This is a genomic window from Undibacterium sp. Ji42W, assembly GCF_049340405.1.
In the GTDB taxonomy this organism is placed as follows: domain Bacteria; phylum Pseudomonadota; class Gammaproteobacteria; order Burkholderiales; family Burkholderiaceae_D; genus Undibacterium.
This window is the reverse complement of the sequence record NZ_JBMPOV010000004.1, coordinates 513131-559762: the sequence shown is the minus strand read 5'-3', so window position 1 is coordinate 559762 and position 46632 is coordinate 513131. Positions and strand designations below refer to the sequence as shown.

General features: G+C 49.4%; 41 protein-coding genes (1 of these 41 running past the window's edge). 30 read left to right on the top strand and 11 right to left on the bottom strand.

Annotated features, from left to right (window positions below):
- The first annotated feature begins 146 nt into the window (after positions 1-146).
- The 11 genes from ACO0LG_RS12045 to ACO0LG_RS11995 all read left to right on the top strand — a co-directional run bounded on the left by ACO0LG_RS12045 (position 147) and on the right by ACO0LG_RS11995 (position 15403).
- On the top strand, positions 147-3605 hold the full coding sequence (locus ACO0LG_RS12045; RefSeq protein WP_423026558.1) for an RHS repeat-associated core domain-containing protein: 3459 nt from the start codon (positions 147-149) through the stop codon (positions 3603-3605).
- 8 nt (positions 3606-3613) lie between these two features.
- Positions 3614-4168, top strand: a complete 555-nt coding sequence (locus ACO0LG_RS12040; protein WP_423026556.1) for an SMI1/KNR4 family protein — start codon at positions 3614-3616, stop codon at positions 4166-4168.
- Between the two features lie 176 nt (positions 4169-4344).
- Positions 4345-4956 (top strand): hypothetical protein, encoded by a 612-nt coding sequence (locus tag ACO0LG_RS12035; RefSeq protein ID WP_423026554.1) that lies wholly within the window; start codon positions 4345-4347, stop codon positions 4954-4956.
- 331 nt (positions 4957-5287) lie between these two features.
- Positions 5288-6070, top strand: coding sequence for a hypothetical protein (locus ACO0LG_RS12030; protein WP_423026552.1), 783 nt, complete (start codon positions 5288-5290; stop codon positions 6068-6070).
- 1 nt (position 6071) lies between these two features.
- A complete protein-coding gene (locus ACO0LG_RS12025) occupies positions 6072-6296 on the top strand; it encodes a hypothetical protein (RefSeq protein ID WP_423026550.1) in 225 nt (74 codons plus the stop codon).
- Between the two features lie 620 nt (positions 6297-6916).
- Complete coding sequence (locus ACO0LG_RS12020; RefSeq protein WP_423026548.1) at positions 6917-7378, top strand: hypothetical protein; 462 nt, start codon at positions 6917-6919, stop codon at positions 7376-7378.
- Positions 7379-8291: 913 nt separating this feature from the next.
- On the top strand, positions 8292-9119 hold the full coding sequence (locus tag ACO0LG_RS12015) for an ABC transporter permease (RefSeq protein WP_423026546.1): 828 nt from the start codon (positions 8292-8294) through the stop codon (positions 9117-9119).
- Positions 9109-10437 carry an ABC transporter ATP-binding protein gene (locus ACO0LG_RS12010; RefSeq protein WP_423026544.1) on the top strand — a complete coding sequence of 443 codons (1329 nt, stop codon included), beginning with the start codon at positions 9109-9111 and terminating at the stop codon, positions 10435-10437. The genes ACO0LG_RS12015 and ACO0LG_RS12010 overlap by 11 nt, the downstream gene beginning before the upstream one ends.
- A gap of 51 nt (positions 10438-10488) precedes the next feature.
- Positions 10489-12987 (top strand): methyltransferase, encoded by a 2499-nt coding sequence (locus ACO0LG_RS12005; RefSeq protein WP_423026542.1) that lies wholly within the window; start codon positions 10489-10491, stop codon positions 12985-12987.
- Between the two features lie 50 nt (positions 12988-13037).
- Complete coding sequence (gene wecB, locus ACO0LG_RS12000; protein ID WP_423026540.1) at positions 13038-14192, top strand: non-hydrolyzing UDP-N-acetylglucosamine 2-epimerase; 1155 nt, start codon at positions 13038-13040, stop codon at positions 14190-14192.
- The gene (locus ACO0LG_RS11995; protein WP_423026538.1) at positions 14192-15403 is read left to right on the top strand and encodes a glycosyl transferase; all 1212 of its coding nucleotides are present in this window, start codon (positions 14192-14194) and stop codon (positions 15401-15403) included. The genes wecB and ACO0LG_RS11995 overlap by 1 nt, the downstream gene beginning before the upstream one ends.
- Before the next feature lie 8 nt (positions 15404-15411).
- Here the strand turns inward: ACO0LG_RS11995 and ACO0LG_RS11990 are convergent, their stop codons facing one another.
- The 3 genes from ACO0LG_RS11990 to ACO0LG_RS11980 form a co-directional block, all read right to left on the bottom strand.
- The gene (locus ACO0LG_RS11990; protein WP_423026536.1) at positions 15412-16449 is read right to left on the bottom strand and encodes an acyltransferase family protein; all 1038 of its coding nucleotides are present in this window, start codon (positions 16447-16449) and stop codon (positions 15412-15414) included.
- Positions 16450-16625: 176 nt separating this feature from the next.
- On the bottom strand, positions 16626-17315 hold the full coding sequence (locus ACO0LG_RS11985; RefSeq protein ID WP_423026534.1) for a Fe2+-dependent dioxygenase: 690 nt from the start codon (positions 17313-17315) through the stop codon (positions 16626-16628).
- A gap of 52 nt (positions 17316-17367) precedes the next feature.
- Positions 17368-19644 (bottom strand): catecholate siderophore receptor Fiu, encoded by a 2277-nt coding sequence (locus ACO0LG_RS11980; protein WP_423026532.1) that lies wholly within the window; start codon positions 19642-19644, stop codon positions 17368-17370.
- Between the two features lie 354 nt (positions 19645-19998).
- Between ACO0LG_RS11980 and ACO0LG_RS11975 the strand changes: the two genes are divergently transcribed.
- From ACO0LG_RS11975 to crcB, 5 genes are all read left to right on the top strand, one after another.
- Complete coding sequence (locus tag ACO0LG_RS11975; protein WP_423026530.1) at positions 19999-20520, top strand: glycine zipper 2TM domain-containing protein; 522 nt, start codon at positions 19999-20001, stop codon at positions 20518-20520.
- A 180-nt stretch (positions 20521-20700) separates the two neighbouring features.
- Positions 20701-21912, top strand: a complete 1212-nt coding sequence (gene glp, locus ACO0LG_RS11970; RefSeq protein WP_423026528.1) for a gephyrin-like molybdotransferase Glp — start codon at positions 20701-20703, stop codon at positions 21910-21912.
- 45 nt (positions 21913-21957) lie between these two features.
- A complete protein-coding gene (moaD, locus tag ACO0LG_RS11965) occupies positions 21958-22215 on the top strand; it encodes a molybdopterin converting factor subunit 1 (RefSeq protein ID WP_423026527.1) in 258 nt (85 codons plus the stop codon).
- A 3-nt stretch (positions 22216-22218) separates the two neighbouring features.
- Complete coding sequence (moaE, locus tag ACO0LG_RS11960) at positions 22219-22692, top strand: molybdopterin synthase catalytic subunit MoaE (protein WP_423026525.1); 474 nt, start codon at positions 22219-22221, stop codon at positions 22690-22692.
- Positions 22689-23072, top strand: a complete 384-nt coding sequence (gene crcB, locus ACO0LG_RS11955) for a fluoride efflux transporter CrcB (RefSeq protein WP_423026523.1) — start codon at positions 22689-22691, stop codon at positions 23070-23072. The genes moaE and crcB overlap by 4 nt, the downstream gene beginning before the upstream one ends.
- Positions 23073-23134: 62 nt before the next feature.
- On the opposite strand, the gene ACO0LG_RS11950 is transcribed toward crcB, so the two are convergent.
- The gene (locus tag ACO0LG_RS11950) at positions 23135-24082 is read right to left on the bottom strand and encodes a phytanoyl-CoA dioxygenase family protein (RefSeq protein ID WP_423026521.1); all 948 of its coding nucleotides are present in this window, start codon (positions 24080-24082) and stop codon (positions 23135-23137) included.
- Between the two features lie 231 nt (positions 24083-24313).
- Between ACO0LG_RS11950 and pip the strand changes: the two genes are divergently transcribed.
- Positions 24314-25279, top strand: coding sequence for a prolyl aminopeptidase (gene pip, locus ACO0LG_RS11945; RefSeq protein ID WP_423026519.1), 966 nt, complete (start codon positions 24314-24316; stop codon positions 25277-25279).
- Positions 25280-25323: 44 nt separating this feature from the next.
- On the opposite strand, the gene ACO0LG_RS11940 is transcribed toward pip, so the two are convergent.
- Positions 25324-25866, bottom strand: coding sequence for a hypothetical protein (locus ACO0LG_RS11940; protein WP_423026517.1), 543 nt, complete (start codon positions 25864-25866; stop codon positions 25324-25326).
- Between the two features lie 117 nt (positions 25867-25983).
- Here ACO0LG_RS11940 and clpB point away from each other — a divergent pair, with 117 nt between their 5' ends.
- Entirely contained in the window at positions 25984-28587 is a 2604-nt protein-coding gene (clpB, locus tag ACO0LG_RS11935) for an ATP-dependent chaperone ClpB (RefSeq protein WP_423026515.1), read from the top strand.
- Positions 28588-28720: 133 nt separating this feature from the next.
- Here the strand turns inward: clpB and ACO0LG_RS11930 are convergent, their stop codons facing one another.
- Positions 28721-29506, bottom strand: a complete 786-nt coding sequence (locus ACO0LG_RS11930; RefSeq protein WP_423026513.1) for an AraC family transcriptional regulator — start codon at positions 29504-29506, stop codon at positions 28721-28723.
- A gap of 167 nt (positions 29507-29673) precedes the next feature.
- Between ACO0LG_RS11930 and ACO0LG_RS11925 the strand changes: the two genes are divergently transcribed.
- The 3 genes from ACO0LG_RS11925 (at position 29674) to ACO0LG_RS11915 (ending at position 32503) form a co-directional block, all read left to right on the top strand.
- The gene (locus tag ACO0LG_RS11925; RefSeq protein ID WP_423026511.1) at positions 29674-30906 is read left to right on the top strand and encodes an MFS transporter; all 1233 of its coding nucleotides are present in this window, start codon (positions 29674-29676) and stop codon (positions 30904-30906) included.
- Positions 30907-30950: 44 nt separating this feature from the next.
- Positions 30951-31445 carry a ribonuclease E activity regulator RraA gene (rraA, locus tag ACO0LG_RS11920; RefSeq protein ID WP_423026509.1) on the top strand — a complete coding sequence of 165 codons (495 nt, stop codon included), beginning with the start codon at positions 30951-30953 and terminating at the stop codon, positions 31443-31445.
- A 257-nt stretch (positions 31446-31702) separates the two neighbouring features.
- On the top strand, positions 31703-32503 hold the full coding sequence (locus ACO0LG_RS11915; protein WP_423026507.1) for an N-acetylmuramoyl-L-alanine amidase-like domain-containing protein: 801 nt from the start codon (positions 31703-31705) through the stop codon (positions 32501-32503).
- Between the two features lie 26 nt (positions 32504-32529).
- Here the strand turns inward: ACO0LG_RS11915 and ACO0LG_RS11910 are convergent, their stop codons facing one another.
- Positions 32530-33276: a transcriptional regulator gene (locus ACO0LG_RS11910; protein ID WP_423026506.1), complete on the bottom strand. Its 747-nt coding sequence runs from the start codon at positions 33274-33276 to the stop codon at positions 32530-32532.
- A 129-nt stretch (positions 33277-33405) separates the two neighbouring features.
- Here ACO0LG_RS11910 and ACO0LG_RS11905 point away from each other — a divergent pair, with 129 nt between their 5' ends.
- The 9 genes from ACO0LG_RS11905 to ftsB all read left to right on the top strand — a co-directional run bounded on the left by ACO0LG_RS11905 (position 33406) and on the right by ftsB (position 43258).
- Positions 33406-34206, top strand: coding sequence for a hypothetical protein (locus tag ACO0LG_RS11905; RefSeq protein WP_423026504.1), 801 nt, complete (start codon positions 33406-33408; stop codon positions 34204-34206).
- Positions 34207-34254: 48 nt separating this feature from the next.
- A complete protein-coding gene (locus tag ACO0LG_RS11900) occupies positions 34255-35061 on the top strand; it encodes a TatD family hydrolase (RefSeq protein WP_423026590.1) in 807 nt (268 codons plus the stop codon).
- A 3-nt stretch (positions 35062-35064) separates the two neighbouring features.
- A complete protein-coding gene (locus tag ACO0LG_RS11895; RefSeq protein WP_423026502.1) occupies positions 35065-37509 on the top strand; it encodes a DNA internalization-related competence protein ComEC/Rec2 in 2445 nt (814 codons plus the stop codon).
- A 15-nt stretch (positions 37510-37524) separates the two neighbouring features.
- The gene (locus ACO0LG_RS11890; protein ID WP_423026500.1) at positions 37525-38340 is read left to right on the top strand and encodes an alpha/beta fold hydrolase; all 816 of its coding nucleotides are present in this window, start codon (positions 37525-37527) and stop codon (positions 38338-38340) included.
- Between the two features lie 30 nt (positions 38341-38370).
- Positions 38371-39315, top strand: a complete 945-nt coding sequence (locus ACO0LG_RS11885; protein WP_423026498.1) for a lipid A deacylase LpxR family protein — start codon at positions 38371-38373, stop codon at positions 39313-39315.
- Positions 39316-39426: 111 nt separating this feature from the next.
- Positions 39427-41073 carry a CTP synthase gene (locus ACO0LG_RS11880; protein ID WP_423026496.1) on the top strand — a complete coding sequence of 549 codons (1647 nt, stop codon included), beginning with the start codon at positions 39427-39429 and terminating at the stop codon, positions 41071-41073.
- Between the two features lie 178 nt (positions 41074-41251).
- Positions 41252-41533, top strand: coding sequence for a hypothetical protein (locus ACO0LG_RS11875; RefSeq protein ID WP_423026494.1), 282 nt, complete (start codon positions 41252-41254; stop codon positions 41531-41533).
- A gap of 9 nt (positions 41534-41542) precedes the next feature.
- Positions 41543-42826, top strand: coding sequence for a phosphopyruvate hydratase (gene eno, locus ACO0LG_RS11870; protein WP_423026492.1), 1284 nt, complete (start codon positions 41543-41545; stop codon positions 42824-42826).
- A 105-nt stretch (positions 42827-42931) separates the two neighbouring features.
- Positions 42932-43258 (top strand): cell division protein FtsB, encoded by a 327-nt coding sequence (ftsB, locus tag ACO0LG_RS11865; protein WP_423026490.1) that lies wholly within the window; start codon positions 42932-42934, stop codon positions 43256-43258.
- 16 nt (positions 43259-43274) lie between these two features.
- Here ftsB and ACO0LG_RS11860 read toward each other — a convergent pair whose 3' ends face one another.
- The 4 genes in view from ACO0LG_RS11860 to ACO0LG_RS11845 are tightly spaced (at most 10 nt apart) and all read right to left on the bottom strand, a layout consistent with a single transcriptional unit that may run on beyond the window.
- Positions 43275-43985, bottom strand: a complete 711-nt coding sequence (locus ACO0LG_RS11860; RefSeq protein ID WP_423026488.1) for an ABC transporter ATP-binding protein — start codon at positions 43983-43985, stop codon at positions 43275-43277.
- Complete coding sequence (locus ACO0LG_RS11855; protein ID WP_423026486.1) at positions 43982-44749, bottom strand: ABC transporter ATP-binding protein; 768 nt, start codon at positions 44747-44749, stop codon at positions 43982-43984. The genes ACO0LG_RS11860 and ACO0LG_RS11855 overlap by 4 nt, the downstream gene beginning before the upstream one ends.
- On the bottom strand, positions 44746-45717 hold the full coding sequence (locus ACO0LG_RS11850; RefSeq protein WP_423026484.1) for a branched-chain amino acid ABC transporter permease: 972 nt from the start codon (positions 45715-45717) through the stop codon (positions 44746-44748). The genes ACO0LG_RS11855 and ACO0LG_RS11850 overlap by 4 nt, the downstream gene beginning before the upstream one ends.
- Positions 45718-45727: 10 nt before the next feature.
- Positions 45728-46632, bottom strand: the 3' portion of a protein-coding gene (locus ACO0LG_RS11845) for a branched-chain amino acid ABC transporter permease (RefSeq protein WP_423026482.1). It continues 16 nt past the right edge of the window; only the last 905 of its 921 coding nucleotides appear in the window; the start codon falls outside the window, past its right edge; its stop codon occupies positions 45728-45730.

Sequence of the window (46632 nt, the reverse complement as noted above, 5' to 3'; positions counted from 1 at the left end):
TGGACAACAATCAGCAGACTGTCACAGATAGACGAGGGAACAAGACCACCTATACGTATGACAGCAATGGTAACGTCACCAAGGTTGTCAATGCACTGAACCAAGTCACGACTTATACCTATGATGCCAACGGGAATCAGGCCAGTGTGACGAATGCGGCGAATGAGGCCACGCTCAGTACGTTTGATCCTAAGAGTTATAAGCAGACTAGTGAGACGGATGCGTTGAATCACAGTAGTACTTGGAACTATGATATTAATACAGGGACTCAGCTTGAAAATCTTACAGACGCTAATGGAAACAAAATCTTTTACAGTTACTTTGCGAAAGGGATACGTATTGATCAGCCGTTAGGTAGATACATTCATATTGGTAATGATGATTCAGGAAACGTTACCTCATTAACTTTTGCCGACCAACTTTCGCGTTTTCAAAACGATGCAAAAGGAAATAGGATTAGCGAGACTGACGCAGTAGGTAAAGTAATAACCTATGTTAATGACGACAACGGTAAGGAAGTGAGCCGGAGCTGGATAGCGACGGTGAATGTAAATGGCGTGCCAACACAAAAGACGGTCAGCATCACGCGTGTGCTGGATGCAGAAGGAAGGGCATTGAGCGAGACCGATGCCCTTGGTGCGACCCGCAAGTTTGAATATACAACTGGCGGACAAATTAGTGCAACTGTTGACCAGCAAGGACGACGCACCACCTATAACTATGATGATACTGGCAGATTGGCCTCCACCACGTATCCGGATGGCAAGACTACGGCGACTGTTTATGATGCTGGCGGCAACAAGATCAGCGAGACTGACCGTCAGGGCAGGACGACGCGCTATGAATATGATGCCCTGAACCGTCTGACGAAGACGACAGCACCGGATGGCAGCAGCATCACTGCAACTTACGATGATGCTGGCCGTATTGCGACCACCACTGATTCAATGAACGACACGACCACCAATGGTTATGATGCTGCTGGCCGTCTGACCACTGTAACGGACAGTAAAAACAAAAAGACCAGCTACGAGTACGACAATGTTGGTAACCGTACCCAGGTTACCGACGCCACAGGCAGAGTCACCAAGTTCAAGTATGATGCGCTGAACAGGCTGGTCATGACGACCTATCCAGACAACAACACCAGCAGCATCGTCTGGAATATCAATGGTACCAAACAGTCAGAAACCGATCAGGCCAGCAATACCACGACTTACGGTTATGACCCGTTGGGCCGTTTGAATCTGGTAACGCAGACCAATGCGGCGACGCAGCAGCAAACGACCTATGTTTATGATAGTAATGGCAACAAGACCAGCCAGACCGATGCCCAGGGGCATACGACAAGTTGGGCTTATGATACCAATAATCGAATGGTTAGCCGTACTTTACCTGCGGGGCAGACAGAGAGTTTTAGTTATGACGTGGCAGGCAACCTGATCCAGAAGACCGACTTTGCTGGCAAGGTGAGCAGCTATGTCTATGACGAACTGGGTCAGGTAACACAGATAAGCAAACCGGATGGCAGCAGTATCACCAACACTTATACAGCAGCAGGTCGGGTCGCCAGCAGTATCATTGCAGGCGGTAATAACCTCAATGGCGCTCAGAACGGTCAGACAAGTTATACCTATGACGCCAATGACAGGTTGAGCAAGCAGGTCAATCCCGATGGTAGTTTCCTGTCTTACGCTTATGACGTCAACGGTAATATCAGTCAGCGCAGTACGGCAACTGGCACCATCAGCTATGGCTACGATGCTAACCAGAACCTGATAAGTATCACCGACAACGCCAGTAAAACCACCAGCTATGTCTATGATGATGCCGGACGACTGGGCAGCACAACTGTTGCCGATGGCGTCACGACCAGCTATAGCTATGATCAGAATGGTCGCTTGCTACAATTGTTGCATACCAAAGGCAGTAATGTGGTTGCCGGTAGCCGTTATACCCTGGCAGCTAATGGACAGCGTAGCAAGGTGGAAGAGTTTGATGCACTGAGCACACAAGTCAATCTGGTGGCAGCGAATCCGGTCCGCACGACAGCTTACTTGTATGATGGTGTCAACCGGTTGACGCAGGAACTGGTAAAGGACCGGAGCAGCACGACAGTACGTACGGTTGACTATGTCTATGACAAAGTGGGTAACCGTAGTCAGAAGACAGAGGCGACAGCGAGTGGGACAACGACTACTGCATACACCTATGACGCCAATGACAGGCTGACGCGGGAAACGAAAACAACAGGTGCTATCAATGTCGTCACGATCTACACCTGGGACGACAAAGGTAACCTGAGCACCAAGACCACAAACGGTCAGGTGACGGTGTATGGCTGGAATGCAGACAATCGTCTTGTCGAAGTGAAGCAGGGTAGCAGTCAGGCGACGGCAATTATGGCCGCACGTTACAGTTATGATGCCAATTGTAACCGGGTACAGAAAACAGAACAGGGGCAGAACACCAGCCCGGATAAAATAACCAACTATCTGGTCGATGACACCTTTGTTTATGCACAGATTGTGCAAGAAGTAGTGACACAAGGTGCAGCAAGTGAAAGCACCAGCTATGTATGGGGTAATGGACTGATCCAGCAGAGTAGGGCGGGGCAACTCAGTTACTATCATGCGGATGCATTGGGTAGTACCAAGGTATTGACGGATTCAAGCGGTAATGTGACCGATGCTTATCAGTATGATGCGTTTGGGACGGTGCTGAACAGGACGGGGACGACCGCGAACAACTATCGTTATACCGGAGAGTATTTCGATGACGCGATTAGTCTTCAATATAACCGGGCTAGGTGGTATGACGCTACGAGCGGCAGGTTTATTAGCATGGATTTATTTGGTGGCTTTGAGCATAAACCTGTATCAATAAACAAATATGTTTATGCTGACGATCAACCAACTATTGCAAATGACCCAAGTGGTGCCTTTGCAAACATGAGTGAACAAGAGGAAGTGCTTGCCGAGCGAGGAGAAATTAGTGTCATTTCTAGGCCAGCATTGAATATCAATCAAATGGCCGCAACTCAACTTAGTAGAGCTGTTTCAAGCTCTAACAGCACTTTGACGAATGTGGGAACTCTGACTATTTTGGCTGATATGTGTAAAAGAAATCCGCAAAATTGCTGGTTGGATGTGCCGGTCTATGCGCTTGGTGGTGCACAAATGCCAGAAACAGCGTGGCATGTAATTTCAGCTCAAATGGGATTCGGCAGTAATGATAAACCAATTTCTCCAGCGTTAAACGGTTATAAAGAGCAGGGCCGAGGGTTCTTAAGTAAAGTTTGTACTGATGACGTTAGAACTGCCTTTGAAGTGAGTAGTGGTAAGCGAGGTGTATGTGATGAATACCCGTTTTCTTCTACTAGACAAGGCGGCGAAGATAATTTCGAGAAATATAATAATGTTTCAATGAGAATGGTTCCGTCAATTGAGCAAAAAATTCAAGGTGGACAGTTGAGACATTTCTACAATGAATTTGCTAGAATTGCAAGGGATGGCTATAGCAAACAGTCTCTGTTTATCGCTCTTGGTGTTCCAGGGGTAAGATCGTTTGCTATAAATCGCGAGAGAAAAGTTAAAATTTGGTAGGCGATAGTATGAATAAGCAGCTAGAAAAAATATGGGAAGAAATTGAATTTTGGAATTTGACTCATTTGGATGAGTCGTGTGGGTCATACCTCAATGATCCTGCGACAGTTGATGTTATAAATGATTTAAATAATCGCTTGGAAAATAAGCTACCTGACGATTTTTTGGACAGTTTGCGGCGACATAACGGAACTGTTAGCTGGACTGTTAAATTTTATGAGGGAACTCTGCTTGACGCTAAATCGATTCTACTTGAGTTGGATGAAGTAAGGGGTGTTGCAAAAGACCTTCATGATGCAAATCTTCGAGATGGCGATAACTCCATGGATTCACTAATTTGCTTTGGCCCTGTAAAAAATAATTTGTGGTCTGACTATTGGATTCCGTTCCATGTTACTGATTGGTCACAAACTTGCTTTGACTTTGACCCCGACATTGGCGGAGAAATGGGGCAGGTTATTTCTGTCAATTGGGAAGGTAATTCCATTAAAGTGATTGCTAAGAATTATTTGGAGTTCCTTCGTTTATGTGCTGACAATTTACCAGATGAGATTGAAGAGTAAAAAACTTGTTATGTTGAATTTCTTAGAATATTAGCTGTTGCCATACATACCCAATAATCAACCGATCATTGTACTTGCGTATACTACGCAACTTTCTCGCCACAAATTGACATCTCTCGCTTGGTCAAATGGTCAGCTATTACGATAAATATCAATTTTTATGAAAGAAGTAATTGATGTTTGCATTTAAGTTTAAAGCTATAGATCGTCAGAATCATACTATTGTCGATAGAGTGGAAGCCAGTTCGGTTGAGGACGCATACGATAGATTAGCAAAGCGCGGCTTTAGTGATATCAGGGTCATAGATAGTAAAAAGACAGCTATTGATCTCAACGACGTTGCTTCTCGACGACGATTGGTGTCTAGTGCTCGTCAGGAACTGGATCTGCAAAAGCAATCCAGCCTGATAATCAAACTTATGATGTTGTATGCCAGAGATGTCAAGATTTTGGGAGGGCTGCTAGTATGGTTGCTGGTCTCTATATTGTTGTATGGTTTGCATAGTGCAATAGCTTTAGTATTAGCTGGATTGTTGATAGCTCATATACTGTGGTTTGTCTGGGCCATGGTGCCAATGACGCTATATGACCTAGCGCTTGATGCTAGCTTTTGGCGGCGTTGGGGGGAGCTTGAACGGATCATGCGATTTCTTGCTACTTGGAAATCATGGTTTAAAACGTCTATATCTGAACGTGAAATCATTTTTCGCTTGGCAAGTGCGGAAGCAGGACAGGGGCGTTTGGAAGCGGCCCTTAAACGAGCTGCCGTGCTAAAAAAGAGCCTGTAAAAATAACTGTGTAAGTTCTCCTGGAGCTATTGGTGAGCGCGGATACGTTCACCAAATTCTATATCAAAGCGGTTGAGTGCCTGTCGCCAGTGTTGTATAGGCATGGTCCATTTCTTCGCTGCCTTGCCCTGTTCGGCGTTCGATTAACCAGAATCATTCCGTCTGACCTGCATTTTTTGCAGAAAATGGCAGATGTTCTGGTTTAGTTGAACACCGATTTGACTAATTTTTAATCAGTAAAGTCAAATCTATTGGCTCGTTTGCTTGAACTTCGCGCAAATCGTTTGTTAAAGACGAACATCTTCGCACTACTGACTATCAGTACGATAAGGTGGGTAATCGAAATCAGAAGACGGAGACCACGGCAAGTGGTACAACGACGACTACCTATACTTATTACGCCAATGACAGGCTCACGCAGGAAACTAAAGTAGCAGGGGCAACCAGCACTGTTACAGCTTGCACCTGGGATAATAGGGGTAATCTGAGTACCAAGACAGCAGGCGGACAAGTTACCGTTTACAGTTGGAATGCAGATAACAGTTTGGTGGAAGTGAAGCAGGTTAGTAGTCAGACTACAGTGATTACGGTTGCGCGCTACAGTTACGATGTTAATGGCAACCGGGTGCAGAAAAGCGAGCCTGGGCAAAACACCAGTCCTGACAAGATCACCAATTACCTCGTGGATGATACCTTCGATTATGCACAGACAGTACAGGAAAGCACGATTCAAGGTGGTGCTACAGAAAGCACTAGCTATGTGTGGGGTAATGGACTGATTCGGCAGAGTAGGGCGGGACAGCTGAGTTACTACCATGCGGATGCTTTGGGCAGTGTCAAGGTGTTGATTGTTGTTGGAAATAATCGACTAGTTTTGGTGCAGCCAGGTTGGACATATTCATCGGGCATGACTCTGCGAGAGGAAGGTGGTTTTTTAATTGGGAAGTTTGCTGGTTCTTCGCAAGAGGAGTTGATAAAAACTTTCCTTCATGAAATATATAGATTGGAATTTGAAGCTGCTATTGAGGCTGGAGCAGCAGGAGTTTCCACTGCAGCTACCGAAGCGGCATTCGGCTTTGCAGAAAGAGCATATGCATTGTTCAGAAATTTGTGAGATGGAATTTGAAAGTATGAAGCAAGTTACTAAAGATTGGATAGAGGCGGTTAAAGCGCTATCAGTACACCCCTTAGTTAAGGTGATTTGCCCCGTTTGCAAAAAAGGCACTTTAAAAATGGATGATATAAGAATACCTAACTATGGCATTGTTGAGAGTAAAATTTGGTGCGATAAATGTGGTGCTTGTAATTACTTGCGTATGCCACTACGACATGATATGTAGACTCATTTCATAAATAGGGTCTGTTAACTTTTTTCGGATTATGTTAACTTTGGAGCATGACACGAAGAGAAGAATCAACCGAAGATCAATGGAGCATATTGGCTCCCTTAATTCCAGAATCGACCAGGCGTAGTGATGGTCGTGGAAGACCCGAAATGCATGATAACCGAGCGGTTGCCCTGTTCAGTGTTCAGTTAAACCAAACCCTTACGCCAGATCAGCATTTTTTGCAAAATCTGGTAAAGGTTTTGGTTCAATCGAACACTGAACTGATCATTTTTCAATCACCACGAGAAATAAAATTGTTCGTCTGATTAAAATTTGAGCAAATTATGCCCGGTTCAGTGTTCAGTTAAACCAAATTCCTCTGCCAGATCAGCATTTTTTGCAAAAACTGGCAAAGACTTTGGTTAAGTTGACACTGAACGGATCATTTTTTAATCAGGCGAGTAAAAAAATATCGTCCGCCTTATTAAAATACAGGCAAATTATTTGCTGGAGACGAGTACCACCCTGAACGCCAAAAAATGTTCAAGATCAGGTTTCCGGGAACTTGTGTTCCGGTACGTGCTGTGTATGCAGGTGAAAATATTATGTCGTTTAAATAAAAGGTATGTTTGATGGAAATTGAAGAAATTACTAATCTGCTGATACGAATTCCGTACTCGATTAAAAGTGGCCCGATTCCTCCATTACGCGTAGTGAACGACATGCTAATTCGGGGTGGAATCGACCGAGGAATGAGTGGGTCTTTGACTTGGGAACCATTTGAACTTAACGATAGAACATACTCGGAAGTGGTTTCGCGGCTGCGGCAAATCAATTCAGAATTAATTGACGCGGACCCCCCACCTAATGTTCTGACTTCGGAGCAATGGATGGAGTGGCGGCTAGTGCAGCGATTCGGTGGTGAGAATTCAGAATTGTCGGTGCTCTTTAATAATCGACATGCTATGAAGGAAAAATTGGAAAATTTCGAAAGAATTGGCGATCAGAGTAATGCGATGCAATTAAAGATCGCGATTATGGGAATCGACGCGCAGATTTCCGAGATACTCGCATCTGCACGTAAAAAAAATTAGGCTGTTGCTGCTGGCCTGTTCAGTGTTCATTTAAACCAAATCCCTCCGTGCTGCCCTGTTCAGTGTTCAGTTAAACTAAGTCCTTTCGCCAGATCAGTGGTTTTTACAAAATCTGGCAAAGGCTTTGGTTCAACTGAGCAGTTAACTGATTATTTTTCAATCGTCGCTAGCAATAAAAATTGTTCGCCTAATTAAAATACAGGCAAATTATTTTCTGGAGGCGAGCACCACCCTGAACATCTAAAAATGTTCAAGATGGACAGCTATGTTGTTTTATGAGGGTGTGGCTAACGCTGCAAATAATAGCCAGTCAGCAGACCATCCCAGGCACTAACATACCGAACAGATTTCGGTGCTGACGTGCAAGGATTTACACCGGTCCACACCTCAGCAGGTGTATAAACGCCATCATGATCTGCCGATAGCTTTTACCTTCTGTAAAACTCTCCAGTACCAATTGCAAAACCCAGCGTGACTTAGGCCTGCCAGTCCGTCTTCTTTTGGGCTTTGCATAAAACTGCTTCGCCGGTGGGAGTATTCGCATATCAAAAAAACCTATCGTTCTACATGTGTACAAATTGCATACAATTGCACGACACTTGTTAGAAATACTCTTCCTGTCTCCTCCCTATAATCCCCAACTGAAAGAGCGCGTCAGCAGCATGTCTGTGATATGCAGTAGTTCAGCGCTTGCACGATGTGAGCTTGTACAGGCTCTTGTGCGTGGCCCGGCACCTGTTGCCGGACAGGGACGTAGTGCGCATTTTTGTGCTGCTCAAATAATTACCTTCACTTGTTCAGGCTTTGGACATTCTGTATCTCTATGGGAGGATGAGTTTCGTCTGTACTTTTTGTGGCTGTGCGCTGGTAGTTGGTGACTCTGAATATATCGCAAGTTTTTGAAATGAATTGAATGAATCCACACGCAGTACCTTCCATTACGCCCTTGAGCTTGCTGGCTTCTCTACGGCAGCATCGCAGGCTCATCACGAGTTTGATACAGCGTGAAGTGCTGATGCGCTATCAAGGGTCGTTGCTGGGTTTGTTGTGGTCCTTTTTTAATCCTGTCTTGATGCTGGCGGTGTATACCTTTGTGTTTAGTGTGGTGTTCAAGGCACGCTGGGTTGGCGGGTCTGAATCGAAGACGGAATTTGCACTTGTATTGTTCGCGGGCTTGATGGTGTTTGGATTGTTTTCTGAATGCGTAAGCCGTGCGCCTGGCCTGGTGGTCAGTAATGTGAACTACGTTAAGAAGGTTATCTTTCCACTTGAGATTTTACCTGTCGTGGCGATGGGGGCAGCTTGTTTTCATTTGATGGTCAGCTTCGCAGTCTGGTTGATTTTTTATTCGATATTTTTTGGTGTGCCGCCTGCGACGATTTTCATGTTGCCTCTGGTTTTGTTGCCCCTGGTTTTGTTGAGCCTGGGTGTGAGCTGGTTGTTGGCTTCGCTGGGTGTTTTTATTCGTGACATACATCAGGTGGTGGGTGTTGCAGTATCAGTGCTGACATTCTTGTCGCCGGTTTTTTATCCGATAGCGGCTTTGCCGGATGGTTTTCGTGCTGTCGTCCAAGTCAGCCCTTTGACGCAGGTGATAGAGCAGAGCCGTGATGCCATGATCTGGGGTAAGCCGCTGGATTGGCAAAGCTGGTTGATTTACTTTTTATTGTGTGGTGTTGTGGCTTGGCTGGGTTTTGCCTGGTTTCAAAAGACGCGCAAGGGGTTTGCTGATGTCCTCTAAGTTTTCCATCAAGGTAGAGCAATTGAGCAAGTGTTACCAGCTCTACGACAAGCCGCAGGACAGGTTGAAGCAAATGCTTTTATCGCGCTCCAAAACTTATTATCGTGAATTTTGGGCATTGCGGGACGTATCCTTTGAGATTGCGCCGGGTGAGACCGTGGGCATCATAGGCCGCAATGGCAGTGGCAAGTCCAGCCTCTTGCAAATGATATGTGGCACGCTGTCGCCAACATCGGGTACGGTGACGACGCATGGCAGGCTGGCTGCGTTGCTGGAATTGGGCGCGGGTTTTAATACTGAGTTTACCGGGCGTGAAAACGTTTTACTGAATGCGGCGATCCTGGGCTTTCCGCAAGAGCAGATGCTGGAGCGTATGGGCGAGATACTAGCTTTCTCTGAGCTCGGTGATTTTCTGGATCAGCCCGTCAAAACTTATTCCAGTGGCATGTACGCACGCCTGGCGTTTTCGATTGCGATTCATGTTAATCCTGAGATTTTGATCGTGGATGAGGCACTGGCTGTGGGCGATGCCCGCTTTGTCGCCAAATGCATGCGCCGTATCAAGGATATACAGAAAACCGGTGCCAGTATTTTGTTTGTGAGCCATGATGTCAGCTCAGTGCGCACTCTGTGTGACCGCGCCATCTGGCTCGATAAAGGGCGCATGCTGGAGCAGGGGGACGTATTTCCGGTGACTGGTCGCTATATGGAAATGATGTTTCAGGATGATGATGCCAGCGATGAAGGTGAACATGAAGCCATGCATGCAGCCAATGTTCCGGTGCTGGGGAATGTGCTGGCTGAAGTGGCGGTGGAAGACATTGCACTTGACAGCCGGCCAGTTACTCATTGGGGCTCGCACAAGGGTTTGATACTTTCTGCTGCTGTGCTGGATGCGAGTGGTGCACGCCGCGATGTCCATGAGTGGGGCAAAAGCATGGAGATCAGGATCAGATTGCGCATACCGCAAGATATAGACAGAGAACATTTAAGCGTTGCTGTCTCGATCAAAGATTTAAAAGGCAGCGACCTCATCGTTTCGACTACCCATGATTTTGAAACCAGGCGCTTGCCAGACGATGAAGAATTTGAAATCAGCTTCACACTCACCAATTCGCTGGTCACGGGCAAATATCTGCTGGTTGCTGCGGTAGAGAACCGCCTGCACCGCGACATCCACTATTACGAATACATAGAGGGTGCGCATTACTTTTCTTCACTCGCGGATCAGCGCTTCTTTGGTTTGTTTCAACCGCCGATCTCGCAAGAGATTGTTGCGCCTGCACTCGACCTGAAGCTAAAGAAACTGGCTGCCTGAAGGCAATGACGCACTCTTCATCAAAATTAATCAGTGATAGATAACACGAACATGCAAATAGAAATTAATTCCCGCGCTTATTGGGATGCGCGATTTGAAAATGATTGGGTCGCTTGCCAAGGCGACAAACAATCGCGTTTCTTTGCCAGCATCGCCATTCAACAATTGCCAGGTTGGCTGCTGGATCAAATTCGGCAAGAGAAGTTGAGGGTGGCGGACTGGGGTTGTGCACAGGGGGATGGTACTGATGTTTGGGCCAGTTATGTACCGGCTGAGCAGATTAAGGGTGTGGATTTTTCTGCTGCGGCGATACAGCAGGCGCATGTGCGTTATCCCGCCTTGGCGTTTGCAAATACCGACTGGCTGACGTCATCACCATTAAATCAGGATGTATTTGATGTCGTGTTTTCTTCGAATACGCTGGAACATTTTCATCAACCCTACCAGGTTTTGCAAACGTTAAGTCAGCGGGCAAGCAAGGCACTGGTGTTGGCCTTGCCTTACCGCGAGCTGGAGCGAGAGAGCGAGCATTTCTATTCTTTCTTACCTGAGAATATCCCGTTGCAACTGGAAAATGGCTTCAGCCTCGTTTGGGCCAAGGTACTGGATTGCCGCCTTTTGCCAAATAGCCTATGGCAGGGTGAGCAAATCATCTTGATGTATGCAGATATGGGCTGGCTTAAAAAACTGGGCTTGCGTTTGAGTCATGTGCATATGGTGCAAACAGATGTGCAATCCGAACAGATTCAATTGCAAACTTCACTGAGCGAATGCCAACTGCAATTGCAGCATGCACAGCAAACTCAAAAATCTCTTGAGCTGGAAAGTGTGCATCAAGAGCGCTTGTTGCTACAACAGGAAAAGGCTTATCAGCAACAGCAACTCGATATCGCTGAATTGCTGTTGAAGTGTGAAAAACTACAGCAAGGCATAGACGAAAAGGTACAGCAGATACATGGCCTGAAAGATCAATTGGTGGGCAGCGAACACGCCTTGAAAGTGCAAGGCAAAGCCCAATCTGAGTTGCAGAGTTTGACAGACAGTCTGCAAAAGAAAGCAGATGACTACGACAAGCTGGTTCAGCAACTGGACCTTCGTGATGCGCAAATCAGCAGGATCAATCTGGATGTGCATTACAAGGAGCAAGCTATCAGAGAGATGAAGCAGTCTTATTCCTGGATATTGACTCGGCCCTTGCGTTTTACCCGGCTATTCTTTCAAAGCCCAGGGCGCGCCTGTTATGACCTGGCCAAATTTACCTTCTGGCGTTTGCCAGCAAAAATGCGCTGGGCATTGCATGGCCCCAGGCATGATTTCGTGCGGTGGGTGAGAGCGTCAACTTCACCCCTTAATACAATACAGTTCGTGCCTGCCGGAGTTTCCGTTAGCACTGACAACTCAAGTGCGCCAGTTGCTGTAAAAGCCGTGAAAAATTCAGATTTAAGCTGGCCTGAATTCCAGCAACAGGTATTGTCGTGCCGCGCAGATTACAAGGGCATCTTTGTACAGGAACTGGTGATTGACTGGAATGTGCCTTTGTACCAGCGCCCCCAGCATATCGCTGCTGCCTTTGGCCGCCTCGGTTATCTGGTGATTTACCGCACTGACAATTGGGCGGGTGATGATGTGCAGGGTTGCAGGGAAGTGGCCAGGAACGTATGGATCACGAACCGCCATGAAGTCAATCAGTTGCAGGGTGTTGTGCGTTCACTGTATTCAACTGCTTATGCCAATACGCCTGAGCTGTTGTTGGAAAATGGCAAGCGCGGCACGCTGGTGTATGAGTACATAGACCATATCGACCCGCAAATCAGTGGAGATGCGGAAAACGTGCGCCGTTTGCTGGCTCTGAAGGATTTTGCTTTCAATGGTGGCGCAGATTATGTAGTGGCATCTGCCAAAAAATTGTATGAAGAAGCCATCGCTGCAGTAGGTGCGGATAAGGTCATCCTTGCACAAAACGGGGTCGATACTACTCATTATCGTCACCCCAAACACCTGAGTACGCCGCTGCCGCATAACCTGCAAAACTTCCGCGCTAAATATGGCAAGGTAGTTGGCTATTTTGGTGCACTTGCGCCCTGGCTATGGTATGAGGCCGTAGCTGATCTGGTTCACAGTCGCCCTGATCTTGGTTTTGTATTTATCGGGCCTGATTACTACGGTGGTGCAGACAAACTGGTGAAGGCAGACAATCTTTTGTATATGGGCACGGTGGATTATCAAATCCTGCCAGCCTATGCGGGTCAGTTTGATGTTTGTTTTATTCCATTCGCCCCCGGTGAAATCGCTCGTACCACTTCACCCCTCAAATTATTTGAATACTTTGCACTGGAAAAACCTGTGGTCGTGACCAGGGATATGGCGGAGTGCGTCGCGTTCGAAGATGTATTTTCTGGCAACAGCGTGGAATCGCTAAGTACTGCGCTGGATGCCGCCTTTGAGGTGAAAGATGACCCTGAATTTACCCGGCGCCTGGCTGATCTGGCAGATGCCAATGACTGGGACTGTCGTGCCAGGGCAATGGAAAAAGCATTTCAAAAACCTTGATGGCATTGAAATGCTTGTGCAGTAATTTCTGAATCTGAAAGTAAATCATCATGAAAAAAATATTGTGTGTCGTTGGTACCCGTCCTGAAGCCATCAAGATGGCCCCCATTATTCTGGCCTTGAAGCAAGAACCCTGGGCGCAGGTCAGGGTGCTGGCAACGGCACAACATCGCCAGATGCTGGATCAGGTGTTGTCATTTTTTGATATCGAAGCCGATATTGATTTGAATATAATGCGTCCTAACCAGTCATTGACAACGCTCACTGGCCGTATGTTGCTGGACCTTGATGCAGTCTTGCTGGAAGAGAAACCGGATGTGGTCTTGGTGCAGGGCGATACAACAACTGTCATGACAGTATCGCTGGCCTGCTTTTACCACCGCATACCCATAGGCCATGTTGAAGCGGGCTTGCGTACCTGGGATAAACAAAATCCATTTCCAGAAGAGGCAAACCGTGTATTGACCGGTCGCCTCGCTCAATGGCATTTTGCCCCGACAGAAAGTTCACGCCAGAATCTCTTGCGCGAAGGTGTGGCCGATAGCGACATCATCGTCACAGGCAATACTGTGATTGATGCCTTGCTGATGACGGCGGAATGTGAATTGAACCTGGGCATAGAGCTGGATGCCAGCAAGCGCATGGTACTCATCACTTCACACAGGCGTGAGAATTTTGGTGAACCATTTGCCCATATCTGCCGTGCGATACTCAAGCTGGCGCAGGATAACCCGGATGTGCAATTCCTTTACCCTGTGCATCCAAATCCGAATGTCAAGGAAGTTGCCCATGCAACGCTGGGGGCTTGCGCGAATATTCATTTGTGCGCACCGCTGGACTATGCCCCCTTCGTGGCTGCGATGAAGCGTGCCTATCTGATCATCAGTGATTCTGGTGGCGTACAGGAAGAAGCGCCAGCGCTGGCCAAACCTGTGCTGGTCTTGCGTGAAGAAACTGAACGACCAGAAGCAGTAGAGCAGGGCGTAGTCAAACTGGTTGGTGCAAATTACGACAATATCGTCACAGAGACACAAAAACTGCTGGATGACGAGCTTGCCTACAAAGAGATGGCAAGGGGCGTATCACCTTATGGTGATGGCCTGGCAGCTGGGCGGATAGTGCGGGTACTCCAGCAATATTACGCAGCCCAGGATAAATCTGCTGATAGCGACAGTGAAGCAGCAGTTGAAACCGAGCCTGCATGATGCGCCTCGTCTATCTCTCGCCTGTTCCCTGGAACAGCTTTGCCCAAAGGCCACATCAGTTTGTGCGCTGGTTTCACCAACAATTCAATGCGAGGGTATTGTGGGTGGATCCCTATCCCACACGTTTGCCAAACATCAACGATGTGCAACGCGTGCTGGCTGCAAAGTTTGCGCAGACATCCACTGTCGCTGACACTGTCAAGGATAAAGAAAATCCAGAAAAAGCAGACTGGCTGACACTGGTCAAGGTTCCTTCCTTGCCGATAGAACCTTTGCCTGCTTCCGGGTTTTTACAGCAATGGTTTTGGCGCAAGGCGATGGCAGAGATAGATGCATTTGTTGATAATTCCAAGGCACAGATCGTTGTTGGCAAGCCTTCCAAGTTGGCTTTGCAGGTGCTGGCGCGTTACCCTGAGATGACATCCATGTATGATGCCATGGATGATTTTCCGGCTTTCTATGAAGGCTTGTCCAGTAAGGCCATGGAGCATACAGAGGGCAAGCTGGCAGCCAAGGTGAATAAGATCGTGGTTTCTTCCAGCGCCGTTTCACGATTTTCGGCACAGGCTGACAAACTGAGTCTGATCCTGAACGCCTGTGACAGTGATAATTTGCCACCTGCATTGCCAAGATCAGAGCAGTCACCCGTCTATGGTTATGTGGGGACGATAGGGCACTGGTTCGACTGGGATGCAGTCATCAAGTTGGCATCTTCTCTGATCAGCACTGAGCCGCGTGCACTTGTGCGCCTGATAGGGCCAGTGTTCACGCCGCCACCTTGCGCATTGCCAAAGAATGTGCAACTCTTGCCAGCATGCAGCCATGCGCGTGCCATGCAGGCCATGCAGAAATTTTCTGTAGGCTTGATACCGTTCAAGCGCAAATTGCTGACGGCCTCGGTTGATCCTATCAAGTACTATGAATACCGATCGCTGGGGATACCGGTATTGTCATCTGACTTTGGTGAGATGTCTTTGCGGGCAGATGAAGATGGCGTGTTTTTATACAATGGGGATAGTGATTTCACGGCTCTGCTCATGACTTGCCTGCGGCATCGCAGCAGTGCAGATGGCCTGAGCAAGTTCAGGGCAGATAATTCCTGGACAGCCCGGTTTGCCGGACTGATACCTCTGTTTGATGTCGGTGTTGATCACAGGGGGCGCCGGAGATCGGCTACCAGACTTGAGCAATTTGCATGGCAGCGTGCCTGATTTTTGTTTTAACGCTCAAACCGGGTTTTCAAGTTCAGGAACCAGGATTCGTAATAACGGAAGCTGATACTGGCGGTGACGGTAGCTACAATCAATGTCAGCAAGAAAACCGCAATACCTGGTTCATGAATCTGCAAGACAGCAAAAAGTTTGGTGACAAAGTTTTTGCACAACATGTGTAGCATATACATGCCATAGCTGATCGACCCCAGATAGGCGATAGGCTTCAATGAGAGTATCGGGGCCAGGGGATGGCGTTCCTGAATGACGCAGGCGCCGACCAGACCCGCAAACAATATCGAGGCAACAAAGCCTGGCAATACATTGCTAAGCAAGACTAGCAGCAGTGCGATGAAGAACACAGGTACTGACCATGCCTGACCAAGGATGCGGTAAAGCCAGGTGAAGTGCCTCTCATCGTTCAAACCCATCGCCAGCAAGGCACCGATGACGATGGGTAATTGTATGATATCGAATGCGTGCAGCCCTGCGATTTGGCTTGTGATGCAAACTGCAATGACACTGATCAGGATGATGCTGGCTCTTTTGACTGAACCAGCTAGTAATAACAGTGGTGGCCACACCAGATAGAACTGCTCTTCCGCTGCCAGTGACCAGGCAAAATAAAAGATGACCCGTCCATCCAGGGTGACAAAGATATTCGAGGTGTAAGTCGCAAAGTAGATGAGATTGTGAAAAAAAGCCTGGCCTGGTTCAGAATGACTTTCCAGTACATATACCAGTACGATATACAGCGCCAGTGTGCCGTAATACAGCGGAAAGATCCGCAGTGAACGGCGCAGGTAAAATGCCTTGAGATCTATCTTGCCATTGCGCTCACGTTCTCTTAGCAGCAGGGTCGTGATCAGGAAGCCACTGATGGCAAAGAACAATTGCACACCTTGTGCGCCTATGCCGGCCAGTACTTCATTGATGCCCGTAGGCGCAGTGTGATGCCAGATGACGGCGATGATGCTGATGGCGCGCAAGCCATCCAGGGATGCAAATCTATTATTCGACAGATAATCGGCAAACGGCTTAAACATCCACGCTCCTGGCAGACTGACTGGTGTGCTTGTCAAGTTTCATGTTTGTCTGGTCTGAGTGCGTTTGCTGGGATGAATAGTCTTCGGTTAAGGCAAGTTTACCTTTAAGTAAGAAAGCCCGCACGGAAATTTATCTTTGCGGGCTTTGCTGATGAAATTGTGGTGAATGTGCAAGTTCAGGTTTCTGCCCACATACGCAAGAGATTGTGGTACTGGCCTGTCAGGCTCAAAACTTCTGCACTATCACCTAGCAAGCTGCGCAGGCGGGTGATGTTCTGGTCCATTTCAAACAACATCGTGCGGCGTGCGTCGTCGCGTATCATGCTTTGCGTCCACAAGAATGAACATACACGTTCACCACGGGTAACTGGCAAGACCTGGTGCAGGCTGGTGGAGGGGTAGAGTATCAGGTCTCCTGCTGGCAATTTGACTTCATGGGTACCGTAGGTGTCGACTACCTCAAGCTCGCCGCCATCATATTCTTCCGGATCACAAAGGAATAAAGTGGAAGATACGTCAGTACGCAGGCTGTAGTTGACATTGGCGGCAGTGGCGACATTGCGCACAGCGCCGTCTACATGCAGGCCATAGTGTTCGCCACCGGCATAAGAATTGAATAACGGTGGCACGATGCGCAAGGGTAGCGCAGCAGCAAAGAACAGGGGATTGTTTTTTAATGCTGCAAGGACGATGTGGCCCAGTTCTTGTGCCAGTGCAGAATGTTCAGGCAGTTGGCGGTTGCGTTTTACCTGGGCACCTTGTGTCCCCACTGTTTGTTTGCCATCAACCCAGTTTGCTGCGTCCAGCCTTAGTCTTATTGCGCTGACTTGCTCACGGCTGAGCACGCCAGGTATATGTAACATCATTACGAATGCTCCAGAAAAAAGCCCCTCAGGTCGAGGGGCCAGTTTGCTTACCTTAGAATTTTACATTTGCTGTCAGGCTGACTGCCCTTAGTGTACCTGGAGTATAACGGTAACCACTTTTGTTGATGGCAGCAACATAGACTTTGTCAGCGATGTTGTTGATGTTCAGTTGCAGGTCTATGTTTTTGTTGATGGCATAGCTGGCCATGGAATCAAATACCCAATACGCTTCTGTTTTTGCCGGTGTACCTACCGCGCCATCCGTGCCACGCAACAGTGCATCGACAAAACGTGCGCCGCCGCCGATCTTGATGCCCATAGGTAATTGGTAAGAAGTCCAGGCTGTGAAGCTTTGCTTGGGTGTGTAGCTCAGGTTGTTGATGCCGCTGGCAGTTACCAGTGGGCCGCTTTCAACACTGGTATCCATGCGGGTATACCCTGCGCTGACCAGCCAGTTGCGGTTGACCGCACCTGTCACGCCCAGTTCTACACCTTGTACTCGTTTTTTACCAGTTTGGTAGTACAGCAAGTCAGTCAGGTTTTGTACGACTTCATTGGATACTTCAGTGCGGTAAATCGCTGCTGTGAAAGACAGTTTCTGGTCCAGCAAATCCCACTTGGTACCAATCTCCATATTCTTGGTTTCTTGCGGATCAAACTTTGGATTGGCAGCGCTACTGGCAGATGCGCTCAGGGCAAAGTTGGAACCACCAGGCGGCTGCTTGGATGTGGAATACGATGCATAGACGCTGCTGTCCTTGCTTGGTTTGTACAATGCACCCAGTTTGAAGTTGACCAGGTTGCCGGCCATGTTCAGGTTGGTAGGAACTGGCGTGCCCACTGGTAAGGTAGGATTGGCCGTAGCTGTGGACAGGCTCACGGCAGAATAATCTGTCGTGTAATGGTCAATACGCACGCCTGCATTGGCTTGCCATTCAGGGCTGAACTTGATTGTGTCAAATACATAGGCACTGGCTGTATTGGTTGCACCACGGGTAAAGACGGCATTGCGTACCGGGTTCAGGCCAGTCACAGGGTCACGGGGATTGGGGTTGTAGAAATTAGCTGCTGGCAAAGTACCCAGGCCATCATTGCCCCAGGTATTTTGTTTTTCGCTGGTAATTTCAACACCGCCGACCAGGCTGTGTTTCAAACCACCCAGGTCCAGGTCTGCCACCAGGTTAGTCTGGTTGGTCAGGATTTCATTTTCCTGGTCTTTCAAAGTGCGCGTGCCGCGTGCCAGCGTCCATGTCGAGAGGTCAGTTACTGATGGTGTCAGCAGATTGGCGGTCGAACCCATGAACGAGGTCAGCAGGTAATGTTGGCTGGTTTTGCCGTAGCGTGCTGTGTTGATCAGTTTGACCTTGTCGCTGAAGTCATGTTCGATACGACCAGTCAACATGTCCGCTGTGACTTTGTCAAAGTCATTCACAGAGCCGTAGAAATTCTCTGGGTTGACTTTAGGTGCCGTGCCAATGAAAGGGCGTTTTGGGTCAGGGCTGGTATAACCAGGCAGGCCAACTGTAGGCACGCCACCGTCCGGCACATTGTCTTGTTGCACATGCAGGTAATTCACATAGATGCGGGTAGCAGACTTCAGTCCAAAGGCAAAGGAGGGGGCTACACCCCAGCGTTTGTTCTTAAGTTCATTGCGGCCAACCACGCCACTGTCCTGATCGACCACGTTCAAACGGAATGCAGAGCCCTGTTCAGCACTGATGGCCTTGTTCCAGTCCAGTGCCACACGTTTTTGGCTGCCACTACCGACAGTCACATTGCCCAGGATGGCATCATCAAGAGTTGCCTGTTTGCTGACCAGATTGACTGAGCCTGTAGGGGCACCACGGCCATTATCTGTGCCAGCCGGACCTTTCAATACGTCGATTTGTTCAATATTGAACAAATCGCGGGAGATGGAACCCAGGTCACGTACGCCATCTACATAAATGCTGCTGGACGCATCAAAACCACGCATGTAGATGCTGTCACCAGTGCTGGTGCTGCCATTTTCACCGAGGAAGAATGCGCCCACACCAGGTGTGTTGCGCAGCGCTTCAGTCAGTGTCAAAGCACCTTGCTGATCAATCAGCTCGCGTTTGATAACCGTAATGGTTTGTGTCGTATCGACCAGCGGTTGAGTATATTTAGGGGAAGATGCTTTGTCTGCCTTGAAATCATTCTCGGTTTTTGCAGTGACTTTAACCTCAGGCAGGGCCGGGTCAGCGGCATGGGCCACGATAGGCAGCAAAAACGCGGCTGCTGCGACCGTCATTGTGTGGTTAATGCGCGTATTGAAATTGGAGTGCTTGCGACTCTTGATGTGAACCATGATATTTCCTGGATGATAATGAAAATAAAATACCGCTGGCTTTTCTTCAAGAATGGCTGAGGTAGAAATGTAAAAAAATCAGAGCGCAATTGTAACGAAATGAAATGTGAAAGTAAATGATAATCGTTCTTATTAGTATCTGATATTGATCAAAGAAGGTGTAGCTTTCATAAAATTGTCTGCTGCCTTAGCGAGATTCAGCTGCGTTCATGCAATTTGTTGTTTCTTTTTAAATCTTTTATTGCCAATAAATTGCAAGTGTTTGTTACTTGGATAGATATTTAATGATCGGCAGTCAACAATAAGCTTGCTGTTGCGTTAATTGACTACATTACTTAATTTTCGGAGTTCACCATGCGCAAGCTTATTATCCTGACCACTATTGCAGTTGTTTCACTGGCAGGATGTGCGGTCCAGCGTTATCCTGCTCACTCGCAAAATCAGTATCCCCAGCAATACCAGACCCAGCCTCAGTATCCGGCTTATGGACAGAATCCTCAGAATTACCCTGCCCAGCAATATCAGAACACGTATGTGGATACCGCTGTCATTGTGGGTATGCGTGATGTGAATGTTGGCAGCGGCGGATCTTCTGGTGGTGGCGCTGTGGTGGGGGCATTGCTTGGCGGTGTGTTGGGCCATCAGGTTGGTAAAGGCACAGGGCGTGACCTGGCTACTGTAGGTGGCGCAATTGCTGGTGGTGTGATCGGGAATGAAATGGAACGCAATTCGACTCCAAGACGAAAACTGGAATTGACTTTGCGCTTGCCTAATGGAGATCAGCGTGCACTGCTGGTGGAGCCGACTAATTATTATCGTGTTGGCGACAGGCTCAGAGTGACTTACCAGAACGGGCAGATGGTTTTGGCACCCTGATTGCTCTTGGAGATACGGGCTAAACCCGTGTTAAATAAAGAAATCCACATGTTTCAATGCGTGTGGATTTTTTGTTTTCAGATTCCATATAGTGTTAAGTGTCGGCCTCATACAGTAAAGCGCAGGGACTCAGGCTACAATATAGCTTGATCATCTACGAGCTGAAGCGAAATCAGAACTATGCCGAAACCCATGCTGAGTACCAAAGAAGCGCTGGATTTTTTATTATCCGCAGTGAGATCTGTCGGTGCTGCGGGAAATATTGAAATACTCGCTACGATTGCTGCCAATGGCCGCATACTCGCTGAAGACCAGTCGTCTTTGCTGGACGTGCCTCCGGCAGATAATACCCAGATGGATGGCTACGCCGTGCGCGCCAGTGATTGCGTCAGCGGCGAGACACGCCTGCGTATCTCGCAAAGAATACCGGCTGGTCATGTGCCACAGGCGCTGGAGCCCGGCACTGCTGCCCGTATCTTCACCGGCGCCATGATACCCGCAGGCGCAGACGCGGTCATCATGCAAGAACAGTGTCAGGCAGACGGTGAATTTGTCGTCATCAAACACCAGCCACATGCTGGTGAATGGGTACGTCGCCAGGGCGAGGATATCCAGGCTGGCTCCCCTATATTAAAAGCTGGCACGCGCCTGCGGGCGCAGGAATTGGGATTGGCAGCCTCAGTAGGTTTGGCGCAATTGCCCGTATTGCGCCAGCCCAGGGTCGCGGTATTTTTTACCGGCGATGAACTGACCATGCCTGGTGAAGTCTTGAAGCCCGGCGCGATTTACAATTCCAATCGCTTTACACTGAATGGCTTATTGGAAGACCTGGGTTGCATCATCACTGACTATGGCATCGTGCCAGACAAGCTGGACGCAACACGGGACACTTTGCGTCGCGCCAGCCAGGATCATGATCTCATCATTACCTCAGGCGGGGTTTCTGTCGGTGAAGAAGATCATATACGTCCAGCGGTTGAAGCTGAAGGTAGTTTGAATATGTGGCAGATCGCCATGAAACCAGGCAAGCCCCTCGCTTTTGGTGAGGTTGGCAAGGCATTTTTTATGGGCTTGCCGGGTAATCCGGTATCAAGCTTCGTCACTTTCCTGTTATTCGTACGCCCATTTATCCTGCGCATGCAAGGTGTAGAAAAAGTGGAACCTGCTGCTTACCAGGTGCGTGCCGATTTTGAATGGTTAAAGCCGGACAGGCGCAATGAGTTCTTGCGTGCCCGCCTGAATACAGAGGGTGGTCTGGATCTGTTTGCCAACCAGAGTTCTGGTGTTCTGACCTCTACCGTCTGGGGCGATGGCCTGATCGATCTTGCGCCAGGTCAGAGCGTACGCAAAGGCGAATTGGTACGATATATCCCTTTCAGCAGTTTGATGTAAGCTGCTGCTCGCTTGAATTTACCGCAATTTCCAGTGTTTTAGATAATGAATATACAGTTACGTTTCTTTGCCAGTGTCCGCGAAAAACTGGGCATGTCCGAACAAAAGGTAGTTTTGCCAGCAGATGTCAGAACAGTAGGAGAGGTCAGGGCCTGGCTGGCAACGCGTGGCGATGTCTGGGCTGAGGTGCTGGCATCCGGGCATGCTTTGCGCATGGCTTATAACCAGCAGATGTGCGAGCCGGATACCGCCATCAGCGAAGGGGCTGAAGTGGCTTTCTTCCCACCAGTGACCGGCGGGTGATACATGGCTATCCGTGTACAAACCGCTGACTTTGATTTAAATGCCGAGCTGGCGCAACTGCGTCAGGCTAACCCTGGCATAGGAGCTGTAGTCAGTTTTGTTGGTCTGGTGCGCGATATCAATGATGGTGGGGAAGTCAGTGCCATGGAGCTGGAACATTATCCTGGCATGACAGAAAAAGCGCTGGAACACATAGTCGCGCAGGCAGAGGCGCGCTGGAACCTCATCAATACTATTATCATACACAGGGTGGGAATTTTGCAGCCGCTCGACCAGATAGTCCTTGTTGCCGTGGCAACGCGCCACCGTGGCGATGCTTTTGCTGCTTGCGAATTCATCATGGACTATCTTAAAACACAGGCACCTTTCTGGAAAAAGGAGCAGACGCCAGAAGGCGCACGCTGGGTGGATGCGCGTGAAACCGATGATCTTGCTTTGCAAAAATGGATGCCACCACCAACCGGGGGTGGTAGATGAGCTGGCTGGGTGCACTGGCAGTTGGCATAGGTGCGGCGTTCGGTGCGTGGCTGCGCTGGGCTTTGGGATTATGGTTTAATGGCACAATGCCGCTATTACCGATAGGCACACTGATTGCCAATCTGGGCGGGGGTTATGTCATCGGATTTTCTGTCGCCTTTTTTGCAGCATATCCTCAGCTCTCACCCGAATGGCGCTTGTTTCTGATTACCGGTTTCCTCGGCGGATTGACGACTTTTTCTACATTTTCAGCAGAGGCGATGAGCCTCCTGCATCGTGGTGACTACGGCTGGGCCCTATTGCATAGCGGCGCTCACTTGATCGGTTCCATCATTTGTTGTTTTGCCGGCTTTGCCACTTATAAGGCATTTTTTCAGTAATATTGCTTCATTAGTTGCTTCATTAGTTGCTTCATTAGTTGCTTGAATAAAGCCCGGCATATTCACAGCCAGGTGTCATGTATCTGCAATTGACTGGGAAGCATATTAATGTATTGCACTATGCGTGGTAGCTTGCCATGATTGGCGCGGCTACCATGGGGCAGAGCCTGGTGCCAGATCACCAGGTCACCCGCTTTGCCACCCACAGGTATTGCACCCAGCGTATGTAAATCCTGTTCCCTTGGGTTGGTATTGTCTGGCAAATCACCCAGCCATGTGGCCAGTCTGCGGTGAAATCCGGGCACCAGGGTCAATGCTCCTTGTTCTGGCGGCGTATCGGTCAGATAGAGTAAGCCCTGGGTTGCGAATGGTACGGGCTGATGCAAACTCACATCCCAATGCAGATCAGGCCCTTGGAAAACATGTCCCTCTTTTTCAGGGACGTTAAAGCTGCAGCGGTCAGTGGTCGCCCATAAATCTGCCGTTCCCCACAATTGCGCAAATGCCTTGTGCATGCGTAATGAGCGGCGGTTTTTTTCGAAAGCGCCTGACTGGAATAACTGCACCATGATGTTTGCATGCCCCTTGTGGTACCAGCTTGCGTCATCGTCTGCCCTTGCACCCAGAGTCTCCCAGATCACTTGTTCAGCCTCAGCACAATCTGCAATTGGCACAGCGTTGGACAAGACCACAAAACCATATTCAGACCAATGCTGCAGGTCTTCTGCACCGAATACATCCGGCATATTGTTGACTTGGTCGAACAGGTTCAGAATCTCCTCCGGGAGTGGCGCATCTTCATACAGATTGTGCAAGCGCGCTATGGCGCTGCCAGATGGCGTGCCTGCCGTAGCAAAGGCCCATGTCTGAAAATCGGTAAAGCCAGGGCGGTTTTGCAGAAGATACTGCGTGGTTTGTTCCAGCCCCAGTCCCAGCACATGCAGGAGCAGGCGGTCTCTGTGGAACTCGGGATTGTGCCCCTGGTTCTTGCCATTCAGTGCTGCCATCATGCGCGACCAGTAGTGATGTAGACCCGGTACCTCCGGCTGTTCATGTCCGTTTGATTTTTCTTGAGAATCTGATAGTGGCATGGCAGCAGTCTGGAATGCAAAAACAGCATCATAGGAAATAAAAGTCTATACCGCAATACACATGTAGGTATTGCAATATTACCTATTGCTTCTTAAAACACATGGGTATAATCCTTGTTAATTATCTAAACCACATCCTCCTCGACTATCATGAGTGCTGACACTACTTCTTTGTTTCCTGTCATAGAACCACATCGTACTGGTATGTTGAAAGTCGATGATATTCATACCCTGTACTGGGAAGAGAGTGGCAATCCCAACGGCCAGCCCGTAATTTTCCTGCATGGTGGACCGGGTGGAGGCACAGCGCCAAATCACCGGCGCTTCTTTGATCCTGAACATTACCGCATCGTGTTGTTTGATCAGCGTGGGGCAGGTAAATCCTTGCCGCTGGGTGAATATCGTAATAACACCACGGCTTTGCTGGTGGAGGATATAGAAAAAATCCGCATCATGCTTGGCATAGAGCAATGGCTGGTCTTTGGTGGCTCCTGGGGTTCGACTCTGGCGCTAGCTTATGGCGAAGCGCATCCCGAGCGTTGCCTGGGATTTGTCCTCAGGGGTATTTTCCTGTGCACCAAGGCCGAGGTGGAATGGTTTGTAAACGGCATGAAATGGTTCTTTCCTGAGGTGCACCAACGGTTTGCCGAGGGCGTGCCAGCAGAAGAACGCCACGATTTGCTGCAAGCCTATGCCAAACGCTTGTTTAGCGAAGACCCTGCTATTTATACCGAAGCCGCACGTAACTGGAGCCGTTACGAAGGTTCTTGCATCTTCCTTTTGCCGCAGGCAGATACCATCGCCGACTTTGAGTCAGATGCCGTCGCCATAGGTTTGGGCAGGCTGGAAGCGCATTATATGATCAATGCTGCCTTCATGCGCGAAGACCAGTTGATTGAGGATATCAGTCGCATTCGCCATTTGCCAGCCGTCATCGTGCAAGGCCGCTATGATGTTGTTTGCCCTCCAGTGACTGCGCAGAGGCTGCATCAGGCCTGGCCAGAAGCAAGCATGCATATGATTGCTGACGCTGGACATTCTGGCGGTGAGCCTGGCATTGCTGCTGCTCTGGTAGAGGCAACCAATCAATTTAAAAAATCTGGCAAGTTCGTTTAGGATTTTGCCGTCTTTAGATTTATTTAGATTTATTTTGATTTGGCTTAATTCAACATACCCGCCGGAGGTACCTCTGGCGCACTGCCCATCATTTCCAGGGTGAAACCCCAATCTGCTTTTTCAACAGCATCCTGGAATAATTTGCAAAAGCCATGCAGCAAACGCTTGCCCATGGCAATTTCAAAATTCTTCCCGCCGGCGACTGTAAATTCCATCCTGAATGGCAGTTTCGCGTGAACGTGGAATTGTATGTTCTCCGGCAACATCGCTTCTTTGCCCAGCGGCCAGCTTTCAACATCATCTTCCAGTGGTGCATTGAAGTGGCCGCTGTCCTTCATTTCAGCCACTGAGGCTTCATGTTCCATTTGTACCAGTTCTGAACTGGCATGGGCGGCGCTGGGTTTGCTCATCTTGACTTGCTTGCCCATGGCTTCCAGCAAGCCTGGCCAAAACTTCATGGTCGTGCTGCGTGTAAACAAGAGGTCTATTTCTTGTCTTGAGGGCTTGTCCTTTTCTGCGAACGACAATTTGAGCAGCAGTCTATCCTGATCAGGAAGATAAGTAATTTGTATCTGATGTAAATCCATGTGGTCTTTGATATAAAACAAACATCGTGAAATGCACTGCGAGTTTAGCTTTGCCTATTCTTGAAATTGGCTGGCCTGCCCCAAATTGTATGCTAACTAATTCTTCAGGAGAGAGTCATGCGGCTCGACAAATTAACGACCAAGCTACAAGAAGCGCTCGCCGATGCGCAAAGTCAGGCAGTCGGCAATGATAACCAATACATAGAACCTGTGCACGTCTTGTTGGCATTAATCAACCAGGATGATGGTAGCAGCCATTCCTTACTGCAAAGGGCTGGGGTGAATGTGGCAGCCCTGAGCAATGCCTTGAAAGCGGCTCTGGAGCGCTTGCCCAAGGTCAGCGGCACTGATGGTCAGGTCCAGGCCGGGCGCGAACTCGTGGGTTTGCTGAATCTGGCCGACAAAGAGTCGCAAAAGCGTGGCGACCAGTTCCTTGCCAGTGAAATGATCTTGCTGGCCTTGACCGATGACAGGTCTGAAGCAGGCAAACTGGCACGCGAAAATGGCCTGACCCGCAAGGCACTGGAGGCAGCCATTGCCGCAGTGCGCGGCAGCAATAATGTAGATAGCCAGGATGCCGAAGGGCAACGCGAGGCTTTAAAGAAATACACAATGGACCTGACTGCGCGTGCCCGTCTGGGCAAGCTTGATCCTGTCATCGGCCGCGATGATGAAATCCGTCGCGCCATCCAGGTCTTGCAGCGTCGCAGCAAGAATAACCCTGTATTGATCGGTGAGCCTGGCGTGGGTAAAACGGCCATCGTTGAAGGTCTGGCGCAGCGTATCGTCAATGGTGAAGTACCAGACAGCCTGAAATCCAAGCGGGTCTTGTCGCTGGACATGGCTGCCTTGCTGGCAGGCGCCAAATACCGAGGTGAATTTGAAGAGCGCCTCAAAGCCGTGCTCAAGGAAATCGCCATGGATGAAGGCCAGACCATCGTCTTTATTGATGAGCTGCACACCATGGTAGGTGCAGGCAAGGCAGAAGGTGCGATGGACGCTGGCAATATGCTCAAGCCAGCACTGGCACGCGGTGAATTGCACTGCGTAGGTGCAACCACGCTTGATGAATACCGCAAATATATAGAAAAAGATGCAGCGCTGGAGCGTCGTTTTCAAAAGATCATCGTGGATGAACCTAGTGTAGAAGCAACCATAGCAATCTTGCGTGGCTTGCAAGAGAAATACGAAGTCCATCATGGTGTCGATATTACCGATCCGGCGATTGTCGCGGCGGCTGAATTGTCACATCGCTACATCACTGACCGCTTCTTGCCAGACAAGGCGATTGACCTGATCGATGAGGCCGCGGCCAAGATCAAGATAGAGATAGATTCCAAGCCAGAGGTCATGGATAAGCTGGATCGTCGTTTGATACAGCTGAAGATAGAAAAAGAAGCCGTCAAACGCGAAAAGGATGAGGGCTCCAAGAAGCGCATGGTCTTGATTGAAGAAGAGATAGGCAAACTGTCGCTGGAATATGCTGACCTGGAAGAAATCTGGAAAGCAGAAAAAGCGCTGGTACAGGGCAGCACCCATATCAAGGAAGAAATAGAAAAAATCCGTTTGCAAATGGATGAGGCCAAACGCCGCGGCGACTGGCAAACCATGTCTGAATTACAGTACGGCCAATTGCCCGAGCTGGAAGCCCAACTCAAGCATGCGGATATCCAGGCGGATAAAAACCAAAAAGATGGTGGCAAGATGAAACTCTTGCGCACCCAGGTTGGTGCAGAAGAAATTGCCGAGATTGTGTCGCGTGCAACTGGTATACCCGTGTCACGTATGATGCAGGGTGAGCGCGAGAAATTATTGCATATGGAAGACGCCTTGCACCAGCGTGTCGTTGGCCAGCATGAGGCGATTACTGCGGTGTCCGATGCTATCCGTCGTTCGCGCTCGGGCCTTGGTGACCCTGGCCGCCCTTACGGTTCTTTCCTGTTCCTTGGGCCGACTGGCGTAGGTAAAACCGAGTTATGCAAGGCACTGGCGAATTTCATGTTTGATACGGAAGAATCCTTGATCCGTATCGACATGAGTGAGTTCATGGAAAAACATTCAGTTGCCCGTCTGATTGGCGCGCCACCTGGCTATGTGGGATATGAAGAGGGCGGTTATCTGACCGAGGCTGTAAGACGTAAACCGTATAGCGTCATTTTGCTGGACGAAGTCGAGAAAGCGCATCATGATGTGTTTAACGTGTTGCTGCAGGTATTGGATGATGGCCGTATGACAGATGGACAAGGCCGCACGGTGGACTTCAAAAATACCGTGATCGTCATGACATCCAACCTGGGCTCGCATCAGATACAGGCGATGGAAGGCAGTGATCCGGAAGTCATCAAGATGGCGGTGATGGGTGAAGTCAAGACCCATTTCCGTCCTGAATTCATCAACCGAATAGATGAAATCGTGGTTTTCCATGCGTTGGATGCAAAAAACATAGGCGCGATTGCCAAGATACAGCTAAAAACCCTGGAGCAGCGTTTGCGGCAGATGGACATGGGTTTGCAGGTCAGCGAAGACGCTTTGCAAAAAATTGCAGAGGCAGGTTTCGATCCTGTGTATGGGGCAAGGCCTTTGAAACGCGCCATCCAGCAAGAGATAGAAAATGTCTTGTCGAAACTGATATTGCAAGGCAAATTTGGTCCCAAGGATATTATCGCGATTGATGCCAAAGATCATGAACTCGTGTTTAGCAAAGCTGGCGAACTGGCTTGAAAATAAATTGAACTTGGGTATGCATTACTGGTCTATACCTGAGTAGGAACGCAAGTTGGGGCAGCATGAAAGTGCTGCCCTTTTTTTATTTGAACTTGACGCAAAATCGTCCAGGTTGCGTTGTGACTCATTGCTACTTCCGCTTAAAAAAACTTGAAGGTGATTCACCAAAGGTTTTTTTGAACATGGCAGAAAATGCCGACTGGCTTGCATAGCCAAGTTCAGACGCCACTCGCGATAAAGGCAAGCCGCTGGTAATCAATGGCGATGCTTTCGATAAGCGCATTTGCTGGCGCCATGCAGTGAATGACATATCAAGTTCTTGCTCAAACAGGCGTGATAGCGTGCGTGAAGATGCGCCTACCTGTACTGCATAGTCTTCCATCGTCAGGCCAGAGGCCGGGTCTGCCAGCAAAATTTCACACAGGTTTTTTAGTCGCTTATCTCTGGGCATGGGCAGGCGTATGGGCAATGCTTTTGCTGCTTGCAATTCATCCATAACGACAGCAGCAATATGATATTCACGCGGGCTGGCGACTTCTATCAATTCCATGCAGGCGATCAATTCCCTGAGCAATGGTGAGACTTCCAATACCAGGCAATCCGAACCGCGAAATGGTGCAAAATCGGCATGGATATTCAGCAGCCGCAAATGGGAAGGTTCTATGATGCGTACCTCATGTGCCACATTCGGCGGTATCCAGATTGCCCGTAGCGGTGGCACAAACCAGGCATTGTTGTTCGCCAGTATCTGCATCATACCCTGCGGCGTGTAGGTGAACTGTCCCCATGTGTGACTATGCATGCTGATGATTTCTTCCGTTGGCAAGTTCCTTGCCGCCAGACGCACCGGGCGCTCGGGAGTGGGGCGTTTGTCTGGTGCCTGCGGGCGGGTATCTGTCAGGATGTCAATTGCCATGATTTTTCTGGTCTATGTAGCGCAACGTCAGCGTTACTTTTTGTTTGGCGGAAATTCGATAAAAATTGTCTATCTATCTTAAATCAGACTACGCGAATTTGCATACAGTGTGTGCATGAAAGCGTATTTGCCATCTGAATAACGCGTGAAAACAGGAGATGAATTAAATGACAATAGCAGCAAGCAGTCAGGTAGCACCTGAAAATATTAAAAAAGACGTCATGGTGATCAGCCTGGTAGGCCTGGCGCACGGCATTTCTCATTTTTTTCATATGATACTGGCCCCCTTATTCCCCTGGATTAAGGATGCATTCACCCTGTCTTTTGCCGAGCTCGGTTTGCTGATGACAGTTTTTTTTGTGATTTCTGGGATAGGGCAGGCCTTGTCCGGATTTATTGTCGATAAAGTCGGAGCCAGGGCAGTACTATTTTTTGGCATCAGTTGCCTCGGAGTGGCTGCCTTGGTCTTGTCGCTGTCACAAAATTACAGCATGCTCTTGATGGGTTCGATGATGGCCGGGGTAGGGAATAGCGTATTCCATCCGTCTGATTACACCTTGCTCAATAAAAAAGTATCTAGCCAGCGGCTAGGCTATGCATTCTCTGTGCATGGCATCACTGGTAATCTGGGGTGGGCTGCTGCGCCGGTGTTTCTGGTGACTATCGCCGGTCTGACAACCTGGCGCACGGCCTTGCTTTGTGCCGCTTTCCTGCCTTTTACCGTTTTGGCAATTCTGGTTTTTTACCTGGACTTATTGCGCACTGACGTAGTGCAACACCAAAGTGCCGCACATGCAGCCAAAGCTGCTGAGGGCGCGATGGATTTTATGCGCATACCCGCAGTGTGGATGTGCTTCGGGTTTTTCTTCATGATTGCCATGGCATTGGGTGGCATACAAAGTTTTTCATCCGCCAGCTTGCGTCAGATGTATGACATGTCGCTGGGTTCTGCCACCACGGCCTATACGCTGTATATGTTGGCTTCGGCTGGCGGCATGTTGTGGGGTGGTTTTCTGGCAGCTAAAACTACGCATCATGACAGGACAATTACGCTGGCATTCAGCTTTGCCGGGATTTTCTCGCTAATACTGGCCAGTGGGGCTGTGAATGCAGGCATCGCTATTTTGCTCATGGGTGCAATAGGATTTGGTTCTGGCGTTGCCGGTCCTTCACGCGATTTGATGATACGTGCTGCTGCTCCCAAGAATGCGACTGGCCGTGTGTATGGCATAGTTTATTCCGGTCTTGATTCTGGTCTGGCGGTGGCACCGTTGATTTTTGGTGCGATCATGGATGCGCATCATCCATCCTGGGTATTTATTTGCGTTGGCTTCTTCCAGGTGTTGGCAATATTGACGGCCGTCAATGTCGGTAGCAAGACCAGGGCATTGGCGGCCTGAGCATAGCTGGTTAGAATAGGCTTCCCGACCAACAAGGATAAATCATGAGCTTTGCTACCTGTGATATTTGTGATGCCAACGAAGACAAGATTGCCACGCATGAACTGGCTGTCATCCCACCTATCTTCTTGCGTTATGGTGCGGTCATCAAATTCTGCGGCCAGGCAGTGACGCTGAAAGTATTTGAAGACAATGTGCTGGTTAGGGAAACGCTGGAAACACCAGGCAATAGCCAGGTCCTGGTAATAGATGGTGGTGGCAGTTTCCGTTGCGCACTGGTAGGCGGTAATTTGGCGGCGCTGGCTGAAAAAAATGGCTGGGCAGGTATTGTCGTGCATGGTTGCATCCGTGATGTGGATGAAATTAATGCCTGCAATATCGGTGTAAGGGCCATGGCACCCATGCCTTTGCGTGCTGCAAAACATGGCGGCGGCATGAGGGATGCGCGCATTAATATTGCAGGTGTTGCGATCAAACCCGGTGACTGGATCTATGCCGATGCCGATGGTGTCCTGGTAGCCAGGCAGGCGCTGGTCTGATTGATAATGCCTGGACGGGTGTGAACGCATACGGCCTGTGGGGCGGTATGCGTTTTTTTTCGGGCAGGGGAATCGCAGGCTATGGTATAAAGTCTGAACCCTGCCATTTATTCTATTATTTTATGTTTCTTCGCTTATTGGTTCTTGCCCTTGCTTCCACTTTATCGATCACTGCGCCTGCTCAAGCACAAGATAAGCAGAGCGCAACATCTGCCAAATCGGTTAGTGAGCCATTTCAGAGTAAAAAAATCTTCCAGATGACGCCGCAAGAGGTGGATCAGTACCTGGCGTACTTACATGCCAATGTGCCCGATTTGCGCCAGCGCATCGCCATCATCGCCAGAAAAAATATAGGCCAGCCCTACAAGTTGAACCTGCTGGGAGAATTTCCTTTCGAGTTGCATGACAACTTGCCCTTGTATAGCCTGACGCATAGCGATTGCCTGGTGTTTGCTGAACATACCTATGCCATGGCCTTGAGCAGTTCCTGGGAAGAATTCTTCTGGACACTGCAACGTATACGCTACAAAGACGGTTTGATCGGTGTGGTCACGCGCAATCATTACACGGAAGTGGACTGGAATACCAATAACGCCTGGTTGCTTAAAGATGTCAGTGCAAGTTTTAGCGCAGACAAAGTGGCGAGCTATGATATCGTCGTCGATAGGGCAAAATTCCTGCGCGAGCAGCACCATAAAGAAACTGCTATCCCAGTGCAAACCAGCCATGAAGCTTATGTCAAAGCCGACAAGGTCAGTGCCGTACTGGATCAATTGCGCGATGGTGATTTTGTGAACGTGGTATCGGACAAAGATGGATATCAATCCATCACCCATGTCGGCCTGATCGTGGTTGATGCGAATGGCAAGCGCAACTTCCTGAACTCTGGTGAACCACAGGTCAAGGAAGAGAGCTTTGATACTTTCATCAACCGTACCAATGAAAGAACCAGGACCAGCAAGCAGGCAAAGCCACGCCGCTTGCTAGGTTTTAAATTCTTGCGTTTGCGCGACGATATCGTCATACCCGGTGCTGTCACTTTGCCAAGGCCAAGGTAGGCGCAGTAAACCTAAACTAGGGCACACTAAGGTTTTTTGCGCAAACCGGTAAAACTGGCTGGCTCCCATTCGCGCATCGCCAGCAATACGGCGGTGCCTCGCCTTTTCTTGAGCGGGCTGCTCAAACTCTCGGTATGTAGCTCAGCCAGCTTTTGTCTGAGCTGGCGTATCTCAGCCTGAAATTTTTCAGCGGCTGCATCTGTCAACATGCCGTGTATGAAATGTTGTGATTCATATTCATGGCTAAAGGGTGCATCCAGAAAATCTGCCATGCCTGTGTCGTGGAAATACTGGCGTATGGGGCCATGTGGCAGCCAGTCAAAGTCCCTGGCGATATTTAAGCGTATGCGATTATTTGGCATCAGGCTGATCAGGCATAATTTGTCCAGACGCAAGAGTTTGCTCAGACATTCTGTTTCACTGAGTTGGTAGACGTGCAGGATTTCTTCAAATTTCCAGTGATTCAGGGCGCAAACTGCCACCAGTAACAGTTTTGTGTCAGAAACCAATTCCTTTTCCTGCGCAGGGCTCAGGTTATGGATACGGGTGTTGCTGGCATTTGCCTCCTGCGTGATCTCCATCAGGCTAAAGCCCAGAAACTGGCTGATTTGTGCCAGTCTTTCTATGCTCATATTGGCACCATTATCGGCACTCAAGAGGCGTTTTATACTGGCCTCGGACAAATCCAGGGCCACAGCCACGTCCCTGTATGTTTTACCTTGCAGCTTCAATTGCTGCTTGATGTTGTTCAATAATTGCCGGATTTCAGTCATGGTTTTGCATGCGCAAGGTTGCGGGATTTGATACTTCGATTATTGTATGTCGCTACTTTAGCAGTATTAGTTACATTATTTGCTTCCTGTCTCCACAATTACCTCTCTGTTAAAACATAGGTGGGGAAAATGAAAACTGGATTGCGTACGCTGCCTTTGTTGATTTCGGCGCTGGCTGCCCTTGCATTGTTGTTGCACGGGCCGATTGCCCAGCTCGCGCATTACCATGACTTTGCCGACCAGTCGGACTGGGTAGGGATACCTCATGCCATTGATGTGTTGACCAATCTTGGTTTTGCGATAGCGGCCATGGCTGGAGGCTGGTTTTTGGTGGAGAAATATCGCAAGGCTGATGTTGGTATCGCATTCCCCGCTTATTGCGTCTTTGCCCTCAGCATCGCTGCCACTACCGTGGGTTCCAGTTATTATCACCTGGCACCTGACGATGCGCGCCTGTTTTGGGATAGATTGCCCATTGCCTTCGCCTGTTGTAGTTTGCTGGCGGCAGTCAGGGCAGATATCCTGCCAAGCATGGATGCGCGTAAAGCCTTCATGGAGCTGGTATTGTTATTGATGGGAGCTTTGATGTCTGTGGTATGGTGGCAGCAGACAGGTGACTTGCGCCCCTATTTACTGATACAGGGTTTAACTCTGGTATTGATCCCATTATGGCAATGGATATGGAAAGCAGAACGTGCAGACCGCCTGGCATTTGGCGCAGCGATGTTTTTATACGTGATTGCAAAAATCACTGAAATGCTGGATGGTCAGATTTTGCAGCACCTCCAGTTCATGAGTGGGCACAGTCTCAAGCACTTGCTGGCAGCCCTGGCGGCAGGCCTGATAGTCTGGCGCTGGCGTGCTCAACAGGAAGTACAAACAAGAGTGCCTGTTCAAAAAATTGTAGTCCGCAGGCAAACTGCTTCATAATCAGGCTATTAATCAATTAGCCTGGGTTTGAAGCTATGTATGGATATTATGTGGATAGATAGCCACTGTCATCTCGATGCAAGTGAGTTTGGCGGCACATCGCTGGCTGTGGCAGAAGCTGCTGCGCAGGCAGGCGTGTCGGTAATCGTCGTGCCTGCCGTTCACAAAAGCAATTTTGACACTGTCATCCAGTTGGGCGAGCAGCGGCCCGATTGTTTTTATGCCCTGGGCATACATCCCATGTATGTGCCGACTTCACAAGAAGATGACTTGCTGTTCCTGCGCGAAAAAGTAAGCGAGTTGATGGCTGGCGCAGATACGCACAAAAAGCTGGTAGCCATAGGCGAAATTGGCCTCGATTATTTTGTACCTGCTCTGACCCTGAGCCCTTTGAAGGAAAAACAGGAATACTTCTATACAGAACAACTGAAGCTGGCCAGGGATTTTGATTTGCCTGTGCTGCTCCATGTAAGGCGTTCGCAAGACATTATCCTCAAACATTTGCGGCGCATCAAAGTCAGGGGGGGGATTGCGCATGCTTTTAACGGCAGTGCACAGCAGGCGCAGACCTTCATCGATATGGGTTTTAAGTTGGGCTTTGGCGGCGCCATGACTTTCACGCGTGCCTTGCAGATACGCAGGCTGGCAACTGACTTGCCCTTGTCTAGCATCGTGTTGGAAACAGATGCGCCCGATATTCCGCCAAGCTGGTTGCCTGAGGGCGCCAATACCCCAGACCAACTGCCTAAAATTGGGGCCGTGCTGGCAGAGTTGCGTCATCTGAGTCTGAATGAGGTGGCGCAAGCAACCACGGCCAATGCCATGCACGTCATGCCTCGCATGCAACGGAGGTAGTCTGTGCGGGCAGTGATGTTGGGCTTTGTATTGGGCGTCGCCATTTTGCAGCAACAGGCAGAGCTGTCAAGCTACAACTTGCTGGTACTGATGGTGGTTTCATCACTAGCCATCATTCTTTTTCTCGTTAAATATAAACCTGCACCCTGGGTACATCTGCCCACACGCTTTGCGGTCGCGGCCACATTGGGTTTTGTCTGGGCCAGCGCTTATGCACATTTTTATATGCGCGAAGAATTGCCCAAAAAATGGGAAAACCAGGATGTGATAGTAAGCGGCACCATAGATAGCCTGCCTTTTCAATTTGAACAAGGGCAAAGATTCAATTTCGCGGTAGAGCAGGTACGTGCTGATGGCGCCGGTGATTTGACCAGCATCGCGCATTGGCCATCCAAAGTTGCTTTGTCCTGGTATGGTGCTGACCGCGGTAGTGACATGCGACAAGTAGCGACAGTCCAGCCGGGTGAACGCTGGCAATTCAAGGTAAGGCTGAAGCGCCCGCATGGCAATGCCAATCCGCTCGCTGGCTTTGATTATGAAGCTTGGCTGCTGGAGCAGGGCATACGCGCCACTGGCACCGTTCGCCTTGATAAATTTGAACCGGATGCGGTTACCTATAACCGCAAGCTGGTTGATTTTGTCTGGAGTATCAACAATGTCGTGGAATACAGCCGCGCCAGATTGCGCGACCGCATCCACGCCGCCTTGCCTGGCCAACCCTATGCCGGTGTACTGGTCGCCCTAGTGGTTGGCGATCAGCGCGAAATCCCTCAATCTGACTGGACTATATTCAACCGGGTGGGCATAGGCCATCTGATCAGTATCTCAGGCTTGCACATCACCATGGTTGCAGGTCTCTTCGCTGGCATGGTGTTTTATTTCTGGCGGCGTTCCTTCTTTCTCAATCTTTCTTTACCCTTGCGCCTTCCTGCACAAAAGGCGGCGGCGTTGGCGGGTGCGCTGATGGCGCTGGTCTATGTTGCCCTGGCTGGCTTTGGGTTGCCTGCACAAAGAACGCTGATCATGCTCAGTGTGGTGGCGGTGGCGATATGGGCGGGACGCATCAGCAGTTTTTCCGCTGTATTGAGTCTGGCGCTGGGCTTGGTTGTATTGGCAGATCCGTGGGCGGTCTTGTCTGCGGGTTTTTGGTTATCCTTTGCTGCTGTCGGCGTCATCGTTTTTGCCACCGGAGGGCAAGGGCGCGTCAAGCCGCAAGAAAGTCGTGTTGCTGGCTTAATGGTTTCTTTGCGCTCGGCATCACTGATGCAATATGCAGTGACCCTGGGTATGATACCGCTGACCATGTTTTTATTTGGCCAGATATCTCTCATCAGCCCGCTGGCGAATGCAATCGCTATTCCCCTGGTCAGTTTTGTTGTCACGCCGCTTGCCTTGGTTGGCAGTATCCTGCCTGCGCCCTTGTCAGTATGGTTGCTGCAAATTGCCCATGTCTTCGTGGATTTTCTGGCACGCTTCCTGACTTACTTTAGCGCCTTGCCGTATGCCGTGTGGACTGCGCCTATCCCCTCGTTCTGGCTGTTTGCGCTTGCCATGGCTGGAGTATTGTGGCTGCTAGCCCCCAGCGCATGGCCTTTGCGCTGGCTGGGGCTGGTCTGTTGCTTGCCATTGTTATTGCAGACTTCGCAAAAGCCAGAAGAGGGAGAGTTGGCCGTGACGGCATTGGATGTGGGGCAGGGTATGGCTTTATTGCTGGAGACCTCGCATCACAGATTACTGTATGACAGCGGCCCCGGTTTGGGGCCAGATTCAGATAGCGGCAGCCGGGTGATTTTGCCGTATCTGCATGCAAGGGGCATCAATGAGCTTGATGCCATGATGATTTCTCATAATGATAATGACCATTCTGGTGGGGCCTTAAGCATACTCAAGCATTTGCCTGTAGGCCTTTTAAGTACGTCCCTGAGTCTTGATAGTCCCATCGTTCAAACTGCACAGCAGCACAGGCGGTGTGTAGGTGGACAATTCTGGGATTGGGACGGCGTACATTTTGAAGTCTTGCAACCCGGCACAGCCAGTTATGAAAGTACGAAATGGAAACCGAATGCCCGTAGCTGTGTATTAAAGGTCTCCACCACACTGCATTCCATCTTGCTGGCGGGTGACATAGAGGCCATACAGGAAGATGAGTTGGTCAATGCCATACCGCAAAAACTCAAGGCAAATGTCTTGCTGGCACCGCATCACGGTAGCGGTACATCATCTACCGAGCCTTTCCTGAAAGTTGTGAAGCCAGAGCTGGCAATTTTCCAGGTAGGCTACCTGAACCGCTACCATCATCCCAAGCCAGAAGTTTTCCAGCGCTATGCTGATTTTGGAATAAAACGTCTAAGAACAGATGAATCGGGTGCAATCAGCATACAATTTGGCGCATCATTGAAAACTTCACAATTCAGACAGGAAAACGCGCGTTACTGGTTTGACCGGTAATGCTATGCCCTTTTTATGAACGAGACTACCGTAAAACCCATCATCCATTTTGTCCATGGCAATAGTTTTCCGTCCGGGACATATCGCGTGTTTCTCGATCATTTGCGATCCTCCTATGATGTCCATGTCACTGATATGGTCGGCCACAATCCGGCATATCCTGTGACAGATGGCTGGCGTAATCTGGTGCAAGAATTGATAGACACTTTGCAGGCAAGTTATCAGCAACCCGTGATATTGCTCGGCCATTCACTGGGCGGCATTTTGTCCCTGATGGCTGCCAGGGCCAGGCCAGACCTGGTGCGTGGGGTGGTGGTACTGGATTCGCCTGTAGTGTCTGGTTGGCGGGCGATGTTGTTACGACTGTTTAAAGCACTTGGCCTCGACAAAAAATTTTCACCTGCGCGCTTTTCAGAAAGGCGGCGGCATCTCTGGAAAAACGAAGAAGTAGCTTATCAGCACTTTGCCTCCAAGGAGATGTTTGCAATCTGGCCGCCAGAAGTCTTGCGTGACTATATGAGGTCCGGCCTTAAACCGCACCCGGAGGGTGTTACCTTGCGCTTTACCCGCGAAGTGGAAACGGCCATCTACCGTACCCTGCCGGATGGTTTGGGCAGATTGAACAGACGGCCGCCCAATGTGCCAGTTGGTTTTGTTGGTGGTACTGAATCCATAGAATGCCGGCAAGCTGGCCCAAAAGCGACAAAGAAATTAATGGGCGATAATTACGTGCTTATTCTAGGTGGACATCTGATTCCCATGGAAGTGCCTGAGCAAACTGCCGCTGCCGTGCTGGCAATGCTGGAACGCATGAAGCTAAGTGCAACATAAGCTTCCTATAAACTTTATCTCGACATCTACATGAATCAAATCAAGCCTGTATTGAAATTTTCCGCTTCACTGGCAGCGGTGTTCTTCACGGTGAGTGTCTTTGCCCAAGAGACCTTGCCATCCTGGAATGAGTTCACGCAGGTGCGCCAGACCGGCAAGGCGACCTGGCAAGTGGATATCGATAATGACAGCCTGCTGTTCAGGAAAGAGGATGGCTTTTACACCAGCGGTAATAGAATAGGGCAGAGCTTTACTAAGGCCGATGCCACACAGGCCCTGACTTATGGTTGGCGATGGGGACAGGAATTGTACACCGCATCTGATATCAAGCTGACTCCAAATCAGATTGCCAAAATTGACCACCCTTATGCTGGCTGGTTGTTTGCGGGCGTGTATCGTGAAAAGAATGAAGCCAATGGCAGCAGCCAGCGCCTGGGTCTGGATATCGGATGCCTGGGTCCTTGCGCCGGAGGCGAGTGGACGCAGACGCACTTGCACAGATTATTAAAGCAGCCCTTGCCACAAGGTTGGAGTACGCAGTTGCGCAACGAATGGGGTGCGGTTCTGTCAGGTGAATATTCACCTGGCCGTATCGCGGCTATATCCAATGTGGATATAGCCCCGCGTCTGAAAGGACGTTTTGGCAATATCTTCACGGATGCCAGCGCAGAGTTGATGATACGTGCTGGCAGCCTGAATGCGTTGCCTGAGCAACGGGCCAGCTATGGCTTCTTGCGTACCGAGCTTAAGGCTGTTGCCTACAATGCAAGTATCCAGGGCGGCTACTTTAATGATCAGGCTACTGCAGTCAAACCCAAAAGTCTGGTTGGTGAGTTTGAGATAGGCTATTTATGGCGCGGTGAAAACTATGGCGCATCAGCATCCTTTATACGTCGCAGCAATGAAATCAAGGAATTAAGCAATGGCCAGGGCGCGCAGAATTTTGCAAGATTGCAATTTATTTATGCAATGTAAGTCTGCCTGTTCCTGAAATTTCACGGTAATTGCGAGCGGGAATTCTCGCACATCATGGCTTAGTGATGTATAATTCGAATTTCCCGCTTGTGCCGTTCGGCACCTTCTGCAATGACTAAGTTTGTATTCGTTACGGGGGGCGTAGTCTCCTCTTTAGGCAAGGGTATTGCCGCTGCCTCTCTCGCTGCGATCCTTGAATCGCGCGGTCTCAAAGTCACTATGCTCAAACTTGATCCCTACATCAATGTGGATCCAGGTACCATGAGCCCATTCCAGCATGGCGAAGTTTTCGTGACCGATGACGGTGCTGAAACTGATCTGGATCTGGGTCACTATGAGCGCTTCATCACAGCCAAAATGAAAAAGGTGAATAATTTCACCACTGGCCAGATCTATGAATCCGTTATCCGCAAAGAACGCCGCGGCGAATACCTGGGCAAGACTGTGCAAGTTATTCCGCACATCACTAATGAAATTCAGGAATTCATCCACCGTGGCGCAGCAGGTGCTGACGTTGCCCTGGTTGAAATCGGTGGCACGGTCGGCGATATCGAATCCCTGCCTTTCCTTGAAGCTGCCCGTCAACTGAGTTTGCGCGCTGGCCGCAATGCGGCTGCTTTCGTACATCTAACGCTGGTGCCTTATGTTGCCGCTGCCGGCGAATTGAAGACCAAGCCTACCCAGCACAGCGTACAAAAACTGCGTGAAATCGGTATTTTCCCGGATGCTTTATTGTGCCGTGCTGACCGTCCTATCCCTGATGATGAGCGCGCCAAGATTTCCCTGTTCGCCAATGTGGCTGAAGAAGCAGTGATCTCTGTATGGGATGCCGATACCATCTATAAGATTCCACAGATGTTGCACGATCAGGGCTTGGATAAAATCGTTTGCGATAAACTCGGCTTGTCACCAAAACCAGCTGATCTGGCCATGTGGGACAAATTGATCTATGCGCTCGAAAATCCGAAAGAAGAAGTCACTATCGGTATGGTCGGTAAATATGTCGATCTGACAGAGTCGTATAAATCTTTGACAGAAGCCTTGCGTCATGCCGGTATACACACTGAGAGCCGTGTGAATATTGAGTACGTTGACTCTGAAGAAATTGAAGCGCACGGTACCAAGTCGCTGGAAAAATACGATGCCATCCTGGTACCAGGTGGTTTCGGCAAGCGCGGCGTAGAAGGCAAGATTCTCGCTGCCCGTTATGCGCGTGAAAACAAAATCCCTTACTTGGGCATTTGCCTGGGTATGCAAGTTGCCCTGATCGAATATGCGCGTAACAAGGCAGGCCTCACCATGGCAAACTCGACAGAGTTTGATGCAGAGACAGAACAGCCAGTGGTTGCCCTGATCAATGAATGGCAAAACCATGACGGTAAAGTTGAGACTCGGGATGAAAATTCTGACCTCGGCGGCACCATGCGCCTGGGAGCGCAAACTTGTGCGGTTATTTCTGGCACGCTGGCGTCAGAGATTTATGGCAATGTCGTGACTGAGCGTCATCGTCATCGCTATGAAGCCAATAACCATTATCTGGGCCGTGTCGAGGCAGCTGGTTTGATCGTGTCTGCCCGTACACCGACAGAAGATTTGTGCGAAATCATGGAGCTGTCGCGTGATGTGCATCCTTGGTATCTGGGTGTGCAATATCACCCTGAGTTCAAATCGACACCGCGTGACGGCCATCCTTTGTTTATCTCTTTCGCCAGGGCGGCGATAGCGCATAAAAATGCGCAAGAAGCTAACAAGGCATGAGATTGTACGGATTTAATGCAGGCCTGAACCAGCCTGGATTTTTGATTGCTGGTTTGCTTGTTATTAATAAATCCTGCTAAATCCTAATTAAAAAGGCGAGCCACTATGCGGTTCGCCTTTTTCGCAAAACGGTACTGAGTTGCCTGAAAGAATGTTGTTGCTGTGCTTGAGCTGAGCGATGAAAAGCATTGCACATGAAGCGCAGGATTCCGGAAATCCGCTTTTGCTTGATTTGTCCTGTAGTGAAACAGGTTTTTTTGCTTACCAGCGCAAAAAAGCGGCAAGAATAAAGTTTTGTTCAGTTCGTCGAACCAGAGTAATGGAGTATTATCTGCACCATTATTTTGAAGTAGCAAATTCATTACTGCTTTATTTATCTGTGACCAAGCCATATCAGAGGCCCGCAGATGCAGACGCAAGTCAGATTCGTTTTATTTTGTTCGATATTTTGATTGTTTAGGAGAATTGAATGAGTGCCATCGTTGATATTATCGGTCGTGAAATCCTGGATTCGCGCGGTAACCCAACTGTTGAATGTGATGTCTTGCTAGAATCTGGTGTCATGGGCCGTGCTGCTGTACCTTCAGGCGCATCCACTGGTTCCCGCGAAGCGATAGAGCTGCGCGATGGTGACAAGTCGCGCTATCTGGGTAAGGGCGTCTTGAAAGCCTGCGAACACATTAATACCGAAATCGCAGAAGCCATCATGGGTCTGGATGCGAATGAACAGGCATTTCTTGACCGTACCCTGATCGATCTGGACGGCACTGAAAACAAGAGCCGCCTGGGTGCAAATGCCATGCTGGCTGTGTCCATGGCTGTTGCCAAAGCTGCTGCTGAAGAAGCAGGCTTGCCACTGTACCGCTATTTTGGCGGCTCAGGCGCGATGCAATTGCCTGTGCCTATGATGAACGTCATCAATGGTGGTGCACATGCTGACAATAATCTGGATATTCAAGAATTCATGATCATCCCGGTTGGTGCCCCATCATTCCGTGAAGCAGTCCGCTACGGTGCAGAAGTATTCCACGCCCTGAAAAAGATATTGCATGACAAAGGTTTGACAACAGCAGTTGGTGATGAGGGTGGTTTTGCGCCTTCCGTAGATAACCACGAAGCTGCCATCAAACTGATTATCCAGGCGATAGAAGCTGCTGGCTACGAGCCAGGCACCCAAATCGCCCTGGGCCTGGATTGCGCAGCCAGCGAATTCTACAAAGACGGCAAATATCACCTCGAAGGTGAAGGCCTGACCTTATCTTCTGCTGACTTTACCAATCTGCTGGCAACGTGGGTAGATAAATATCCTATCATCTCCATCGAAGATGGCATGGCTGAAGGCGATTGGGACGGTTGGGCTATCCTGACTGAAAAACTGGGCAAGAAAGTCCAGATCGTCGGCGATGACTTGTTCGTCACGAATACCAAGATACTGAAAGAAGGCATACAAAAAGGTATCGCTAACTCCATCCTGATCAAGATCAACCAGATCGGTACCCTGACAGAAACTTTTGCAGCCATAGAAATGGCAAAACGTGCAGGTTATACCGCCGTGATTTCCCATCGTTCTGGTGAAACAGAAGACAGCACTATTGCTGATATCGCGGTTGGTACTAATGCCCTACAAATCAAGACCGGCTCTTTGTCGCGTTCTGACCGTATGGCAAAATACAACCAATTGCTGCGTATTGAAGAAGATTTAGGTGAAATTGCCAGCTATCCTGGTCGCGACGCCTTTTATAATCTGAAGTAATCTGGTATCGTGCAAATAAAAAGGGGAACGGGGTTCCCCTTTTTCTTGTAGTTCTGCTTTTGGAAACAGATTGGTTTTATTTTTATTTTTTTGCTTTAATTATCCGTGCGTTTGATAGCTCTTTCCTTTGTTGCCCTGCTGATGTTGATCCAATACCCGCTGTGGTTGGGTAAGGGGGGCTGGTTGCGTGTCTGGGAGTTGGACAGGCAGGTAGCGCAGGTAAAAGGAAATAACGAAAAATTAAAAGAACGCAATGGCAAACTAGAATCCGAAGTTCAGGATTTAAAAAATGGTACAGACGCGGTGGAAGAGCGCGCCCGCTTTGAGCTGGGCATGATCAAGAAAAACGAAATCTTCGTACAAATTCTGGATGCCAATTCCCCTGCATCGACAACTACAGGGGCAGTGCTACCCGCGCAAGCTAAGCCTTAGTTAATAACTGAGCAGTTTATACACCTACATATTTCTGCCAGGTTTTGGGTGACTGCGTCAGGCTTTCGCTATTGCCATGCCAGACTATCTTGCCGCGCTCCATGATGCTGTGCTGGTCGGCAAGGGGTATTAGCTTCTCTACATATTTATCGATGACCAGCGTGGTTTGCCCCTGGTCACGTAGCTTTCTCAGACAAGCCCAGATTTCTTCGCGCACCAGTGGTGACAAGCCTTCTGTTGCTTCATCAAGTATCAACAAATGCGGATTGGTCATCAAGGCGCGTGAGATGGCCAGCATTTGCTGTTCGCCGCCAGATAGCTGGTTGCCCATATTGCCAGCCCGTTCTTCCAGACGCGGAAAAAGCTGGTAAATCTCTTTCAGGCTCCATGGTGTCTTGCTTTGATTGCGATTGGCAGCAAAGGCGATGAGGTTTTCCTTGACGGTGAGGTTAGGGAAAATCTGTCTGCCTTCCGGCACCAGGGCTATGCCCATCCTGGCGATTTTATCCGTCGTCATTTTTTCTATGCGCTGGCCCATGAAGCTGATATGGCCTTTATGTGCTGGTGTCAGTCCCAGTATCGAGCGCAAGGTCGTGGTCTTGCCAGCGCCATTACGCCCCAGCAGGCTGGCGACTTCACCCTGGCGTATCTGCAGGTCTATACCAAACAAGACCTGGCTGTGGCCATAGGCAGTAGCGATATGCCCGACTTCCAGTATGGTCTTCATGCGACGTCCTTGAGTGCGATATCCATTTCATCACCTAGATAGGCTTTCTTGACTTCAGGGTTCTGGCGTATCTGCTCTGCGGTGCCGGTAGCGATGATGGAGCCTGCTACCAAAACAGAAATACGGTCAGCCAGTTTGAAGACGGCGTCCATATCATGTTCAATCAAGATCACAGCGGCCTTGCCACGCAGGGCGGCGATCAGTTCCACCATCTTGCCTGATTCTTCATGCCCCGTACCTGCCATGGGTTCATCCAGCAAGAGCAGTTTTGGTTTCGTCGCCAGCGTTAATCCGAGTTCCAGTTGGCGTTGCTCGCCATGTGCAAGTTCACAGGCTTTGCTATTGCAGTGCTCTGCTAATCCTATGTCGCTGGCGAGTTGCCGGGCTTGCTCAAAAAGTGCCTGTTCATCTACGGCCTTGCGCCAGAAACGCATACTGCTGCCTGAGCGCACCTGTATTGCCAGGCTCAGGTTTTCGATGACAGTATATGACTGGAAGATATTTGTGATCTGGTAAGAACGTGCCAATCCAAGCTTGACGCGTTCATGCATGCTGAGTGCGGTGACATCGACGTCATTGAAAATGATCTTCCCTTGGTTTGGCGCAGTGGCGCCGGATATCTGATGTATCAGCGTCGTCTTGCCTGCGCCATTCGGGCCTATGATGGCGTGAATCTCGCCAGGTAATACATTTAGGCTGAGATTGTTGGTTGCGAGCAGACCGCCATAGCGTTTGACCAGACCTTTTAACTGTAAAACGCTCATGACTGATCCCCTTGCGGCTTTTTGATAGACATAAATTTTTGTGGCAAGCTGGCGAGGCCATTTGGTAAGAACATGACGACCAGCAGCAGGATAATGCCAAGATAAAGTTGCCAGTGTATAGTGTAGCCGGACAGAATTTCTTCCAGCATCAGCATGACCACGGCACCCAGGATGCCGCCTGACAGATAGCCTACACCACCGAGTATCACCATGACCATCAGGCTGCCCGATTGCGTCCAGTGCAGCAGGTTAGGGCTAACCAGCATGTTCTGGTTTGCCAGTAAAGCACCAGCCATGCTGGCGACGCTGCCAGCAATCGCAAAGCACAACAGCTTATAACGAAACACCGGGTAACCTATGGCTTCCATACGGGTTTCATTTTCCTTGATGGCTTGTATCACGCGTCCAAAGCGCGAGTTGATCAGCCGGTAAAGTACAAAAAGAAATGCAGTACAGATGGCCAGCACCAGATAATAAAAATTGCTGTCATTTGCCATATCCAGACCAGTGACTGAACGTTGCGCCAGGCTCAATCCATCGTCACCGCCATAATTTTTCAATGATACAAACAGGAAGTACAGCATCTGTGCGAATGCCAGCGTGATCATGATGAAATACACGCCGCGCGTTCTGAGTGAGATGCTGCCTATTGCCAGTGCCAGCAAAAAGCCAGTCAGCATCGCCGCTGGCCAACTGATCCATGCGGACATTACGCCATGCTGCATCAGTATGCCAACCACATAGGCACCACAACCAAAGAAGGCTGCATGTCCCAGGCTGATCATGCCGCCAAAGCCAAGTATCAGGTTCAGGCTGCTGGCCACCAAAGCAAAAATCATCAACCGGCTTAACAAGCCTATATAAAATTCCTGGGCGAAGTAGGTAGCCAGCAAAGGGAAGACAATCAGCAGACACAAGGTGCCTATGCTGGACTTGCGCGATATGCTGTGATGTAGGCTGCTCTGCATAATTACTCCCTTAGCCGCGTGCAGGGAACAGGCCCTGGGGTTTGTAAAACAACACGGCTGCCATCAATACATAAATCAGTATCGACGACAGGGCTGGGCCAAGATTGGCTGCCATCTCCAGCGGCATTAACAGCTTCAGCGCACCGGGCAGCAAGGTTTTGCTCAGGGTATCGACCAGACCTACCAGCAAGGCACCTACCAGAGCCCCCCGTATCGAGCCTATGCCACCAATAACAATGACCACAAACGCAAGTATCAGGATGCTTTCACCCATACCCACTTGTACCGCCAGTATGGAGCCTAGCAAGGCACCGGCAATGGCGCAAAGCGCTGCGCCAAAGGCAAACAGCAGCGTAAACACCAGCTTGATATTGATGCCCATGGTGATCGCCATTTCGCGGTTCGATGCACCAGCCCGTACCAGCATGCCTATGCGAGTTTTGGTGACAACAAAATACAGCAGGCCAGCGACCGCCAGCCCAGTGCCGATAATGAATAGACGGAAGGATGAATAAAAGAAACCGGGCAGTAATTCCACCGGTTGCGCCAGCTGCGGTGGAATATTCAGCATCAGCGGTTGCGCACCCCAGATCATGCGCGCACCCTCGTTAAAAATCAGTATCAAGGCAAAAGTTGCCAGTACATGGGACAAATGATCGCGCTGGTATAAATGCCGTAAGACCACTACTTCCAGTATCACGCCCAGCAGTGCGGTCGCCATCACAGCAGCCAGCAAGCCCAGCCAGAAGGAACCTGTCATGCCCGTAAAGCTGGCGGCGAAATAAGCGCCTGCCATATACAGGGAACCATGTGCCAGGTTGATGAAATCCATGATGCCAAAGATCAGCGTAAGACCAGCTGCCAGCAGGAAAAGCATAAGGCCAAATTGCAAGCCGTTTAAACCGTGCTCCAAGA

Excerpts from the sequence above, each read along its gene's own strand:
- ACO0LG_RS12040 (WP_423026556.1), top strand. The coding sequence starts at position 3,614 with ATGAATAAGCAGCTAGAAAAAATATGGGAAGAAATTGAATTTTGGAAT.
- ACO0LG_RS12035 (WP_423026554.1), top strand. The coding sequence starts at position 4,345 with ATGTTTGCATTTAAGTTTAAAGCTATAGATCGTCAGAATCATACTATT.
- ACO0LG_RS12025 (WP_423026550.1), top strand. The coding sequence starts at position 6,072 with ATGGAATTTGAAAGTATGAAGCAAGTTACTAAAGATTGGATAGAGGCG.
- ACO0LG_RS12020 (WP_423026548.1), top strand. The coding sequence starts at position 6,917 with ATGGAAATTGAAGAAATTACTAATCTGCTGATACGAATTCCGTACTCG.
- ACO0LG_RS12015 (WP_423026546.1), top strand. The coding sequence starts at position 8,292 with ATGAATCCACACGCAGTACCTTCCATTACGCCCTTGAGCTTGCTGGCT.
- ACO0LG_RS12010 (WP_423026544.1), top strand. The coding sequence starts at position 9,109 with ATGTCCTCTAAGTTTTCCATCAAGGTAGAGCAATTGAGCAAGTGTTAC.
- ACO0LG_RS12005 (WP_423026542.1), top strand. The coding sequence starts at position 10,489 with ATGCAAATAGAAATTAATTCCCGCGCTTATTGGGATGCGCGATTTGAA.
- wecB (WP_423026540.1), top strand. The coding sequence starts at position 13,038 with ATGAAAAAAATATTGTGTGTCGTTGGTACCCGTCCTGAAGCCATCAAG.
- ACO0LG_RS11995 (WP_423026538.1), top strand. The coding sequence starts at position 14,192 with ATGCGCCTCGTCTATCTCTCGCCTGTTCCCTGGAACAGCTTTGCCCAA.
- ACO0LG_RS11990 (WP_423026536.1), bottom strand. The coding sequence starts at position 16,449 with ATGTTTAAGCCGTTTGCCGATTATCTGTCGAATAATAGATTTGCATCC.
- ACO0LG_RS11985 (WP_423026534.1), bottom strand. The coding sequence starts at position 17,315 with ATGATGTTACATATACCTGGCGTGCTCAGCCGTGAGCAAGTCAGCGCA.
- ACO0LG_RS11980 (WP_423026532.1), bottom strand. The coding sequence starts at position 19,644 with ATGGTTCACATCAAGAGTCGCAAGCACTCCAATTTCAATACGCGCATT.
- ACO0LG_RS11975 (WP_423026530.1), top strand. The coding sequence starts at position 19,999 with ATGCGCAAGCTTATTATCCTGACCACTATTGCAGTTGTTTCACTGGCA.
- glp (WP_423026528.1), top strand. The coding sequence starts at position 20,701 with ATGCCGAAACCCATGCTGAGTACCAAAGAAGCGCTGGATTTTTTATTA.
- moaD (WP_423026527.1), top strand. The coding sequence starts at position 21,958 with ATGAATATACAGTTACGTTTCTTTGCCAGTGTCCGCGAAAAACTGGGC.
- moaE (WP_423026525.1), top strand. The coding sequence starts at position 22,219 with ATGGCTATCCGTGTACAAACCGCTGACTTTGATTTAAATGCCGAGCTG.
- crcB (WP_423026523.1), top strand. The coding sequence starts at position 22,689 with ATGAGCTGGCTGGGTGCACTGGCAGTTGGCATAGGTGCGGCGTTCGGT.
- ACO0LG_RS11950 (WP_423026521.1), bottom strand. The coding sequence starts at position 24,082 with ATGATGGCAGCACTGAATGGCAAGAACCAGGGGCACAATCCCGAGTTC.
- pip (WP_423026519.1), top strand. The coding sequence starts at position 24,314 with ATGAGTGCTGACACTACTTCTTTGTTTCCTGTCATAGAACCACATCGT.
- ACO0LG_RS11940 (WP_423026517.1), bottom strand. The coding sequence starts at position 25,866 with ATGGATTTACATCAGATACAAATTACTTATCTTCCTGATCAGGATAGA.
- clpB (WP_423026515.1), top strand. The coding sequence starts at position 25,984 with ATGCGGCTCGACAAATTAACGACCAAGCTACAAGAAGCGCTCGCCGAT.
- ACO0LG_RS11930 (WP_423026513.1), bottom strand. The coding sequence starts at position 29,506 with ATGGCAATTGACATCCTGACAGATACCCGCCCGCAGGCACCAGACAAA.
- ACO0LG_RS11925 (WP_423026511.1), top strand. The coding sequence starts at position 29,674 with ATGACAATAGCAGCAAGCAGTCAGGTAGCACCTGAAAATATTAAAAAA.
- rraA (WP_423026509.1), top strand. The coding sequence starts at position 30,951 with ATGAGCTTTGCTACCTGTGATATTTGTGATGCCAACGAAGACAAGATT.
- ACO0LG_RS11915 (WP_423026507.1), top strand. The coding sequence starts at position 31,703 with ATGACGCCGCAAGAGGTGGATCAGTACCTGGCGTACTTACATGCCAAT.
- ACO0LG_RS11910 (WP_423026506.1), bottom strand. The coding sequence starts at position 33,276 with ATGACTGAAATCCGGCAATTATTGAACAACATCAAGCAGCAATTGAAG.
- ACO0LG_RS11905 (WP_423026504.1), top strand. The coding sequence starts at position 33,406 with ATGAAAACTGGATTGCGTACGCTGCCTTTGTTGATTTCGGCGCTGGCT.
- ACO0LG_RS11900 (WP_423026590.1), top strand. The coding sequence starts at position 34,255 with ATGTGGATAGATAGCCACTGTCATCTCGATGCAAGTGAGTTTGGCGGC.
- ACO0LG_RS11890 (WP_423026500.1), top strand. The coding sequence starts at position 37,525 with ATGAACGAGACTACCGTAAAACCCATCATCCATTTTGTCCATGGCAAT.
- ACO0LG_RS11885 (WP_423026498.1), top strand. The coding sequence starts at position 38,371 with ATGAATCAAATCAAGCCTGTATTGAAATTTTCCGCTTCACTGGCAGCG.
- ACO0LG_RS11880 (WP_423026496.1), top strand. The coding sequence starts at position 39,427 with ATGACTAAGTTTGTATTCGTTACGGGGGGCGTAGTCTCCTCTTTAGGC.
- ACO0LG_RS11875 (WP_423026494.1), top strand. The coding sequence starts at position 41,252 with ATGAAAAGCATTGCACATGAAGCGCAGGATTCCGGAAATCCGCTTTTG.
- eno (WP_423026492.1), top strand. The coding sequence starts at position 41,543 with ATGAGTGCCATCGTTGATATTATCGGTCGTGAAATCCTGGATTCGCGC.
- ACO0LG_RS11860 (WP_423026488.1), bottom strand. The coding sequence starts at position 43,985 with ATGAAGACCATACTGGAAGTCGGGCATATCGCTACTGCCTATGGCCAC.
- ACO0LG_RS11855 (WP_423026486.1), bottom strand. The coding sequence starts at position 44,749 with ATGAGCGTTTTACAGTTAAAAGGTCTGGTCAAACGCTATGGCGGTCTG.
- ACO0LG_RS11850 (WP_423026484.1), bottom strand. The coding sequence starts at position 45,717 with ATGCAGAGCAGCCTACATCACAGCATATCGCGCAAGTCCAGCATAGGC.